This is a genomic window from Corynebacterium yudongzhengii (assembly GCF_003065405.1).
In the GTDB taxonomy this organism is placed as follows: domain Bacteria; phylum Actinomycetota; class Actinomycetes; order Mycobacteriales; family Mycobacteriaceae; genus Corynebacterium; species Corynebacterium yudongzhengii.
This window is the reverse complement of sequence record NZ_CP026947.1, coordinates 2067308-2124978: the sequence shown is the minus strand read 5'-3', so window position 1 is coordinate 2124978 and position 57671 is coordinate 2067308. Positions and strand designations below refer to the sequence as shown.

Annotated in this window: 45 protein-coding genes, 6 tRNA genes, 3 rRNA genes and 1 pseudogene (2 of these 55 running past the window's edge); 38 read left to right on the top strand and 17 right to left on the bottom strand. The window is 63.6% G+C overall.

The window, feature by feature from the left end:
• The 3 genes in view from C3B44_RS09890 to thrE are tightly spaced (at most 58 nt apart) and all read right to left on the bottom strand, a layout consistent with a single transcriptional unit that may run on beyond the window.
• Positions 1-889, bottom strand: partial view of an alpha,alpha-trehalose-phosphate synthase (UDP-forming) gene (locus tag C3B44_RS09890; protein WP_108432218.1) — the 5' portion only. The gene continues 563 nt to the left of window position 1, outside the view; the window shows 889 of its 1452 coding nt (coding positions 1-889); its start codon is at positions 887-889; its stop codon lies off the left edge, out of view.
• A gap of 4 nt (positions 890-893) precedes the next feature.
• Positions 894-1205, bottom strand: a complete 312-nt coding sequence (locus tag C3B44_RS09885; RefSeq protein WP_108432217.1) for a hypothetical protein — start codon at positions 1203-1205, stop codon at positions 894-896.
• Between the two features lie 58 nt (positions 1206-1263).
• Positions 1264-2742: a threonine/serine exporter ThrE gene (gene thrE / locus C3B44_RS09880; protein ID WP_235840470.1), complete on the bottom strand. Its 1479-nt coding sequence runs from the start codon at positions 2740-2742 to the stop codon at positions 1264-1266.
• Between the two features lie 174 nt (positions 2743-2916).
• On the opposite strand from thrE, the gene C3B44_RS09875 reads away from it, so the two are divergent.
• The 6 genes from C3B44_RS09875 (at position 2917) to C3B44_RS09850 (ending at position 10173) form a co-directional block, all read left to right on the top strand.
• Positions 2917-3885 carry a diaminopimelate dehydrogenase gene (locus C3B44_RS09875; RefSeq protein ID WP_108432215.1) on the top strand — a complete coding sequence of 323 codons (969 nt, stop codon included), beginning with the start codon at positions 2917-2919 and terminating at the stop codon, positions 3883-3885.
• A gap of 107 nt (positions 3886-3992) precedes the next feature.
• A tRNA-Thr gene (locus C3B44_RS09870) sits at positions 3993-4065 on the top strand.
• A 1055-nt stretch (positions 4066-5120) separates the two neighbouring features.
• On the top strand, positions 5121-6884 hold the full coding sequence (locus C3B44_RS09865; protein WP_108432214.1) for a pyruvate dehydrogenase: 1764 nt from the start codon (positions 5121-5123) through the stop codon (positions 6882-6884).
• 8 nt (positions 6885-6892) lie between these two features.
• Entirely contained in the window at positions 6893-7924 is a 1032-nt protein-coding gene (locus tag C3B44_RS09860) for an alanine racemase (protein WP_108432644.1), read from the top strand.
• Positions 7925-8013: 89 nt separating this feature from the next.
• Positions 8014-8724, top strand: coding sequence for a response regulator transcription factor (locus C3B44_RS09855; RefSeq protein ID WP_108432213.1), 711 nt, complete (start codon positions 8014-8016; stop codon positions 8722-8724).
• 15 nt (positions 8725-8739) lie between these two features.
• Positions 8740-10173 (top strand): sensor histidine kinase, encoded by a 1434-nt coding sequence (locus C3B44_RS09850; protein WP_108432212.1) that lies wholly within the window; start codon positions 8740-8742, stop codon positions 10171-10173.
• Here C3B44_RS09850 and C3B44_RS09845 read toward each other — a convergent pair.
• Complete coding sequence (locus C3B44_RS09845) at positions 10170-10592, bottom strand: HIT family protein (RefSeq protein ID WP_108432211.1); 423 nt, start codon at positions 10590-10592, stop codon at positions 10170-10172. The genes C3B44_RS09850 and C3B44_RS09845 overlap by 4 nt on opposite strands.
• Before the next feature lie 53 nt (positions 10593-10645).
• Here C3B44_RS09845 and purD point away from each other — a divergent pair, with 53 nt between their 5' ends.
• The 5 genes from purD to C3B44_RS09820 all read left to right on the top strand — a co-directional run bounded on the left by purD (position 10646) and on the right by C3B44_RS09820 (position 17721).
• On the top strand, positions 10646-11929 hold the full coding sequence (gene purD, locus C3B44_RS09840; protein WP_108432210.1) for a phosphoribosylamine--glycine ligase: 1284 nt from the start codon (positions 10646-10648) through the stop codon (positions 11927-11929).
• 56 nt (positions 11930-11985) lie between these two features.
• Positions 11986-13413 carry an adenylosuccinate lyase gene (gene purB, locus C3B44_RS09835; protein ID WP_108432209.1) on the top strand — a complete coding sequence of 476 codons (1428 nt, stop codon included), beginning with the start codon at positions 11986-11988 and terminating at the stop codon, positions 13411-13413.
• A 481-nt stretch (positions 13414-13894) separates the two neighbouring features.
• Positions 13895-14788: a phosphoribosylaminoimidazolesuccinocarboxamide synthase gene (locus tag C3B44_RS09830; RefSeq protein WP_108432208.1), complete on the top strand. Its 894-nt coding sequence runs from the start codon at positions 13895-13897 to the stop codon at positions 14786-14788.
• Between the two features lie 62 nt (positions 14789-14850).
• Entirely contained in the window at positions 14851-17001 is a 2151-nt protein-coding gene (locus C3B44_RS09825) for a S9 family peptidase (protein WP_108432207.1), read from the top strand.
• 42 nt (positions 17002-17043) lie between these two features.
• On the top strand, positions 17044-17721 hold the full coding sequence (locus C3B44_RS09820) for a DUF2334 domain-containing protein (protein WP_108432206.1): 678 nt from the start codon (positions 17044-17046) through the stop codon (positions 17719-17721).
• 1 nt (position 17722) lies between these two features.
• On the opposite strand, the gene C3B44_RS09815 is transcribed toward C3B44_RS09820, so the two are convergent.
• Entirely contained in the window at positions 17723-20515 is a 2793-nt protein-coding gene (locus tag C3B44_RS09815) for an ExeM/NucH family extracellular endonuclease (protein ID WP_235840469.1), read from the bottom strand.
• Between the two features lie 252 nt (positions 20516-20767).
• Between C3B44_RS09815 and purS the strand changes: the two genes are divergently transcribed.
• Genes purS through purL form a run of 3 tightly spaced genes read left to right on the top strand, consistent with a single transcriptional unit; the run spans position 20768 to position 23962 of the window.
• Positions 20768-21001: a phosphoribosylformylglycinamidine synthase subunit PurS gene (purS, locus tag C3B44_RS09810; protein ID WP_108432205.1), complete on the top strand. Its 234-nt coding sequence runs from the start codon at positions 20768-20770 to the stop codon at positions 20999-21001.
• The gene (gene purQ / locus C3B44_RS09805) at positions 20998-21669 is read left to right on the top strand and encodes a phosphoribosylformylglycinamidine synthase subunit PurQ (RefSeq protein ID WP_108432204.1); all 672 of its coding nucleotides are present in this window, start codon (positions 20998-21000) and stop codon (positions 21667-21669) included. The genes purS and purQ overlap by 4 nt, the downstream gene beginning before the upstream one ends.
• 16 nt (positions 21670-21685) lie before the next feature.
• On the top strand, positions 21686-23962 hold the full coding sequence (gene purL / locus C3B44_RS09800) for a phosphoribosylformylglycinamidine synthase subunit PurL (protein WP_108432203.1): 2277 nt from the start codon (positions 21686-21688) through the stop codon (positions 23960-23962).
• A 274-nt stretch (positions 23963-24236) separates the two neighbouring features.
• Here purL and C3B44_RS09795 read toward each other — a convergent pair whose 3' ends face one another.
• A complete protein-coding gene (locus C3B44_RS09795) occupies positions 24237-25229 on the bottom strand; it encodes an acyl-CoA thioesterase (protein ID WP_108432202.1) in 993 nt (330 codons plus the stop codon).
• Between the two features lie 87 nt (positions 25230-25316).
• Here C3B44_RS09795 and C3B44_RS09790 point away from each other — a divergent pair, with 87 nt between their 5' ends.
• Genes C3B44_RS09790 through purM form a run of 3 tightly spaced genes read left to right on the top strand, consistent with a single transcriptional unit; the run spans position 25317 to position 28331 of the window.
• Entirely contained in the window at positions 25317-25703 is a 387-nt protein-coding gene (locus C3B44_RS09790; protein ID WP_108432201.1) for a sterol carrier family protein, read from the top strand.
• 25 nt (positions 25704-25728) lie between these two features.
• Positions 25729-27249 (top strand): amidophosphoribosyltransferase, encoded by a 1521-nt coding sequence (gene purF / locus C3B44_RS09785; RefSeq protein WP_235840468.1) that lies wholly within the window; start codon positions 25729-25731, stop codon positions 27247-27249.
• Positions 27250-27257: 8 nt separating this feature from the next.
• Positions 27258-28331, top strand: a complete 1074-nt coding sequence (gene purM, locus C3B44_RS09780; RefSeq protein ID WP_108432199.1) for a phosphoribosylformylglycinamidine cyclo-ligase — start codon at positions 27258-27260, stop codon at positions 28329-28331.
• A 121-nt stretch (positions 28332-28452) separates the two neighbouring features.
• On the opposite strand, the gene C3B44_RS09775 is transcribed toward purM, so the two are convergent.
• Entirely contained in the window at positions 28453-28641 is a 189-nt protein-coding gene (locus tag C3B44_RS09775) for a DUF3073 domain-containing protein (protein ID WP_108432198.1), read from the bottom strand.
• A 143-nt stretch (positions 28642-28784) separates the two neighbouring features.
• Positions 28785-29897: a CAF17-like 4Fe-4S cluster assembly/insertion protein YgfZ gene (gene ygfZ / locus C3B44_RS09770; RefSeq protein ID WP_235840467.1), complete on the bottom strand. Its 1113-nt coding sequence runs from the start codon at positions 29895-29897 to the stop codon at positions 28785-28787.
• A gap of 97 nt (positions 29898-29994) precedes the next feature.
• On the opposite strand from ygfZ, the gene C3B44_RS09765 reads away from it, so the two are divergent.
• Positions 29995-30879: an aminodeoxychorismate lyase gene (locus tag C3B44_RS09765; protein WP_108432196.1), complete on the top strand. Its 885-nt coding sequence runs from the start codon at positions 29995-29997 to the stop codon at positions 30877-30879.
• 650 nt (positions 30880-31529) lie between these two features.
• On the opposite strand, the gene C3B44_RS09760 is transcribed toward C3B44_RS09765, so the two are convergent.
• Both C3B44_RS09760 and C3B44_RS09755 read right to left on the bottom strand, forming a co-directional pair.
• Complete coding sequence (locus tag C3B44_RS09760; RefSeq protein WP_108432195.1) at positions 31530-32231, bottom strand: heme-binding beta-barrel domain-containing protein; 702 nt, start codon at positions 32229-32231, stop codon at positions 31530-31532.
• A gap of 10 nt (positions 32232-32241) precedes the next feature.
• Positions 32242-33090 (bottom strand): LmeA family phospholipid-binding protein, encoded by an 849-nt coding sequence (locus tag C3B44_RS09755; protein ID WP_108432194.1) that lies wholly within the window; start codon positions 33088-33090, stop codon positions 32242-32244.
• 30 nt (positions 33091-33120) lie between these two features.
• On the opposite strand from C3B44_RS09755, the gene mshD reads away from it, so the two are divergent.
• The 5 genes from mshD to pstB all read left to right on the top strand — a co-directional run bounded on the left by mshD (position 33121) and on the right by pstB (position 38504).
• The gene (mshD, locus tag C3B44_RS09750; RefSeq protein ID WP_108432193.1) at positions 33121-34056 is read left to right on the top strand and encodes a mycothiol synthase; all 936 of its coding nucleotides are present in this window, start codon (positions 33121-33123) and stop codon (positions 34054-34056) included.
• A 322-nt stretch (positions 34057-34378) separates the two neighbouring features.
• A complete protein-coding gene (gene pstS / locus C3B44_RS09745; RefSeq protein WP_108432192.1) occupies positions 34379-35539 on the top strand; it encodes a phosphate ABC transporter substrate-binding protein PstS in 1161 nt (386 codons plus the stop codon).
• 153 nt (positions 35540-35692) lie between these two features.
• Complete coding sequence (gene pstC / locus C3B44_RS09740) at positions 35693-36760, top strand: phosphate ABC transporter permease subunit PstC (protein WP_108432191.1); 1068 nt, start codon at positions 35693-35695, stop codon at positions 36758-36760.
• 14 nt (positions 36761-36774) lie between these two features.
• On the top strand, positions 36775-37695 hold the full coding sequence (gene pstA, locus C3B44_RS09735) for a phosphate ABC transporter permease PstA (protein WP_108432190.1): 921 nt from the start codon (positions 36775-36777) through the stop codon (positions 37693-37695).
• Positions 37696-37727: 32 nt separating this feature from the next.
• Positions 37728-38504 carry a phosphate ABC transporter ATP-binding protein PstB gene (gene pstB, locus C3B44_RS09730; RefSeq protein ID WP_108432189.1) on the top strand — a complete coding sequence of 259 codons (777 nt, stop codon included), beginning with the start codon at positions 37728-37730 and terminating at the stop codon, positions 38502-38504.
• Positions 38505-38622: 118 nt separating this feature from the next.
• Here pstB and phoU read toward each other — a convergent pair whose 3' ends face one another.
• A complete protein-coding gene (gene phoU / locus C3B44_RS09725; protein ID WP_108432188.1) occupies positions 38623-39381 on the bottom strand; it encodes a phosphate signaling complex protein PhoU in 759 nt (252 codons plus the stop codon).
• Between the two features lie 51 nt (positions 39382-39432).
• Complete coding sequence (gene dusB, locus C3B44_RS09720) at positions 39433-40608, bottom strand: tRNA dihydrouridine synthase DusB (RefSeq protein WP_108432643.1); 1176 nt, start codon at positions 40606-40608, stop codon at positions 39433-39435.
• A 120-nt stretch (positions 40609-40728) separates the two neighbouring features.
• Here dusB and C3B44_RS09715 point away from each other — a divergent pair.
• Positions 40729-40804: transfer RNA gene (locus C3B44_RS09715), tRNA-Lys, on the top strand.
• A 66-nt stretch (positions 40805-40870) separates the two neighbouring features.
• Here the strand turns inward: C3B44_RS09715 and C3B44_RS09710 are convergent.
• Together C3B44_RS09710 and C3B44_RS09705 are read right to left on the bottom strand one after the other, a co-directional pair.
• On the bottom strand, positions 40871-41389 hold the full coding sequence (locus tag C3B44_RS09710; protein ID WP_108432187.1) for a ClbS/DfsB family four-helix bundle protein: 519 nt from the start codon (positions 41387-41389) through the stop codon (positions 40871-40873).
• Between the two features lie 12 nt (positions 41390-41401).
• Positions 41402-41743, bottom strand: coding sequence for a metal-sensitive transcriptional regulator (locus C3B44_RS09705; RefSeq protein WP_108432186.1), 342 nt, complete (start codon positions 41741-41743; stop codon positions 41402-41404).
• A 179-nt stretch (positions 41744-41922) separates the two neighbouring features.
• Between C3B44_RS09705 and C3B44_RS09700 the strand changes: the two genes are divergently transcribed.
• Both C3B44_RS09700 and C3B44_RS09695 read left to right on the top strand, forming a co-directional pair.
• Positions 41923-41995 (top strand) — tRNA-Glu (locus C3B44_RS09700).
• 34 nt (positions 41996-42029) lie between these two features.
• Positions 42030-42106 (top strand) — tRNA-Asp (locus C3B44_RS09695).
• Between the two features lie 64 nt (positions 42107-42170).
• On the opposite strand, the gene C3B44_RS09690 is transcribed toward C3B44_RS09695, so the two are convergent.
• Complete coding sequence (locus C3B44_RS09690) at positions 42171-42392, bottom strand: hypothetical protein (protein WP_108432185.1); 222 nt, start codon at positions 42390-42392, stop codon at positions 42171-42173.
• A gap of 166 nt (positions 42393-42558) precedes the next feature.
• Here C3B44_RS09690 and C3B44_RS09685 point away from each other — a divergent pair.
• The 5 genes and pseudogenes from C3B44_RS09685 to C3B44_RS09665 all read left to right on the top strand — a co-directional run bounded on the left by C3B44_RS09685 (position 42559) and on the right by C3B44_RS09665 (position 45784).
• A pseudogene (locus tag C3B44_RS09685) lies at positions 42559-43944 on the top strand (LLM class flavin-dependent oxidoreductase).
• Complete coding sequence (locus C3B44_RS09680; RefSeq protein WP_235840465.1) at positions 43934-44974, top strand: acyl-CoA dehydrogenase family protein; 1041 nt, start codon at positions 43934-43936, stop codon at positions 44972-44974. Before C3B44_RS09685 ends, C3B44_RS09680 begins: the two are co-directional and overlap by 11 nt.
• A gap of 136 nt (positions 44975-45110) precedes the next feature.
• Positions 45111-45187 (top strand) — tRNA-Asp (locus tag C3B44_RS09675).
• A gap of 28 nt (positions 45188-45215) precedes the next feature.
• Positions 45216-45288 (top strand) — tRNA-Phe (locus C3B44_RS09670).
• A gap of 205 nt (positions 45289-45493) precedes the next feature.
• Entirely contained in the window at positions 45494-45784 is a 291-nt protein-coding gene (locus C3B44_RS09665) for a GNAT family N-acetyltransferase (protein WP_108432184.1), read from the top strand.
• On the opposite strand, the gene epsC is transcribed toward C3B44_RS09665, so the two are convergent.
• Positions 45781-46365: a serine O-acetyltransferase EpsC gene (epsC, locus tag C3B44_RS09660; protein ID WP_108432183.1), complete on the bottom strand. Its 585-nt coding sequence runs from the start codon at positions 46363-46365 to the stop codon at positions 45781-45783. The genes C3B44_RS09665 and epsC overlap by 4 nt on opposite strands.
• Before the next feature lie 113 nt (positions 46366-46478).
• Positions 46479-47420 (bottom strand): cysteine synthase A, encoded by a 942-nt coding sequence (cysK, locus tag C3B44_RS09655; RefSeq protein WP_108432182.1) that lies wholly within the window; start codon positions 47418-47420, stop codon positions 46479-46481.
• Positions 47421-47664: 244 nt separating this feature from the next.
• Here cysK and ramA point away from each other — a divergent pair, with 244 nt between their 5' ends.
• The 7 genes from ramA to C3B44_RS09620 all read left to right on the top strand — a co-directional run.
• The gene (gene ramA / locus C3B44_RS09650) at positions 47665-48504 is read left to right on the top strand and encodes an acetate metabolism transcriptional regulator RamA (protein ID WP_108432181.1); all 840 of its coding nucleotides are present in this window, start codon (positions 47665-47667) and stop codon (positions 48502-48504) included.
• A 20-nt stretch (positions 48505-48524) separates the two neighbouring features.
• Positions 48525-49781 carry a UDP-N-acetylglucosamine 1-carboxyvinyltransferase gene (murA, locus tag C3B44_RS09645; RefSeq protein ID WP_108432180.1) on the top strand — a complete coding sequence of 419 codons (1257 nt, stop codon included), beginning with the start codon at positions 48525-48527 and terminating at the stop codon, positions 49779-49781.
• A 575-nt stretch (positions 49782-50356) separates the two neighbouring features.
• Positions 50357-51882: ribosomal RNA gene (locus C3B44_RS09640) — 16S ribosomal RNA — on the top strand.
• A 388-nt stretch (positions 51883-52270) separates the two neighbouring features.
• Positions 52271-55368 (top strand): 23S ribosomal RNA (locus C3B44_RS09635).
• 124 nt (positions 55369-55492) lie between these two features.
• Positions 55493-55610, top strand: a 5S ribosomal RNA gene (rrf, locus tag C3B44_RS09630).
• The 16S, 23S and 5S rRNA genes sit together here, the layout of an rRNA operon.
• Before the next feature lie 1012 nt (positions 55611-56622).
• Positions 56623-57495 (top strand): ABC transporter ATP-binding protein, encoded by an 873-nt coding sequence (locus C3B44_RS09625; protein ID WP_108432179.1) that lies wholly within the window; start codon positions 56623-56625, stop codon positions 57493-57495.
• Between the two features lie 5 nt (positions 57496-57500).
• Positions 57501-57671 carry the beginning of an ABC transporter permease gene (locus tag C3B44_RS09620; protein ID WP_108432178.1) on the top strand. Its footprint extends 2385 nt past the window's final position, so the window shows 171 of its 2556 coding nt (coding positions 1-171); its start codon is at positions 57501-57503; the stop codon falls past the right edge of the window.

Sequence of the window (57671 nt, the reverse complement as noted above, 5' to 3'; positions counted from 1 at the left end):
GCAGGATGCCCTTGGTGTAATCGAGACGATCGACGCCGAGCAGGATGCACTCCGGATTCCCCAACTCCGCCCGTCGGCGGGCGACCTCCTTGTCATCCGCCTCACCCAAGGAAGTGGGGTCGATAGAGATCGGGTAGGCGGCGACGGCGACCTCACGGCCATCGGAGGCGGTAATCGACGCCGTCGTCGTGCGCACCGACGCCGAACCGGTCACCTTAAGGCTGTCCGGCTGGCCGGTATGCGAGCCCTTCGGCCCAGAAACCTGCTGCACCAGCGACAAGAAGTTCTCCGCGTTGGAGACGAGGTGGAAGCCGATGAGATCGGCGCCCAGCAGGCCGCGGACCACCTCTTCGCGCCAGGGCAGCTGGCGGAACAGATCCGGGCCGGGGAAGGGGATGTGCAAGAAGAACCCGATGGTCAGATCCGGGCGCAGCTGGCGCAGAATCCCCGGCACCAACTGGAGCTGGTAGTCCTGCACCCAGACGGTCGCGCCGGGCGCGGCCACGCGATCGACCTCGGTGGCGAAGCGGTAGTTGACGTCGCGATACGACTGCCACCAGTCGCGGTGATACGTCGGGGTGACGATGAGATCGTGATACAGCGGCCACAGCGTGGCGTTGGAAAAGCCCTCGTAGAAACGCTCGTGGTCGTCGGCGGTCAGCGGCACTGGGTGCACAAGGATGCCGGAGTCGGTGTGGAAGGGTGCGGGGGCGGCGTCGATAAGCCCCGGCCAGCCCACCCAGCAGCCACGCCGGGCCGACAAGACCGGGGACAGGGCGGCGACCAGCCCGCCCGGAGATTCCGTCCAGGTGGTCCCGCCGTGCTCATCGACGATCGCATCCACGGGCAGCCGATTGGCGACTACCACAAACTCATTGTCGCCGCTCATGACCCTAGGACTTCTTCGAGGCCTTCTTCGACGACTTCTTCGAGGCCTTCTTCGACGACTTCTTCGAGGTCTTCTTGGTCGTCTTCTTGGTCGTCTTCTTCGGCTCGACCTCCTCCTGGTCGATGCCGAGCTCCTCGGCGACTTTGCGGTGCACCAGGCCTTCTGGCTCGATGCCCAGCATGCACATCAGCGTGACACCGTCGAAGAAGTCTTCCGCGTAGGTGGAGACAATCTGGCGGGCATTACCGGCGGTCTCCGACTCGATGGCCTCGATTTCCTCGGCGTTGGGGCGGGTGTCTTGGACCTTCGGCGGCACGGGCAACTCCTTGGACGAAATGCTGACTGAGAAAATTCAACCGGACTAACAGTCTACGCTACTGAGACCGTTCTCCGCGCACCCCATGCGACCTGCGCGGACGCGAGCGGGCCACCTTCTGCGCAGCGCTGAGCGCCTGGAAGGAGAACCGACGGGCGCGCCGGTAGGCCTGATACGGCCGGAAGGTCTGCGGGCGGCGCAGCTTACGGGCCAACCACTCGCCCAAGACGACGCCCGTGGCCAGCGAGCCGGCGGTCGCCAGCGCCAAAAAGAGGTTGGTGAAGCCGATGAGCGCCTGCTCGTTGAGCAGTGCGTACAGCGCGCGGTAGAGCATGAGGCCCGGCAGCATCGGGGTAATGCCGGCGATCGCGGTGATTAGGGGCGGGACCAGGAAGCGGCGGGCGAGCAGGCCACCGGCTAAACCGACGACCGTCGCCGACGACACTGTCGCCGAGACCGAACCGAAGCCTAGCGGGATGAACACCAGGTGATACGCACCTGCGCCCAGCATGCCCGCGGCGCCCGAGACCCAGATCGCGGAGCGCTCGGCGTAGACACCGACGGCGAAGCCGATACACACGAACGCGGCGATGAAGGTGAGGAAGAGGGCGTTCGCGAAGTTCGGTGGGCTGATGGCCTCCATCGGCGGCAGGGAGATACCCACCCACGACGCCGCCTGCATGCCGAGCGCCACACCGGCGACGATGCCGGCGGTCATGAGGATGGTGTCGAAAAACCGTGCCGAGCCCGTCACCACCGAGCCCGTGATCCCGTCCTGCAGGGACTGCACCAGGGACAGCCCGGCGACCAGGACGATGATGCACGAGGCGATGATCTGACTCGGTCTGATCTGATAGCCGAGCTGTTGGGCGACGTCGTAGATGATCGCCGTCGGCACCGTGGCGACGAACCCGCCCGTGATCTGTAGGAAGAAGGCCGGCAGGCCGCGCCGGGCGAGGATCTCGTTGACCCCGATGATCAAATACGAGGTGATAAACGTCACCAGCCCGACGAACCAGCTGCCGCCGAGCAGCATCGCGATCGCGCCACCCATCAGTGCCCAACCCCAGATGGAGGTCTTGAAGCCGTAGTCGCGGGGGCGGGCCTCGAGCTCGTCGAGAACCTTCTCCGCGACCGCCGGGGGAGTAGCCCCCGACTGGATCGAGCGGATCAGGCGGTCGACTTCCGCCAGCTTCGAGAAATCCGTGCCGAAACTCCGGGCGACCCGGAAGACCTGCACCGGCTGCTTGTTGTCCTCGCCGATGGTGGTCGACAGCATGATCGTGTCGAACGTGATCGAGACATGGCAATACACCAGCCCGTAGGCCGCCGTGACGGCGCGCAGCTGCGCGTTGGCATCCCGGTTACCGGTGCCCGAAGACAACAAAATGTCACCGATCCGCGCCGCGATAGACATCACACCGGCGACCTGCGAGGGGTCCTGCAAATCGATCGGTGCAAGTGGCGACGGCGGCGGTGCGGCGCGCGCGGTATCCACCGTCGATAAGTGGCCTGAGCCGGGCAAACGGTTACTCAACCGCGACAGAAATCCCACGTGCGCTCCCCCGCAAAGTCGATGGTTTCAGCAAGAATGACTACGGCGAAATCGTATCCTTCCGGCCCTGCCTGTGCACCAAGCGGGTGGGAAAATGTGACTATGTTGGGCTATCGGAAACTGTTACGCGAAACGTCACCGAAGGAGACAACGAGCATGTCCACCATCCGCGCCGCGATTGTCGGCTACGGAAACCTCGGTAAGTCCGTCGAGAAGCTCATCAAGTCCACCCCCGACATGGAGACCTACGGCATCTTCTCGCGCCGCGACCAACTCGACACCGACACCCCCGTCTACTCCGTCGACGAGTTCGCCGCCAAGGCCGAAGCCAAGGAATTCGACGTCGCCCTCTTGTGCACCGGCTCCGCCACCGACATCCCCGAGCAGGCCGTCGAGTACGTGAAGCACGCGCCGACCGTCGACACTTATGACAACCACCGCGACGTCCCGCGTCACAAGCAGGCGATGGACGAGGCCGCCCGCGAGGCCGGCACCGTTGCGATCGTCTCCACCGGCTGGGATCCCGGCATGTTCTCGCTCAACCGCACGATGGCGCAGGCCATCCTGCCCACCGCCGAGCAGCACACCTTCTGGGGCCCGGGCCTCTCCCAGGGGCATTCGGACGCGCTGCGCCGCATCGACGGCGTGAAGAAGGCCGTGCAGTACACGCTTCCCGACGAAGCCGCCCTCGACAAAGCCCGCGCCCAGCAGGCCGGAGACCTCACCGGTAAGCAGGCCCACGTGCGCAGCTGCTACGTCGTCGCCGACGAGTCCGAACACGAGCGCATCGAACACGAGATCCGCACCATGCCGGACTACTTCGAGGGCTACACCGTCGAAGTCCACTTCATCGACGAAGCCACCTTCGACGCCGAGCACACCGGCATGCCGCACGGCGGACACGTCATCACCGCCGGGGACACCGGCGGCTACACCGAAACGATCGAGTACATCCTGAAGCTCGACCGCAACCCCGACTTCACCGCCAGCGTCCAGATCGCCTACGCGCGCGCCGCCGCCCGCCTGGCGGAGCAGGGCACCACCGGTGCCTACACGGTTCTCGAGGTCGCGCCGTACCTGATCTCCCCGACCCCGCTCGACGAGCTCATCGCCCGCGACGTTTAAGGGTTGTGGTTTCGGGGTTTCGGGGTTTGGGTTTGGCCGCGGTTTGGCCGCGGTTTCCGGCTCGGCTTGGTGACCGGCTAGGATCAACCCGTCCGGTCACCCGGCACGCTGAAGTGGCGCAATTGGTAGCGCAACGGTCTTGTAAACCGTAGGTTGCGAGTTCGAGTCTCGTCTTCAGCTCTCAAAACCCCACCTGCCGTGAAGGTAGGTGGGGTTTTTCAAAAGGGATACCGCGAAGTCGAATTCAGTACTGCTTTCGGTGCTCCTCTTTTCTGACGGCGTTAGCGCTTTATGGTCGGGCGAGTCTGGAGTGGGGCTGTGGAGCTTGCGGTAGAGGCTGATGGGGGTGGCGAGGCTGGCGGGGTGACCGATTAGTGCAGTTGCATGCACCGTTGGTCGAACTCTCATGATGCGCTAGCGCTGGTCGAATTCACCATAACGAAAGGAACCCGCAAGCCCTACTCCTTTCGACTTTGCGGGACTCGTTTCTGTCGGGGTGTTTTCGACCAGCGTTAGCGCGGGATGGTCCCGGTTAGGCGGAATGAGCCGCCCGGCGAAACCAGTGAGGCCGGCGGGGTCGCTGGGACGGACGGGGCTGGCGAGGTGTCCAGATCGCATTGCCCGCACGCCCCGCTGTCCACACGCCTCATAGTGCGTTAACGCTGGTCGAAAGCAGGGCTATAGAAAGGAGTGTTCCTTTCGACCGCGCGGGACTCGTTTAGGAGCGCCTCCTTTCGACCAGCGCTAGCACGGTATGGCCCCGGTCAGGCAGAATGAGCTGCCCAGCGAAACCAGTGAGGCAGGCGGGGTCGCTGGGGCGAACGGGGCTGGCGAGGTGTCCAGATCGCATCGCCCGCACACGCCGCCGTCCGCGCGCCTCATAGTGCGTTAACGCTGGTCGAAAGCAGGGCTATAGAAAGGAGTGTTCCTTTCGACCGCGCGGGACTCGTTTAGGGGCACCTCCTTTCGACCAGCGCTAGCGCAACACGCCGCAAATCCAACCCCAACACGCTACAACAAACCCCACACCCCGAACCACCCCAAAACGAACCCCCAACCCCACACAAAGCACAGCCCACACGCCCGTCCGCCCCACCTCATCCTGCCCGCACATGGCAGGATCTCGCGGTCGCGGCAATACTGGACAGCGAGACATAAACAATCCCGAAACCAACCCAACAAAACCAAACGAACCCGAAGCAAAACCAACGAAACCCAAGGAGCTGAACGAACTAGTGGCACGTAACTTCGCCGAGGCGATGATTCAGACCCTCGAGAAGCAGGGCGTGAAGCGCATTTATGGCCTCGTCGGCGACAGCCTGAACCCGGTCTCTGACGCGGTGCGTGATTCGTCGATCGAATGGGTGCACGTGCGCAACGAGGAAGCCGCCGCGTTCGCTGCCGGCGCGGAGTCGCTGATCACCGGCGAGCTCGCCGTGTGCGCCGGTTCCTGCGGGCCGGGAAACACGCACTTTGTGCAGGGGCTTTTCGAAGCCCACCGCAACGGCGCCAAGGTCTTAGCCATCGCCTCCCAGATCCCGAGCGAGCAGATCGGCACCTCGTTCTTCCAGGAGACGCACCCGGAGCATTTGTTCCGCGAGTGCTCGGGCTACCTCGAGGTCGCGCACTCCGCCTATCAGGGCACCCGCATTCTGCATAACGCGATCCAGTCGACGCTCGGCGGCGACGGGGTCTCGGTCATCGTGGTCCCCGGCGATGTCTCCGAAGAGGAGGTCGAGGACACCACCTTCACCGATTCGGTGTTTGCCACCGGCAAGCCCGTCGTCTTCCCGGATTCCGCTGAGGCCGCCCACCTTGCCCAGGCCATCAACGAGGCGGAGACCGTCACCTTGTTCTGCGGTGCCGGCGTCGCTAATGCGCGCGAGCAGGTCTTAAAGCTGGCGGAGAAGATCAAGTCGCCGATCGGGCACGCGTTCGGCGGCAAGATGCACATCCAGTACGACAATCCTTTTGACGTCGGCATGTCCGGCCTCTTGGGCTATGGCGCGTGCTCGAACGCTATGCGCGAGGCGGATCTGCTCGTGTTGGTGGGCACGGATTTCCCGTATGTCGATTGGCTGCCGAGCAAGAACGTCGCGCAAATCGACATCAATCCCGCGCACATCGGCCGGCGCACGACCGTGCATCACCCGGTGGTCGGTGATGTGGCGGCGGTGCTCGACAACATCCTGCCGCATATCGAGGAGAAGGAGGATCGCTCCTTCCTGGATAAGCAGCTCAAGGAGCATGCGGAGCTGATTGGTTCGGTCGTCGACAATTACACCAAGAAGGCGGGCAAGCGGAAGCCGATCCACCCCGAGTACCTCGCCAGCCTCATCGATCAGCATGCCGACGAGGACGCGATCTTTACCGTCGATACCGGCATGTGCAACGTCTGGGCGGCGCGCTACATCACTCCGAACGGTAAGCGCCAGGATCTCGGTTCCTATAAGCACGGCACCATGGCCAATGCTTTGCCGCAGGCCATCGGCGCGCAGTGCGCCGACCGCGATCGCCAGGTGATCACCTTCTCCGGTGACGGCGGGCTGTCCATGCTGCTCGGCGAGCTGCTCACGGTGAAGCTGCACGACCTGCCGATCAAGATGGTCGCGTTCAACAACTCTTCGCTCGGCATGGTGAAACTCGAGATGCTGGTCGCCGGCATGGAGGACTTCGGCACCGACCACGAGGGCGTGAACTACGCCGCCATCGCCGAGGCCATCGGCATCAAGGCGATCCGCGTCGAGGACCCGAAGAAGCTCGACAAGGCCATCAAGGAGGCGTTCACCTACGACGGTCCGGTGCTTCTCGACGTCGTCACCGACCCCGACGCCCTATCCATCCCGCCGGAGATCACCTGGGACATGCTCTTGGGCTTCTCGCGAGCCTCGGCGCAGACGGTGTTCGGCGGCGGCATCGGCAAGATGGCGGACCTGGCCGCGGCGAACCTCAAGCACCTCGGCTCCGCGGCCGATATCAGCAGGAAGCGCTGGTTCTAGTGACAGAGATGCCACCGACCCCGTACGTCGTCATCGATACCGACATCGTCGACGACAACATCGCTCGCATGGCCGAGGCCGCCCGGGCCCATGGCCAGCGCCTGCGCCCGCACTACAAGACCCACAAGCTCCACGAGATCGCGGATCGTCAGCGCGCCGCCGGGGCGACCTCCGCGAGCGTGGCCACGATCGGCGAGGCCGAGGTCTTCGACAAGGTCGGCGATCTCTTCATCGCCTACCCGCTGAACGCCAGCCCGGCCGCCGCCGCCCGCATCAACGCCCTGCGCTCCCGGGTAATCCTGGGCATCGACTCGGTGGAAACGGCCGCGCGCTGGGGCAGTTCTGGCTTATCGACGTCCACCTCCTTCGCCATCGAGGTGGACTCCGGACATCACCGCTCCGGTGTGCCGCCACACGAGGTGCGCCCGGTCGCCGAGGCCCTCGACAAGGCTGGTTTTCAGCTGATGGGCCTGTTCACGTTCCCCGGGCACTCCTACGCGCCGGACGCGCCCCGGAAGGCGGCCGACGACGAGGCGATCGCTTTGCAATCGGCACGCGCGGAGCTGGGGCGCGACGACCTCGTGCTCAGCGGGGGCTCGACGCCGTCGGCCGTATATGCCGATGCGGAGATCATCGACGAGATCCGCCCCGGCGTCTACGTGTTCAACGATGCGCAGCAGCTCGAGCTCGGGACCTGCACCGAGGAGCAGATCGCGCTGAAAATCCGCACGACCGTCGTCTCGCGCCGGGAGGACCTCCACCAGGTGATCGTGGACGCCGGCTCGAAGATCGTCGGCTCGGACCGGCCTGGGTGGACGACGGGCTACGCGCGCGTCGCCAAGCATCCCGAGGCCCGGGTGCCCGCCTTGAGTGAGCACCATGGAACCGTCACCTTCCCCGAAAAGTCCGCGTTGCCGGCGATCGGGGAGGAGCTGGAGATCATCCCGAACCATGTGTGCCCGGTGCTGAATTTGGTCGATACGGTGCGCACGACCGCGGGCGAGACGTGGGAGGTGGCCGCCCGGGGCAAAAACGGGTGAGTAGGGTCATAGTGCCAGCTCAACCATTGTCAGCAAACATTCAGGATACGTTCAGGGTAGGGGAAATGCGGACGTGTTAACTATGAAGCATGTCTGAAGCAACCACCACTCCTGTCAAGGTGCTCGTCGTTGATGATGAGCCGAATATCGTCGATCTGCTGACCGTCAGCCTGAAGTTCCAAGGCTTCGAGGTCGCCACTGCAGAATCCGGGCAGGAAGGCCTCGAGGTCGCTCGCTCCTTCCGTCCCGACGCGTTCATCCTGGACGTGATGATGCCGGGGATGGATGGCTTCGAGCTGCTCGCCAAGCTGCGCGAGGAAGGCCTCGAAGGCCCGGTGCTGTATCTGACCGCCAAGGACGCCGTCGAGGACCGTATCCACGGCCTGACCATCGGGGCGGACGATTATGTGACCAAGCCTTTCTCGCTCGAGGAAGTCATTACCCGCCTGCGCGTGATCCTGCGCCGCGGCAACATCTCCGAAGAAGAAGACGGCGACAACACCATCCGCTACGCCGATCTGACGCTTAACGATGACACGCATGAGGTTACCAAGGCCGGCGAGATCATCGATCTCTCGCCCACGGAGTTCAACCTCCTGCGCTACCTCATGCTCAACGCGGAGGTCGTGCTCAGCAAGGCGAAGATCCTGGACAACGTCTGGCACTATGACTTCGGCGGGGACGGCAACGTCGTCGAGTCCTACATCTCGTATCTGCGCCGCAAGATCGACACCGGCGATACGCCTCTGATCCAGACCGTGCGCGGCGTGGGCTACGTCCTGCGTACCCCGCGGAAGTAGGACGCTTCAGGTTTTATGGCCTCGAGCGCAACCAAGGTACCGAAGAAACCGAAAACGCCCACGACCGAGAAGATCAAGCGGGTCTTAAACCTGCAGACCTGGCTGGTGGTCATCATCGTGGTGATCTCGTCGATCGGCCTGTTCGCCTCCTCGCTGGCGGTGACCACCATCATGCGCGGGGTGCTTTTAGACCGCGTCGATGCCGACCTCTCCGCGAGCGCCGCGGGCTGGACGCAGAACCCGGAGCTCTACCAAACGGGCGCCCTGGTCGGCCCGCCGAGTGAGTTCGCGGTCTTGCAGATCACCCCGACCGGTGCCCAGCACTGGATCAACGTTGGCGATTCCCGGCCGAACTTCTCCGAAGTCGAGATCAACGGGGAGCCGACGAACGTCGACTCGCTCGACGGCTCGCGGGAGGACATCGAGTGGCGCGCCATCGGCGTGAACACCGCCTCGGGCGTGACCATCGTGGCGAAGTCCCTGGAACGCGAGAACCTCATGATCCGCGGGCTGGTCGGCGTGCAGATCTTCATCTCGATCATCGTGCTGGTGTTCATGGCGCTCGTCGGCGCCTGGTTCATCCGCCGCGCCCTGCTGCCGCTGCGCGAAGTCGAGGCCACCGCGCGCGCCATCGCGGGCGGCGACCTCGATCGACGCGTGCCCACCTGGCCGCTGAACACCGAGGTCGGCCAGCTCTCGCGCGCGCTGAACGTCATGTTGGGACGCCTGCAGCGCTCCATCGAAACCTCCCAGAAGAAGGAGGAACAGATGCGCAGGTTCATCGGCGATGCCTCGCACGAGCTGCGCACCCCGCTGACCAGCGTGAGCGGCTACACCGAGCTCTACCGCTCGGGGGCGACCGACGACGCCGAGAAGGTCTTAGACAAGATCAGCGAAGAGTCCCAGCGCATGAAGCTGCTCGTCGAAGATCTGCTTTCCCTCACCCGCGCCGAAGGCTCGCGCCTCGATCTGCGGCCCGTCGACGTCCTCGAGGTCACCATGTCGGCGCGCAGTTCCGCCCAAGCCGCCTTCGCCGGGCGCACCATCGATGTGCAGAACAAATCCGAGAAGCTGCCCGTGGTCAACGGCGATCCCGATCGCCTGCACCAGGTGTTCATCAACCTGATCAGCAACGGGCTGCGCCACGGCGGCGACGACGCGAAGGTGACCATCATCCTGTCCGAGGAAGGCCGCGACATCCTCGTGCGCGTCATCGACGACGGCCGCGGCATGGACGAGGACACCGCCGCCCACATCTTCGAGCGCTTCTACCGAGAGGACAGCTCGCGCTCCCGCAGCAAGGGCGGCTCGGGCCTGGGCCTGGCCATCGTGAAGTCGCTGGTCGAACAGCACGGCGGCGACATCTGGGTCGACAGCCAGCCGGGTGAGGGCTCGACGTTTACCATCCGCCTGCCGCGGCTGCTCAACCCAGAAAACGCGAAGCGCTAAGCCCGCCCCGAACGGTCGACGTCGATGGCGGCGCGCAGGCGCTCGGCGGCGTCGTCCATCTTGGCGTCGTCGGTCTCTTCGGGGGACATGACCGTCGATAAGTCGTATCCCTGCATGTTGTCGGCGGGGAAGACGTGGATGTGGGCGTGGGGGACCTCGAAGCCGGCGATGAGGTAGCCGGCGCGTTCGGAACCGAAGACCTCGATGATCGCCCGGCCGACGAGCTGGGCGACTTCGTTGAGGTGGCTCAACAGCTCCGGTTCGAGGTCAGTCCACTTGTCGACTTCCTTGATCGGCACGACGAGCGTGTGACCATAACGGATGGGTTCGATAGTCAGGAACGCGGCGACGCGATCATCCCGGTAGACGAAGCGCCCGGGGATCTCGCCGTCGATGATCTTCGAAAAGACGCTACTCATGTCCTCAAGCCTAACCACATTTTCGAGACTGTGTCCTATTACACTGATGCAGTATGCGCACCCTTGTGATCGGTTCCGGCGGCCGCGAGCACGCCCTCATCAACGCATTGGCCCATGACCCTGCCATCGACGAGCTACACGCCGCGCCCGGTAACGCCGGCATCGCGCGCCAGGCGACCTGCCACCCGGAGGCCGGGCCCATCGACAACGCGGTGGCCATGGTCACCCTGGCGGAGGAGATTCAGGCCGAGCTCGTCGTCATCGGCCCCGAAGCACCGCTGGTCAGTGGTGTCAGCGACGCGCTGCGTGAAGCCGGCTTCGCGGTCTTCGGGCCGAGCGCGGCCGCCGCGCGCCTGGAGGGCTCGAAGGCCTTCGCCAAGCAGATCATGAAGGACGCCGGGGTGGCCACCGCCACCGCCGATGAGCTCAACCCGGGGGTCAGCGACGCAGAGATCGAGGAGATTCTCGATCGCTACGGGCCGATCTGGGTGGTCAAAGATGATGGGCTGGCGGGCGGAAAGGGGGTCGTCGTCACGCCGGAGCGCACCGCCGCCCGCGCGCATGTCGACGCGGTGCTCGCCGCCGGCAACCCCGTATTGCTCGAGACCTTCCTTGACGGCCCCGAGGTCAGCCTCTTCTGCCTCGTCGACGGCGAGACCGTCGTGCCGCTTCTGCCCGCCCAGGATCACAAGCGCGCCTATGACCACGACGAGGGCCCCAACACCGGCGGCATGGGTGCCTACACCCCGCTGGACTGGCTGCCGGAGGGTGCGACGCAGACGCTTGTCGACGATCTCGTGGCCCCCGTCGCCCGCGAAATGGTCCGGCGCGGCACCCCGTATTCCGGGCTGCTCTACCTCGGTGCCGCGTGGGGCGCGAAGGGCCCGGCGGTCGTCGAGTTCAACGCCCGTTTCGGCGACCCCGAGACCCAGCCGATCCTGTCGCTGCTCAAGACCCCGCTCGGTGAGGTGCTGCACGCCACCGCCACGGGGCGGCTTTCCGAGATCGGCCCGCTGGACTGGGCGGACGAGTACGCGGTGACCGTCGTCGTGGCTGCCAAAAACTACCCGATCAGCCCCGTCAAAGGCGGAGAGATCACCGGCGAGGGTCTCGACGATCCCGCGGTGGTGCTCCACGCCGGCACGAGCCGGGATGCCGAGGGGCGGCTCATTGCCTCCGGCGGGCGTGTGCTCAATATCATGGGCCGGGGCAAAACCTTGGTGCAGGCGTGCGAGGAGGTGTACCGGAACGTCGATAAGCTGCAGCTGGAAGGCTCGTTCACGCGTTCCGACATCGCCCGCAAGGCCGTTGAGGGTGAGATCCGCATCCCCGAATAGATGGTGGCGGGATGCTTAGTCTTCGTCAGTAGTGCTGACGTGCGATACTAAAGGGCGTGGCTGAAAAGAACATCGCAAACGTCCTCGCATCCCGGTACGCGTCTGTCGGCATGACCGAGATCTGGTCGCCCGAGACGAAGATCATCCTCGAGCGCCAGCTCTGGATCGCCGTGATGAAAGCCCAGCGCCGCCTGGGCATCTCCATCCCCGACGGGGTGATCGAGGACTACGAGCGGGTCTTGGAGACCATCGACCTCGAATCCATCGCGCAGCGCGAGCGCGTCACCCGCCACGACGTCAAAGCCCGCATCGAAGAGTTCAACGCCCTCGCCGGCCACGAGCACATCCACAAGGGCATGACCAGCCGCGATCTCACCGAGAACGTCGAGCAGCTGCAGGTCTACCGCTCGCTCGAGACCATTCGCGACAAGGCCATCGCCGTGCTTGCACGCCTGGGCGAGCACGCCGGCAACTACCGCTCGCTGGTGATGGCCGGGCGTTCGCACAACGTGGCGGCGCAGGCGACGACGCTCGGCAAGCGCTTCGCCTCCGCCGCCGACGAGCTGCTGGTGGCGGTCACGCGTGTCGACGAGCTGCTCGACCGCTACCCCTTACGCGGCATCAAGGGGCCCATGGGAACGGCGCAGGACATGCTCGACTTGGTCGGCGGCGACCGCTCGAAGCTCGCCTCTCTCGAGCGCTCAATCGCCGATTTCCTCGGGTTTTCCCGCATCTTCGACTCGGTCGGGCAGGTCTACTCGCGCTCGCTGGACTTCGACACCATCTCCGCGCTGGTGCAGCTCGGTGCTGGCCCGTCCTCGCTGGCGACCACCATCCGGCTCATGGCCGGCAACGAGACCGTCACCGAAGGCTTCAAGGAAGGCCAGGTCGGCTCGTCCGCGATGCCGCACAAGATGAACGCCCGTTCGTGCGAGCGCGTCAACGGACTGCAGGTCATCCTGCGCGGCTACCTGACCATGACCGCTGATCTCGCCGGCCAGCAGTGGAACGAAGGCGATGTCTCCTGCTCCGTGGTTCGGCGCGTGGCGCTGCCGGACGCCTTCTTCGCGATCGACGGCATGTTCGAGACCTTCCTCACCGTCCTCGAAGAATTCGGTGCTTTCCCCGCGATGATCGACCGCGAACTCGAGCGCTACCTCCCGTTCCTCGCCACCACCCGCCTGCTCATGGCGGCGGTGCGTGCCGGGGTCGGACGCGAAGAGGCCCACGAAAAGATCAAGCGTCACGCCGTCGACGTCGCCCTGAACATGCGCGAAAACGGCGGTGAGCAGGACCTTCTCCAGCGTCTGGCCGCTGATCCCGACTTCCCGCTCGGCGAGAGTGAACTGGAGGAGGCGCTGGCGGATCGCCATGCGTTCATCGGTGCCGCCGAGGCCCAGATCGACCGCGTCTTGGCTCGGATCCGCGACCTGGTCGGCGATCACCCCGAAGCCGCGAAGTACCGGCCGGGGGAGATTCTGTAGGTTCGCGTTCGCCGGCGTTTTTGCAGGTCAGGTGGTTCGTGTGGCCTGCGGTCTTGCTGGGTTGGCGTGTTGCGCTAGCGCTGGTCGAAAGGAGGGGGCCTAAAGGAGTCCCGCGCGGTCGAAAGGAGTAGCCCTTTCTATAGGGGTGATTTCGACCAGCGTTAGCGCACTATGGAGCATTTGGCTAGAGAAGTGTGCAGGTGGCGCGAGTCGGGTGTCGTGCCAGTCTCGTTTGCCTCAGTAGCCCCGCCTGTCCCACTGCTTTCGCCGGGCGCCTCGCGCCGCCTAATGGGGCTATGCCGCGCTAGCGCTGGTCGAAAGGAGGCGCTCCTAAACGAGTCTCACGCGGTCGAAACCAGCACTCCTTTAGGGGTGACTGTTTTCGACCAGCGTTAACGCACCATGAACACACCCCACCCAAACACGCACCCCACACCCGCTGCGCAGCCGCGCAAGCGTCATAGGTCTAGACTGTCGTGACATGCGACCCGAGTTGTCCGAATACCCGCATCTGTCCGCCGGTAAGGTCCGTGAGCTCTACGAAGTCGATGACGATCACCTGTTGATGGTCGCCACCGACCGCATCTCCGCCTTCGATCACGTCTTGAGCCCGGAGATCCCCGATAAGGGGCGCGTGCTCACCGCGATGAGCATGTTCTTCTTCGACAAGATCGGCATGCCGAATCACCTCGCCGGCCCTGCCGACGACGAACGCATTCCGGAGGAGGTGCTGGGGCGGGCGCTCGTCGTGAAGCGGCTTGAGATGATCCCGTTCGAGTGCGTCGCCCGCGGTTACCTCACCGGCTCCGGGCTCAAGGAGTACCGCGCGGATGGCACCGTGTGCGGCATCCGCCTGCCGGAAGGGCTGACCGAGGCTTCGCGTCTGCCCGAGCCGATCTTCACCCCGGCCACGAAGGCGGAGCAGGGTGACCATGATGAGAATGTGAGCTTTGGGGTCGTCGAGAAGCGGCTGGGCACCGAGCGTGCCACCGAGCTGCGCGAGGCTACCCTGCGGATTTACTCCGAGGCCGCCGACATCGCGCGCGAGCGCGGCATCCTGCTCGCCGACACCAAGTTCGAGTTCGGCCTCGACGGCGATGGGAAGCTGGTGCTGGCCGATGAAGTCCTCACCCCCGATTCCTCGCGCTACTGGCCGGCGGAGGGCTGGGAGGAAGGCAAGGTGCAGCCGAGTTTCGATAAGCAGTACGTGCGTAACTGGCTCAGCAGCGACAAGTCCGGATGGGATACGTCCTCCGATGTCGCGCCGCCGGAGCTGCCCGGCTCGGTCGTCGAGGCCACCCGCGAGCGCTACATCGAGGCCTACGAGCGCCTGAGCGGCGAGAAGTTTTCGCGCTGGCCGGGTCGCAACGCCTAAAAACGCCTAAAAACGCCTAAAAACGCCTAGCCAATACGCCCGCAAAAGGTAGGGTGGCGGGCATGCAATTTTCTGCTCAGAGCGATAACGGCTCTACCAACGCCCCTCAGGCACCCCGAGCAGCGAAGAAGCCGCAGTTCAGGGTGCGTCACGGCCGGGAGATCGTCGATAACTACGAGTGGCTGCGCGACAAAGAATCCCCCGACACCCTCGCCTACCTCGAGGCGGAAAACGCCTACACGAAGCAGAAGACCGCGCACCTGGATACCTTGCGCGAGAACATCTTCGAAGAGATCCGTTCGCGGGTGAAGGAGACGGACATGTCCGTGCCCACCCGCGCCGGCGACTGGTGGTACTACGCGCGGATCTCCGAAGGCAAGAGCTATGGGTATTCGTGCCGGGTGCCCGTCGATAAGCAGGATGATTCCTGGGTACCGCCGACGATTCCCGACGACGGCCCCGCCGACGGCGAGCAGGTGCTGCTGGACCTCGACACGCTCGCCGAGGGCCACGACTTCTTCACCCTCGGCGCGTCCTCGGTGACCACCTCGGGGTGCTACCTCGCCTACTCCGTCGATACCACCGGCGATGAGCGCTTCGATTTGTTCGTCAAGGATTTGGAGACCGGTAAGCTTCTCGACGACCGGCTCACCGGCATCTTCTACGGCGCCACGTGGGCAGGGGAGGACTACCTGTTCTACAGCCGCGTGGACGACGCCTGGCGCCCGGACAGCGTGTGGCGGCATAAGATCGGCACGCCTGAGAGCGAGGACGTGCTCGTCTACCGCGAGGAGGACGAGCGCTTCAACGTCGGCATCGGCGGCACCCGCAGCGAGCGCTACCTGTTCATCGAGTCCGGCTCGAAGATCACCACCGAGGTGCGCATGCTGAAAACCGATGATCCCACCGGAGACTACGAGCTGCTGTGGGAGCGCGAGTCGGGGGTGGAATACACCGTCGACGAGGTGCTTATCGACGGCGAGTGGCGCCTCATCGTCACCCACAACGCCACGGGCCCGAACTTCGCGATCAGCGAGTGCGCCATCGATAACCGCCCGCCGCTGCGCGAGCTCACCGACCTTGTGGCCCACGACGATGAGGTGCGCATTGAGGGCGTCGACACCTTCTCCTCGCATATCGTGCTGTCCTACCGCCGCGGCGGAATCGGGCGCGTGGCCCTGATGCGCCTGCCCGAGCACGGCTACGGCACCTTCGAGGAGATCGAGTTCGACGAGGAACTCTTCACCGCCGGCGCCGGCGCTAACGCCGAGTGGGAAGCGCCGGTGCTGCGCATGGGCTACACCTCGTTTACCACCCCGGCGACGGTGCTCGACTACGACCTCGCCACCGGCGAGAAAACCATCCTCAAGCAGCAGGAGATCCCGAACGGCTACCGCCGCGAGGACTACACCTCCTACCGGATCTGGACCACGGCGAGCGACGGCACCGAGATCCCTGTCTCCGTCGTGCACCGTGCGGACCTCGACACCACGACGCCGAACCCGACCCTGCTCTACGGCTACGGCTCCTATGAGGCCTCCATGGACCCGGGCTTTTCCGTCTCCAGGCTCTCGCTGCTCGATCGCGGCATGGTCTTCGTCATCGCGCACGTGCGCGGCGGCGGCGAGATGGGCCGCAACTGGTACGACGACGGCAAGATGCTGCGCAAGAAGAACACCTTCACCGACTTCATCGCGGTTGCCGACGACCTCGTCGCCCGCGGCCTGACCACCCCGGACCAGCTCGTCGCCGAAGGTGGTTCCGCGGGCGGCATGCTCATCGGCGCGGTGGCGAACATGGCCCCGGAGAAGTTCGCCGGCCTGCTGGCGGTCGTGCCCTTCGTCGACGCGTTGACCTCCATGCTCATGCCCGAGCTGCCGCTGACTGTGCCCGAGTGGGACGAGTGGGGAGACCCCTACCACGACCCGGAAGTCTATGACTACATGGCCTCCTACGCGGCGTACGACAACGTCGTCGCGCAGGACTACCCGGACATTCTGGCCGTGACCAGCCTTAACGATACCCGCGTGCTCTACGTCGAGCCGGCGAAGTGGCTGGCCAAGCTCCGCGAGTTCGCCACCGGCGGGGAGATCCTGCTGCAGACGGAGATGTCCGCCGGCCACGGGGGAGTCTCCGGGCGTTATGACAAGTGGCGCCAAACCGCCTTCGAATACGCCTGGCTGGTGCACAAGGCCACGGGCCTGAGCTCTTAACACGACGCGACAGAAGGCGGTGTTCGTGAGATAATCGCGACCATGTCCGGCCGCCTTCTCGTCTCCGTCTCGTCGATCTTCTCCGAGACCCTGCGTGATGTCCGGAAGCTGCTCGACACCCTGGACAGCGAGGACATCCCGGTCTCATTGCTGGTCGCGCCGCATATCGACGGCAACTGGCACCTCGCCAAAGACCGCACCATGCGTAAATGGCTCGAACACGAGCGCGACGGCGGTCGCCTGCTCATACTCAACGGCTTCGACAAGGCGGTCCAGGGGCGCCGCGCCGAGTTCTCGACGCTGGATGCCCACGAGGCCCGCCTGCGGCTGAAAGGCGCGACGCGGCAGATGGCCTCCCTCGGCTTCGAGACGGATATCTTCGCCCCCCCGCGCTGGCGGATGTCGGCCGGCACCCTCGAGGTGCTCCCGGAGTTCGACTTCCGGCTCGCCGCCTCGTCGAAGGGCCTGCACAACCTGAGCGACGGCTCCTTCTACAGCGCCCGCAACCTCTCCTACGGCGAGGGCTTCGGCGCCGCGAAGTGGTGGCGCCGCAACATCATAAGAGCGGCCGAACGCGGCGCTGCGAAGGGGAACTCGATTCGCCTGTCCGTCTCCGGCCGAAACCTAGAGCAGAAGAAGACGATGCGAGACTTCGTCACCGCCGCGAAGGCCGCCCGCGCCGCCGGGGCCATCCCCGGCGACTATCGCGACTTCCGCTGACCTACCAGGGCAGCAGGCCGCGCAGGTCCTCGAAGAGCTGCTGGAAGCCGTTGCCGTTTCGGTCGTCCTGGTCCTGCTGGAACCAGTAGACGATCCCGGCGATCACCGCGGCCACGACGCCGAAGGCGCCGAGGGTAAGCAGCACGTTCGCGCCGGAAGACTGCAGGACGGAGCTGCCGAGCGAGCTCTGCGAGCTGTTGCTCGAACCGGCGGTGGTGCCGTCGCCACCGTCGTCCTGGCCCTGGCCGGTGTCGCCACCGTCGCCCTGGCCGTCACCGTCGCCCTGGCCGTCGTCGTCACCCCCGCCGGCGATGTTCAGGCCGACCTTGATCGGGTCGTGGTCGGAGGAGCGGAACGGCGAGTCGTCGTGGAAGTCGACGGCGTTGTAGTTACGGCGGGAGTACTCGAAGGCGATCGGCTCGTCGCCGTTGATCTCCCACACCAAGGCGTCGGCGACCATGTCGACGGCCGCGTCGTTAGCCAGCACGTGATCCAGGGAGCCGAGCTGGCCCTGGAACTGGTAGGTCGGGGTGTGGCCGGCGAACTCGGTGTTGAGGTTGGTGAAACCGTCCACCCGGAGGGTGCGCACCGCATCCTCCTGGGAGTAGGAGTTCAGATCACCAAGGATGAAGACGGGCTCGTCCGCCCAGTCCTCCTGCTCGGCGAGGTTATCCAGCAGAGCGCGCGCCTGGTTGTTGCGCACGGTGGGGTTGTTGCCCTGGCCATCGCCGCGGTCGGCGTCGCCGGCGGCCACCGAGCCCTTGGACTTGAAGTGGTTGTTCACCAGCACGAAGTTCTCGTCGCCGGCGACGGTCTCGAACTCCTGGGCCAGCGGCTGGCGGGCGGTGCCGGTGTACGCCGGGTCATCGAAGATGCGGGACTCGCCGACCGGGGTGACGGCATCCGGCTGGTAGATGTAGGCAAGGCGGATGTAGTCCTCGTCGGTGCCGAAGTCGTCCGGGTTCTCCGGGGAAGCGACGTAGTCCCAGCGGTTGTCGCCGGCGGCGTTGAGGGCGTCGACGAGTCCGGCGAGCGCCTCGTCGCGACGCGCCGCATCCCCGGTGACGGTGAAGGTGTTCTCGATCTCCTGCAGGCCGACGACGTCGGCATCCATCGTGTTGATCGCGTTGACGATCTTGGACTGCTGGTCCTGGAAGGCCGACTCGCTGAAGGCGCCGCGCACGTCGCAGTAGTTCGCGGCGACCGGGTTGCCGTTGATGTCGGTGTAGGCCTCGCAGCCCGGCTCGTCCTCACCCAGCGAGGTGAAGTAGTTGAGCACGTTGAAGGTGCCGATGGAGATATCGCCCTCGACCTGGGAGATCTCCGTGAGCGCCTGGTCGCGGCCGTCTTCCCAGGCGATCGGCAGGTCAGCGCGGGCGGTCTCGCCGGTGACCGGGCTGGTCGGCTGCAGACGCCACAGGTCGTGGTCGTAGTCGACGATGACCGGGTGCTGGAAGTCGACCGGCTCATCGGTGCGGATGGTCTGGATGTCGGTGCCACCGTCGGCGGAGATGTACGGCAGCGGAACAGAAGCATCGCCGCGGCCGTAGTTGCCGGTGCGGCCGTCGTCGAGGGTGATCAGGCGCAGGTCGTTGAGCTCCTGCAGCTCGTTGGCTTCCTGGCCCGGCATGACCACGTCGGTCGGCTGGTAGAGCGGATCCTCAGGATCCGGTGACAGGCCGATCTCGCCGTAGGCGTTGAGCTGGTAGTTGTTGGTCACCGTGTGGGTGCCGGTGGGCAGCACGAGCATGTGCTCGTAGGCCTCGCGGGCGGCGTCGCCCTCGGGCAGGTAGTCGATCTCGATGGGGGTGACCTCGTCGAAATCCTCCTCGGCCTGCTCGACGGTGACCCCACCCGACAGCTGGGTGGTGCCGAAGTGCTCGCCGGCGGTGCCGGTGACGATCACGGAATCGCCGATCGCCGGGTAGTTGCCATCCGCGCCGACGTAGACGAACAGCGCCTGGGAGGCGTCGCCTTCCGCCTGCGGGCTCTCGCCGGTGCCCGGGGTCTGGATGATGAAGCCGTTCTTGCCGCCTTCGTCATAGACCGCGGTAACCACGCCGCGGGTGGTCACCTCCTGGCCGTCTAACGGGGTGGTCTCGCCGGTGCCCTGGATCTCGGCGATGGTTACCTCCGCGCCGGGAGTCGGGGCCTCGGTGTCGTCGTCACCCGGCTCGCCCGGCTGTGCCGGGGCCTCGCCGGTGTCGCTGGAGTTCTGCGGGGTGGGGGCGGCGACCTCGAAGTCCTCGGCGTTGTTGTCGGTATCGACGGCCGGGTCGGTGCGCTGCACCGACGTGGAGTTCGAGGCGCGCGGGGCCGGAGCGGTCTCATACTTGGTCGCATCGCCCCAGCCGACGAGGTCGGCCACCTCGCCGGCGGCGTCGCGCAGCTCGGCGATCGCCTGGGTGCCGGAGAAGTTGAAGTCGCCGGTCTCGTCGGCGGTGGGCAGCTCACCGGTGGTGTTGTTGCCGGCACTGCCCTGGACGAGGTAGTAGCTGTTGGCCGGGATGGTGCCGGTCAGGGTGTAGGTGTTGCCGGTGTTGCCGGCGACGGACTGCTGGTCGATGACCCAGCCGGAGACGTCGACCGGGGCGTCGGTCGGGTTGTACAGCTCGACGAAGTCGTGGGTAAAGACGGAGCCGTTGTTGCCGCCTCCGCCGTAGACCTCGGAGATGACGATGTTGCCTTCGGCGTCCTGGCCGATGGCGACCGGGGTGGCGACGAGCGCGGTGGCGGTGGCCACGGCGGTCGCGATCGCGCCGACGCGCACCCGAGACTGCACTGGAGTAGACACGAAAATTTCCCTTCAGAAAGTCCAATGAAAGACGACGACTTGAAAAGTCACAATTAGATATAGGTCACCCGTCGCGGGCCCGCCCGGCGAGTATTCAGCGGCTCCTGCGGGTTTTATATGCGTTCACACAGTTTTCATCCAGAGTTCGTGGTGGCTGCGGCGTTTGCGGGGGTGGCGGGTGAAGTAGGTCTCGCGAGTGCGGCCCGGCTAGACTGGCGATGTCCATACTGCAGCGAAGTAAGGGATACAGATATGGCCCGCGTAGTAGTCAATGTCATGCCGAAGGCCGAGATCTTGGACCCGCAGGGTAAGGCCGTGCTCCACGCCCTCGAGAGGCTCGAGATCTCCGGAGTCAGCGAGGTCCGCCAGGGCAAGCGTTTCGAGCTCGAGGTCGATGATTCGGTCACAGACGAGCAGCTGGACGAGGTCGCCTCGACCCTGCTCGCCAACACCGTGATCGAGGACTACGAGGTGGTGCGCCCGTGAGCGCCAAAATCGGTGTCATCACCTTCCCCGGCACGCTTGACGACGTCGACGCACTCCGCGCCGTACGCCTCGCCGACGCGGAGCCGGTCAGTCTGTGGCATGACGACGAGGACTTAGCCGGCATCGACGCCGTCATCGTCCCGGGCGGTTTCTCGTACGGCGACTACCTGCGCTCCGGTGCGATCGCCTCGCTCAGCCCCATGATGCGGGCCGTGAAAGACGCCGCCGGCAAGGGCATGCCTGTGCTCGGCATCTGCAACGGTTTCCAGATCCTGACCGAAACCGGCCTGCTCGAGGGCGCGCTCACGCGCAACGAGAACCTCAACTTCCACTGCACCGACACCTACCTCACCGTCGAAAACACCGACACCGCCTGGACCAACCACTTCGACGACGGCGCGCGTATCTACATTCCCGCCAAGCATGGCGAAGGCCGGTTCCAGGCGTCGGCGGAGACCGTCGAGAAGCTGGAGAAGGAAGGCCGGGTCGTGTTCCGCTACACCGACAACTTCAACGGCTCCGTCAACAGCATCGCCGGCATCACCAGCGACAACGGCCGCGTCGTGGGCCTGATGCCGCACCCGGAGCACGCCGTCGAGGCGCTCACCGGCCCGTCGACGGACGGCCTGGGTCTGTTCCTCTCCGCCATCTCGACGATCGCCGCGTAAGGAGTATCCGAAGACCATGACTGTCACCAACGACACCGTCGCGCACGCCCTCGAGACCCCCGAGCTCGAGCAGCCCTACGAGGAGCTCAGCTTAAAGAAGGACGAGTACGAGCGCATCAAGGAAGTCCTCGGGCGCCGCCCCACCGACGCGGAGCTGACCGTCTACTCCGTCATGTGGTCGGAGCACTGCTCGTACAAGTCCTCCAAGACCCACCTGCGCTACTTCGGCGAGACCGCCACCGAGGAGATGAACTCCAAGATCCTCGCCGGCATCGGGGAAAACGCCGGAGTCGTCGACATCGGCGACGGCAACGCCGTGACCTTCCGCGTTGAAAGTCACAACCACCCGTCGTTCGTCGAGCCCTACCAGGGTGCGGCCACCGGCGTCGGCGGCATCGTCCGCGACATCATGGCCATGGGCGCACGCCCCATCGCCGTCATGGATCAGCTGCGCTTCGGGCCCGCCGATGCCCCCGATACCGCCCGCGTGCTTCCCGGCGTGGTGCACGGCATCGGCGGCTATGGCAACTCCCTGGGCCTTCCCAACATTGGTGGCGAGACCGTCTTTGACCCCGCCTACGCGGGTAACCCGCTGGTCAATGCGCTGTGCGTGGGCACCCTCAAGGTCGAAGACCTCAAGCTCGCGTTCGCCTCGGGCACCGGCAACAAGGTCATGCTCTTCGGCTCGCACACGGGTCTCGACGGCATCGGCGGCGTCTCCGTCCTCGGCTCCGAATCCTTTGAGGAAGGCGCCGAGCGCAAGCTGCCCGCCGTCCAGGTCGGCGACCCTTTTGCCGAGAAGGTGCTCATCGAGTGCTGCCTCGAGCTGTATGCGGCCGGCGTGGTCGTCGGCATCCAGGACTTGGGTGGCGGCGGGCTGGCGTGTGCCACCAGCGAGCTGGCGGCAGCTGGCGACGGCGGCATGCGCGTCAACCTCGACAACGTACCCCTGCGCGCCACAGACATGACGGCCGCCGAGATCCTCGCCTCCGAGTCGCAGGAGCGCATGTGCGCGGTGGTGACGCCGGAGAACGTCGAGAAGTTCCGTGAGATCTGCGCCAAGTGGGACGTCACCGCCGCCGAGATCGGTGAGGTCACCGATGAGAAAGATCGCTACGTCGTCTACCACAACGGCGAGCTGGTCATCGACGCGCTGGCCTCCACCATCGACGAAGGCCCCGTCTACGAGCGCCCTTACGCCCGCCCCGACTGGCAGGACGAGCTGCAGGAGATGGCCGAGCTGCCCCGGCCGACCGACCTGCGTCAAACGCTTCTCGACCTCGTCGCCTCCCCCGCTCTCTGCTCCCGCGACTACATCACCGAGCAGTACGACCGCTACGTCCGCGGCAACACCGTCCAGGCCCGCCACGCGAATGCCGGCGTGTTGCGTATCGACGAGCACACGCACCGCGGCGTCGCCGTCTCCACGGATGCTTCCGGCCGCTACACCAAGCTCGACCCGAACATGGGCGCGCGCCTGGCGCTGGCGGAGGCCTACCGCAACGTGGCCGTCACCGGCGCACGCCCGGTCGCGATCACGAACTGCCTCAACTTCGGCTCGCCCGAGGAGCCGGCGATCATGTGGCAGTTCCGCGAGGCGGTGCACGGCATTGCCGACGGCGCCGTGGAACTCGGCATCCCCGTCTCCGGCGGGAACGTCTCCTTCTACAACCAGACCGGCGAGGAAGCGATCCTGCCGACCCCTGTCATCGGCGTGCTCGGCGTCATCGACGATGTGCGCGACAGCATCGCCAACGCCGCCGGCGCCTGCGGCGAGCCCGAGGTGCTCATCCTGCTCGGCGAGACCAAAAAGGAGTTCGGCGGCTCCGTCTACCAGGAACTCGCGGGTGCCGAGCTCTCCGGCCTGCCGCCGCAGGTCGACCTCGCCAACGAAAAGAAGCTCGTCGAGTTCTTCGCCGGCAACTCCGCCATCACCGCTGCGCACGACCTCTCCGAGGGCGGACTGTTCCAGGCCGTCTTCGAGATGCTGCGCAGCTCCGGCGCCGGCGTCGAGCTGGATCTCTCCAAGGTCCACGAGGATGACTTCGTCGCCCTACTCAGCGAGTCCGCGTCCCGCGCCGTGATCGCCACCACCGCCGACCACTTCGACCTGGTACTCAAGCGTGCCGACGACCACGGCATCCCCGCCGCCGTCATCGGCACCACCGACGACACCGGCGAGATCCGCCTGCCTGGCGTCACCCTGCCGCTGGCGGAGCTGGAAGAGGCCTGGTCCGCGACGCTGCCGGATCTGTTTAACCGCGCTCTCGGCGCGAACTCGGTGGTGGAGTAGGGCGTTCGCGTGGGTGCGGTTCCCTGAACTGCGGGAACGCCGCTCTGCGGGTTGGCGTTTTCGCCGCGGGTTGGCGTTTTCGCCGCGGTCGAAAGAAGTTGCCCCTAAAGGAGTCCTGGTTTCGACCGCGTGGGACTCCTTTCTATAGGGGTGATTTCGACCAGCGCTAGCGCACCACGAGCAGCAATCCCACAGAACGCCCAAACCCCCGGATCAGCTACCTCGCCAGCCGCACAAGCAACCGCATAAAGCCAGCTAAGCAGACTCGGAAACCCTAATCCGTGTGCTGCGCCGCGGAGGGGGTGATGAGCGGATGTGGGGTGAATTCGGCGCGCAGTTCGCGCAGGATCTGGGCGTGCTCGGAGAGCCGTTTGTCTTCTTCGGTGAGGGGGATGAATTGGCGGGCGGGCAGGGGATTGCCGTCGCTGTCCATGCCCATGTAGCTGACGGTGGCGTGGATGGCTTCTTTGAGGTGTTCGCGTCCGCCGCGGGGGTTGCCGGAGCGGACGTGGACGGACATCTGCATGCTGCGGCGGTCGGTGCGCATCATGCGGGCGTCGACTTCGACGAGGTCACCGATGTGGATCGGTCGGTAGAAGCGGATGCCGCCGGCGTAGACGGCGACGGTGCGTTCGCCGGCCCATTCCATGGAGCAGGCGCCGCCGGCTTCGTCGATCCATTCCATGGCGGTGCCGCCGTGCACGTTGCCGCCCCAGTTGATGTCGGTGGGTTTGGCCAGGAATCGGGTGATGAGCCGGGGTGCGTGGGAGGGGCCGTCGTAGGTTTGTTTTTCCATCTCGTCTTGGATGGCGTGGCGGAGGTCGATGCGGGAGCGGGCGGCGTCTTCGACGCGTTTTTCTTCGTCGGTCTCCGGCACGAACGTGTCCACGGGGGTGGCTTTGCCGGTTTCGGCGTCTTTGGCCACGAAGATGACGAGGCAGTCGCAGGCGCGTGTGAAGATGCCTTCGGCGGGGTCGGCGGAGTAGACCTCGTTGACGATGTGCATGGAGGAGCGCCCGGTCATCGCGAGGCGGGAGCGTACTTCCACCAGGTGGCCGGAGGGGATGGGGCGGGTGAAGTGGATGTGGCCGACGTAGGCGGTCACGCAGTAGGTTCCCGACCATTGCACCGCGCACGCGTAGGCGGATTTATCGATCCACTCGAGTACGCGTCCACCGGATACTCCGCCGGTTCCGGTGTGGATGACATCGGTCGGCGCCGCGAGGAAGCGCAGGGTGATACTCGGGGACTTGGTTGTCTCGGTCATGTGCTTGGTCTCGTAGCCTTTCCGGTGCTTATAGCATGCTTATAGCAGGTGAACTAGCGTAAAATCCTATCTCACTACACTAGATGCATGGCGAAAAAGATTGACCCGGAGACCCTGCGCGCGAGCGTCGCCAAGATCAGCGACTGGCTGGATCGAGGCGCCCCGGATGCTGATAGGCCAGCTCGGCAGCCGCTTGCCGCCGCCGTCCGCGCCACCGCCCGCACCCTCGCCCAGGATGCGCCGGGCCACAGCGTCGAGGTGCGCATACCCCCGTTCGTGGCAGTGCAGTGTATCGAGGGGCCGGTGCACACCCGCGGCACGCCCCCGAATGTCGTGGAGACGGACGCCCGCACGTGGCTGTTGTTGGCCACGGGCAGGCTCAGTTGGGAAGAGGTGTTGGACGCGCGTCGGGCGGATGTCTCGGGCTCGCGGGCTGCGGAGATTGCGCGCTGGCTGCCGATCATCGAGTGCTGATGGACGAGCGACTAAGGTGTGTAGCGTGAGCATTCAGGATCTGCCAGTAGCCGACCTTGACGACCACGGGGAGACCTCACCACGTGAGGAATGTGGGGTCTTCGGGGTCTGGGCGCCCGGCGAGGACGCCTCCAAGCTGACCTACTTCGGCCTCTTCGCCCTCCAGCACCGCGGCCAGGAGGGTGCGGGCATTGCGGTGGGCGACGGGGATCGCATCGTCGTGTTCAAGGAGGCCGGGTTGGTCTCCCAGGTTTTCGACGAGCCCGTCCTCGGCGCCCTGCAGGGCCACGTCGCGATCGGGCACACGCGTTACTCCACCGCCGGCGCCGGCTCCTGGGAGAACGTCCAGCCGATGTTTCGCACGGCAGCGGATGGCACGGACGTCGCCGTCGGGCATAACGGCAACCTGACGAACTACCGTGAGCTTCTCGACGAAGCCGTCGCCCGCGGACTCATCCGGGAAACGGATCAGGTTTCGGGGCAGGGATCGTCGTCGGATACGGCGGTCATGGCGGCGTTGTTGGCGGCCGAGGTCAAGGATGGCAAGACGGTTCTCGACGCCGCGCGCTCCCTCCTCCCGCGCGTGCACGGCGCGTTCTGCCTGACGTTTATGGACGGCAACACGCTCTATGCCGCCCGCGACCCGCACGGCGTGCGCCCGCTGGCGCTCGGCCGGCTGCACAACGGTTGGGTCGTGGCCTCGGAGACGTGTGCCCTGGATATCGTCGGCGCCAGCTTCGTCCGCGAGATCGAGCCGGGTGAGCTCGTCGCGATCGATGATGCCGGCGTGCACTCCGAGCGCTTCGCCGAGCCGGAAGCTAAGGGGTGCGTGTTTGAATACGTCTACCTCGCGCGCCCGGATACGGAGATTAGGGGCCGCAGTGTGAATGCGACGCGGATTGAGATCGGCCGTCGATTAGCGCGCGAGTTCCCGGCGGACGGCGACATCGTGATCCCCGTGCCCGACTCCGGCACCCCCGCCGCGGTGGGATACGCCCGGGAGTCCGGCATCCCGTTCGGCCAAGGGCTGGTCAAAAACGCCTACGTCGGGCGGACGTTCATCCAGCCGACGCAGATGCTGCGCCAGCTCGGCATCCGGCTCAAGCTCAATCCGCTGCGCGAGGTCATCGAAGGCAAGCGGCTGGTGGTGGTCGACGATTCCATCGTCCGCGGCAACACCCAGCGGGCGTTGATCCGCATGCTGCGCGAGGCCGGCGCCGCCGAGATCCACGTGCGCATCGCCTCGCCGCCGGTGAAGTGGCCGTGTTTCTACGGCATCGACTTCGCCTCGCCGGGCGAGCTCATCGCCAACCACGGCGGCACCGAAGTTACCGATCACCGCGCCATCGCCGAGACCATCGGCCAGACCATCGGCGCCGACAGCCTGGGCTTCGTCTCCACCGAGGAGATGATCGAGGCCACCGAACAGCCCGCAGCAGACCTCTGCGCGGCGTGTTTTACCGGCGAGTATCCGCTGGGCCTTCCCGATGACAACCCCAATGCCGACGCGGTCCGCCGCATCCGCGCGAACGCCGACAAGGAGTAACCACAACCATGACCGACGAGAACACCTCGCCAGCAGGTGCGTCCTACGCCGCTGCCGGCGTCGACATCGCCGCCGGAGACCGCGCTGTCGAGCTGTTTAAGAAGCATTCGAAACGCGCCTCCCGCCCCGAGGTGCGCGGCGGGCTCGGCGGTTTTGCCGGGCTGTTCGCGCTCGGCAAGTATGACAAGCCCCTGCTCGCCGCCGGGTCCGACGGGGTGGGCACGAAGTTGGTGGTGGCGCAGGCCGTCGATAAGCATGACACCATCGGCATTGACCTGGTGGCCATGTGTGTCGACGACCTCGTCGTCTGTGGTGCCGAGCCGCTGTTTCTGCAGGATTACATCGCCATCGGCAAGGTGGTGCCGGAAAAGGTCGCCGACATCGTCGCCGGTATCGCGGAGGGCTGCGTGCAGGCCGGCTGTGCGCTGCTCGGCGGCGAGACCGCCGAGCACCCCGGGGTGATGGGCGCCGATGATTACGACGTCTCCGCCACCGCCGTCGGCGTCGTCGAGGAAGATGAGCTGCTCGGCCCAGATAAGGTGCGCGACGGGGATGTGATCATCGGCATGAAGTCCGCGGGCCTGCACTCCAACGGTTACTCGCTGGCCCGCCACGTGCTCCTCGAGCAGGCGGGGCTCTCTTTGGACGGGCACATGGAGGACTTGGGCCGGACGCTCGGTGAGGAGATGCTCGAGCCGACCCGCATCTACGCCAAGGATTGCCTGGCGTTGGCCTCCGAGTGCACCGTGCGCACGTTCTGCCACGTCACCGGCGGCGGGCTCGTCGGCAACATGGAGCGCGTCATCCCCGAAGGGCTTGTCGCCGAGATGCACCGCAACACCTGGCAGCCGCAGCAGATCTTCAAGACGATCTCCGCGCTCGGCAAGGTCAGCCGAGAAGAGATGGAAAAGACCTTCAACATGGGGGTGGGCATGGTGGCCGTCGTCTCCCCGGCGGATCGTGACCGCGCCCTGGCCATGCTCACCGCCCGGCATGTCGATGCCTGGGTCCTCGGCGAGGTTCGCGAAGCCGAGGGCGAGGAGCCGCGCGCCCAGCTGATCGGCGACCACGCCCGACACTAAAACGGCAGGAAAAACACCTCTGCCCCGTGCACCGCGCTAGCGGCGACGGGGCGGAGGTGCTTTCACCGGTCAGGACGCAGGATAAGGTCGTCCGACCGAGTAGAAATATGAGGCGAGAAAGTCAGCGACGATCGTCCTCGTCCCAGTCTTCGTACTGGGAGTAGTCATCATCGTAGGAATCATCCTCGTCCCGCTGCGGTTTCTTCCCGGCGAGTTCACGCTGGAGAGAATCCAGATCCATCTCGGGAGAGTTGTACTTCAGCTGGCGAGCAACCTTGGTCTGCTTTGCTTTGGCGCGACCGCGACCCATGGCCTGACCCCCTTGAGGTTTGGGACCGATCCAGGGAATTCGGATGGCCCATCGACTGTCTTATTGTGCGTAATCCTGCCACACACAATAGCTAATTTGGGACGCGAATGCGTAGCCGGGTGGCTACGGGGCGTCGATAAGCGTCAGTTTTCGGGGTTGCGCAACCGGTTTACGGCCGCGCGGCCAGCGCGAACCCCCTCGTCGGTGGGTAAAGAATCCGGATCGACGGTCGCGGCGACCTCGCCGCGCCCAGAGTCCTCAGCGGGGGTGATCACGAGTTGGGGGTTCTTCAACGCGCTGCGCTTCACGAGCGCCAAAGCGATCGGCCCGTAGTCGCAGTCGTGCACCACGGTGCCGACGCGCCCGATCGCCCGTCCCCCGGACTTTATGGCGATGGCATCGCCGGGCAGCGGCTCGTCGAACGCCGAGCCGTCGAGCTGCAGCGTCACCAAAAGCCGCGGCGACTGCCCTAAGTTCTCCACCCGGGCGACGGTCTCCTGGCCGCGGTAGCACCCCTTGTTGAGGTGGACGGCCGCCGCGCGCCCGCCGCGGGCGATGAAGTTCGGTACTTCGTGCGGGATGGCGCGGTTATCGAGATCAACGCCGAGCTCCGGCTCGACCGCGCGCACGCGCTCGGCGGTGAAGCTCATCAGCCCCGACAGTGGCAGCCCAGCGCTGTTCAACGCGCTTTTCAGGGCCGTGCGCGGCAACGCGAGATCGCGACGGCGTACCGCCGACCAGTCGACGTCGCGGACAAAGCGGGCCTCGGGGACGTCGATATCTCCCTCACCGAGCACTGTGACGATCGCTAGATCCGTCTCGGTGATCTCCACCTGCGACCAGAAGACCATCTGCTCGAGGAACTTCTTCAGGCTTTCTGTCTGCCGCGATGGGACGTCCAGATAGTAGGAGCCCTCCACCTTGGTGATATCCGCGTGATGCAGGATATGGCCCTGGATATCCAAATCGAGGGCGGAGGCCGAGTATCCGTCGGCGACATCGTCGAGCTTCTGCGACAGCAGGTTGTTGAGGAACTCGGGTGCGTCGTCGCCGGTGACCGCGAGGACGCGGCGCTGCGAGCGATCGATCGCCACCGGCTCACGGTGCGCCCGCCGCTGCTCCGTCAGCGGGTCGCCGTAGTGCCAGGCAACGCCTTCGGTGTCGAGCAGGTCGTCGACACCCTGGAACGTCACCGCCCCCGGCGTCGGCAGAAGGGGAGAACGGTACTGGGCTGCTGTGTTGTCTTGATCGCTCACACCGTTCATCGTAATGGCAAGCAAGGGGCATAATTCAAGGTAGGCCGGTGTGCTGTGCCGGCTGATCCACTGACGTTTCAGACTCCAGGTGAGGTTCATGACCCGAATCGATCCGCTCATTTACATCATCGAACCCTTCGGCGGTTCGGTGCGCTGGCACAATCCCAACCTGCCGCACGTCTTCTTTGACGACGCCGCCGTCACCCGAGGCGACGGTGTCGTCGAGACGCTGCTGCTAAGCGGTGGTCGCCCGGCGAACCTCGCGCGGCATGCGCAGCGCTTCGCCCGCTCCGCCGAACAGTTCGGGCTCGGGCCGATCGACACTGAGCACTGGGAGCGGGCGGCCCTCCAGCTCGCCGAGGAATGGGAGGACCGGCACGAAGGCGTGGAGGCGCGGTGCACGTGGACGCTCTCGCGGGGACGGGCGAGCGCCGGGGTGCCGACGGCCTGGATGGTCGCCACCCCCATCAGTGAGACGGTGCGTGGGCAGCGCGACAACGGCGTCACCGTGATGACCACCGGGCGCGGCTACCGCATTGTCGAGGACGAGCACGTGCCGGAATGGCTGCCGCAAGGGGCGAAGTCGCTCAACTACGCCACGACCATGGCGGCCGTGCGACACGCCCGGGCGCGCGGCTTCGACGACGTCATCTTCGTCGAGGACGACCGCGTCTTAGAAGGCGCGACCTCGACGGTGATCGTGGTCAGCCGCTCCGGTGCGTTGCGTACCCCGCCGGCCGGACGCGGCGTGCTGGTCAGCACCAGCCAGGCAGCGCTCTTCGCCGCCGCCCACGCTCAGGGGCGCAAGGTGAAGGAGAAGAAGTTGCTTATCGACGACCTCCTCTCCGCCGACTCCGTCTGGCTCTTAAGCTCTACCCGACGCGGCGCCCGCGTCCGCGCGATCGACGGCCACGAGCTTCCCGCCGGTCAGCACGACACGGAGATCCGCGCGCTCATCGAGGAGGCGTTGACCGCGGGGTAGGGGTTTCTGTGGGCTGGTGTTTTGGGGGCGTTTCGTGTGCGTTTCGGGCGCGTGAGCATGTTGCGTTTACGCTTGTCGAAAGGAGCCGGTCGAAAGGGCGCGCCCTTTCGACCGCGTGGGACTCGTTTAGGGGCACCTCCTTTCGACCAGCACTATCGCGGCATGGAGAGTGTGGTTACCTGTCCTGGCTTTTGCGGAACAGTAGGGGCAGAACTGTGCCGAAAAGCGGGCACGGGCCTTCGTATGAGACCGCTGGGGCGAAAGGGGCTGGTGGGACACCGCGGTCCCTAGCCTCGCGCTCACCGCCGTCACAGCGCGCATGGTGCGTTTGCGCTGGTCGAATTCACCCCTATAGAAACGAGCCCCGCGCGGTCGAAACCAGCACTCCTTTCAGTGAGGGTGAATTCGACCAGCGATAGTGCACCATGAGCGCACGGCCGGGCAGGCGCGCGACTCCGTGGATCTGTCGCCCCACCGGCCCCATCCGCCTCTCCCGCAAAACGCCCGCAGCCAGCGAGACCCTCTCGGCTATAGCGCGTTAACGCTGGTCGAAAGGAGGTACCCCTAAACGAGTCTCGTGAAGTCGAAACGAAGTCGAAACCAGCAGTCCTTTCGTGCGCCCCCGCGCCGCCAGAAAGACCCGCTAACAGCTACCCCGCGATCCGCTTGAGCTGCGCGGAGAGGTGCGGGGAGAGTTCGCCGGTGTCGTCGGCGCGTTCGTCGACCCAGCCGAGGTTGTTGTTGGGCATCAGGCCGAACAGGCGCTTGCCGGGGCCGAGGTTTTTCGGTCCTTGCTCGGTGACCATGGTGGAGGCGGAAGAGATTTCCCAGGCGCGCTCGTTGTAGGGCTTGCCGTACATGATTTCGACGGCTCCGGTGGACAGGCAGGTGATCACCTCGATCTCGTCCCTTGCGGAGATCCGCCAGAAGCCGGTTTCGCGCTGGTCGGGGCCGGTGGATTGGCCGTTTTCATCGAGTCGCCACAGCCGGGACTCGTAGGTGAGGTAGTCCTCGCCGTCGTGGGCGAAGATGATCTGCTGGCCGAAGGCGAACTCCTCACCGTTTTCGATGGCCTGGCCTTCCCCGCGCCACACGCCGACGAGCGGCAACAGTGCGAGGAGCGCATCGTTGAGGCTCGGGCCGTGGCGCAGGTTGGCGGTGTCGTCTGGCACGGGCAGCTCATCCAGGTTGAGCGGCGGGATGTTGCGGTGCGCCGTGGACTTGGACTGCTCGGCAGCCAGGTTCACGGCTTCGTTGCCGTCAAGCGCGCCGGGGCGGCGGTTGTTGCCGGCGGCCGCGGCGTCGGCCGGCGTGTCGACGGACGGGTTCTCCTCGTGCTCGTGATTCGTCATGGCCACTAGCTTATCGTCCGCCGTCGGTGGCGATATCATCCGCGTTCTTCCAGGCGGCGGTTTCGGGGTCGTCGGCCGCGCCGGTATCGAGCGGGGCGAGCAGGCCGAGTTCGAGTTCGAAGGCTTGGCGCTCGGATTCGAAGATGATGGACCCGCCGGACATCTGCACCTGGGAGGCCGGGCGCTGAAGTGGCAGTTGGCGGGTGTCCATCGTGTAGGTGAAGGTCTCCGTGACCTCGTCGATGCGGCCTTCGGGGGCGTCGAGGATGTCTTTGACCGTCATGACGAACATCGGCCCGCGCAGCCGGAGGTCGACGAGGACGGTGACGGGGTCGTCGAAACCCGGCGGCGTGCCGGTCAGCTGTGCCTCCGAGGCGACCCCGCCGCCGGGGGAGATGTCGTAGGGGTTGGCGATATCGAGGTCCGTGATGCCGAGCAGCTGCCCGAAGGCCACGCCGTCGAGCGAGATTTCCCGTTTGAGCAGTTCGGTCGGCGCGCCTTCGAAGTTGCCGCTGAGCACCTGGCCGGGGGTGACTTCGATGCCGGAGAGCTCGGTGCGTGCGTTGACGATGCCGAGTCCTTCGACCGACAGGTCCAGCGATTGTACGCTCATCATCGGGATCTCCCCGAACAGTGCCGCGCCGAGGTAGGGCGTGCCGCCGACATAGGTATCCGGCGAGACGGACAGGTTGGCGGATTCCTCGACCGCGCCGGAGAGCTTCGCCTCCACCCGCATCGCGATCGCCGAATCCACCACCCACACGGCACCGGCTGCCACGGCCACGCCGACGACGCCACCCAGCAGGCGACGCTGCCACGGGCGCAGGCGGTTTGCGGTGGTCACAGCACGAGAACTCATCACCTCATTTTTACCCGATAGGGTGGGGGCATGAGCGAAGCGATACTAACCTGGACGACACTTTCCGACGACGCCGAACGCGCCGCTGCGGCGCACCGCCTTCTCGCGGCCTGCCACGAGGCGGACGGTGTGGAGGCGTTCAGCGAGCAGTTCGTTCTCGGCATCGATGACGCGCGCCTCGAGCACCGCCACCTGGTCGCCGAGATCGACGGTGAGCTCGCGGGCGTGGCGGCGGTGACCGGCACCGACGTCGAGCTGGCCGTGGCGCCGCGCTACCGGCGGCGCGGCGTCGGCACCCGGCTTATCCACGAGGTCCAAGCAGGTATCGACGACGCCGCCTTCTGGGCGCACGGCAACCTCGAGGCGGCGGCCGAGCTGACGCAGGGGGAGGAGATGACCACTGTGCGCCGTCTGCTGGTCATGTCCGTCGATGGTGTGCAGCTGGAAGACACCAGCAGTGAGGTGCCGGAAGGCTATGTGGTGACCAACCTCGCCGAGGCCAGCGAGCGTTACGGTCGAGATTTCGCCGAGCGCGCCTGGCTCGAGGTCAACAATGACGCGTTTTCCTGGCATCCCGAGCAGGGCGGCTGGGACATGGAGCGTCTGCACCGCTCCCAGGAGGTCGATTGGTACTCGGACGAGGACGTGCTCCTGCTGTGGGAGGCCCCTGCCGGCGACCAGCGTCCGCAGCTGGCCGGTTTTCACTGGACGAAATGGCAGTCTGGTAACGATGGTGCCGACGACCACCGCCAAGGCGAGGTCTACGTCGTCGGGTTGGCGAATGCCTACCGCGGCAAGGGGCTCGGTGGCCCGGTGGTGGAGATCGGCCTGGCGCATCTGCGTGCCGGGGGAGCGCGCGAGGTCATCCTGTATGTCGAGGACGATAACGAGGCGGCGGTGCGTCGTTACGAAAAGATCGGCTTCCGTATCGCCGAAGAGCACGTCGTGTACGCGAAGCGGGGGTAACTGGTGGGGGCGTGATTATGGCCTCATCTCTCACCCCGATTGTGCAGGTGCCCACATTTTCCCAGCAGGTGGGAAAGCTTGAAGCGTCACTGACCAGCGCGGATGGTGCGCGCGGGACGTATACATACTTTTGTTAACTAGCTGTTCACCCAATGTGACCTTTGTGGTTAACGTCTGGGCGTTAGCTTGATTTCCAGTGAGCAACATTATGCGTGCTGTTCAGGTGTCCCTCACCGCAGCGTCCGCGTCACGGTTCCCCGATGCGGGTTCTGGCGTTGCTCGTGTAGTCACGAACTGATTCTGCACCGGAAAGGGAATTTCTGTGATCCGCAACTTCAAGCGCACCGCTTCCATCTTGGGTGTCGTGGCCTTGGGCTCCGCCGCTCTCGTCGCCTGTGGCGATGACTCCTCCAACGGCGACGGCGACACCGGCGCCAACGGCGGCGGCGAGGCCGCCAACGGCGGCGGCGAGGCCGCCAGCGCTGACGGTCTGTCCGGACAGACAGGCGAGCTCGTCGGCGAGGGCGCCTCCTCCCAGCAGAACGCTATGGCCATTTTCAACGCTGTCTACTCCGACACCGTCGAGGGTGCTTCCCTGGCCTACAACCCCACCGGCTCCGGCTCCGGCCGCACCAACTTCATCGCCGGCCAGGTGGATTTCGCTGGCTCCGACTCCGCTATGGACGAGGAAGAGGCTGCTGATGCACAGGAGCGTTGCGAGGGCAACGAGGCATGGCACCTCCCGATGGTCATCGGTCCGGTCGCTATCGCCTACAACCTGGATGGCATTGATGATCTGAACCTGACCGTCGACAACCTGGCCGACATCTTCTCCGGCGAGGTCACCAACTGGAACGACGAGTCCATCGCTGAGGCCAACCCGGACGCCGAGCTGCCGGATCAGGAGATCTCCGTCATCGTCCGCGCTGATGAGTCCGGCACCTCCGGCAACTTCCAGCGCTTCCTCAGCAACGCCACCGACAACTGGGACTCCGAGGGCGAGAACTTCCCGGTTCCGGCTAACGGCTCCTCCGCTCAGGGCTCCGCTGGTGTTGGCACCGAGACCAACAACATCCCGGGTGCTATCACCTACGTGGAGTACGACTTCGTTCACCAGAATGACAACATCGAGGCTGCCAACATCGACTTCGGTTCCGGCCCGGTCGAGCTGAACGAGGAGAACGTCAACACCGCTCTCGAAGGCCTGGAGTTCCTGGAAGAGGGCCACAACATGGTCGTCGACACCGACGCCCTGTTCTCCCAGGATCAGGAGGGCTCCTACCCGCTCATCCTGACCGTCTACAGCATCGTCTGCTCCGCTGGCTACGACGAGGAGACCCAGAACCTGGTCTCTGACTTCTTCAACGTCGCCCTGGATAACCAGGAGGCCGTTGCTGAGCGTGGCTTCATCCCGGTCGAGGGCACCCACCTCGAGCGGCTGCAGTCCGCTGTCGACGCCCTCGGCGGTGGCGGCGAGGCCTAGGTCTTCCCACCGTCAGGAATGCCTGACCCGCGGATCACCTTAAAAGTGGTGATCCGTCCTGCCCCCGAACGACTCTGAGCGTTTGGGGGCGCTTGCACGTGTGGCGCAAAGATCATACGGATATTATTTTTTAGCACCTAAGGAAATCTTCTCATGGCTAACGACCCTAGGGATTCCGCTTCCAACGACCGGGGCGAGGAGCAGCTCTCCGCTCGCACCCAAACCCTGGGCCCCACCGAGGAAGCCGATCATCCCGAGAACACCCAGAAGATCGAAGAGCGCAAGTCCGGCAGCGGCGTGAAGCGCCCGGGCGACCGCGTCTTCGAGCTCCTGTCCACTGTTTCCGCGGCACTGATGACCGTCATCATCGCGGCCATCGGTATCTACCTGCTCCTCAACGCAGTGCCGGCTCTGCGGCGCAACGAGGGCGGGCTGCTCGGGTTCTTCACCTTCGACGGAACCTGGCAGACCGCCACCCCTGAGTCGATGCAGTTCGGTATTCCGAACCTCTTCGGCGCCACCGTGCTCATCTCGGTCTTCGCCTTGATCTTGGCGATGCCCGTGGCACTCGGCATCGCGATCTTCCTGTCGAACTACGCCCCGAAGAAGGCGGTCAAGCCGCTGGGCTACATCGTCGACATGCTGGCCGCCGTCCCCTCGATCGTCTACGGCCTGTGGGGCTGGCAGGTCCTCGGCCCGTTCCTGTCGAACTTCTACGTCTGGATCAACGAGAGCTGGCTGTCCAACATCTTCCTGTTCGCGTGGGACGGCGCCCCGCCGTTCGCGACCGGCCGTAACCTCTTCACCGGTGGGGTGGTCCTAGCCGTGATGATCCTCCCGGTCATCGCCGCCACCGCCCGCGAGGTCTTCGTGCAGACGCCCCCGGGGCACATCGAGGCCGCACTCGCCCTCGGCGCCACACGCTGGGAAGTCGTGCGCATGACCGTCCTGCCGTTCGGCTGGTCCGGCTTCGTCGCCGGCTCCATGCTGGGTCTGGGCCGCGCTCTCGGTGAGACCATGGCGCTGTACATGGTGGTCTCCGCAGCCTCCGACTTCCGCTGGTCCCTGCTGGAAGGCGGCACCACGTTCGCGACCGCCATCGCTAACGCCGCCCCTGAGTTCAACAACCCGATCTCCGCGGGTGCCTACATCGCCGCCGGCCTGGTGCTGTTCCTGCTGACCTTCGTGGTCAACACGATCGCCCGCTCGCTGGTCAAGTAAAGGAGGGCGGGAAAATGTCTACTTCCGTTAGCGCTGACAACAAGAAGATCTCCGGCAAGCAAGCGACTTTCACCGACATTGCCGGCAGCCGCAAACTGACCAACAACATCGCCACCGGGCTGGTCTGGTTCACGATGATCATCGCCATGGTCCCGCTCGTGTGGGTGCTGTGGACCGTGATCGCCCAGGGTCTGCCCAACGTGCTCAGCGTGGAGTGGTGGACCGAGGACCAGGGTGGCCTGCCTACCTTCCTAGAGGGCGGCGGAGCCCTGCACGCGATCGTCGGCACCATCCAGCAGACCTTCGTCGCCGCCGTGTTCTCCGTGCCGATCGGTATCTTCACTGCCATTTACCTTGTGGAGTACTCCCGCGGTGACCGCCTCGGCCGCATCACCACCTTCATGGTGGACATTCTCTCCGGTGTCCCCTCCATCGTCGCGGCCCTGTTCGTCTACGCCTTCTGGATCACCTCGCTCGGCTTCAACCGCTCCGGCTTCGCCGTGACTCTGTCGCTGATCCTGCTGATGCTCCCGCTGGTGGTCCGCAACACCGAGGAGATGCTCCGCGTCGTCCCGATGGATCTGCGCGAGGCCTCCTACGCCCTGGGTGTGCCGAAGTGGAAGACCATCGCTCGCATCGTCCTGCCGACCGCCCTATCCGGCATCGTCACCGGCATCATGTTGGCCATCGCCCGCGTCATGGGTGAGTCCGCGCCGGTGCTCATCCTGGTCGGCTCGACCAGCTCGTTGAACTTCGACATGTTCAACGGCCCGCAGTCCTCGCTTCCGCTGATGATGCTGGACATGTACAAGTCCGGTACCCAGGATCCGATCCTCGACAAGCTGTGGGGTGCCGCCTTCACGCTGGTTCTGATGATCGCCGTCCTCAACATCATCGCCCGCATCATCGCCGAGAAGTTCTCGGTCAAGAAGTAATCATCCACCTCTAGTTCCCAGGTAGGAGAAACATGACCAGCAAGCTCATCCTCAACGATGTCGACATCTACTACGGCGACTTCCACGCTGTGCAGAACGTCAACCTCGACATCCCCTCGCAGGCGGTGACCGCGTTCATCGGCCCCTCCGGCTGCGGCAAGTCCACCGTGCTGCGCACCCTCAACCGCATGCACGAGGTCATCCCCGGCGCCTACGTCACCGGCGAAGTCAAGCTCGACGGCCAGGACATCTACGCCAAGAACGTCGACCCGGTCTCCGTCCGCAACACCATCGGCATGGTCTTCCAGAAGGCCAACCCATTCCCGACCATGTCCATCGAGGACAACGTCGTCGCCGGCCTCAAGCTCTCCGGCGTGAAGAACAAGAAGAAGCTCAAGGAGGTCGCCGAGCGCTCCCTGCGTGGCGCGAACCTCTGGGAGGAGGTCAAGGACCGCCTCGACAAGCCGGGCGGCGGCCTCTCCGGTGGTCAGCAGCAGCGTCTGTGCATCGCCCGCGCCATCGCCGTCGAGCCTGAGGTCCTGCTCATGGACGAGCCCTGCTCGGCCCTGGACCCGATCTCTACGCTCGCCATCGAGGACCTCATCCACGAACTGAAGAACGACTTCACCATCGTGATCGTGACCCACAACATGCAGCAGGCGGCGCGCGTGTCCGACAAGACCGCCTTCTACAGCCTCGAGGCCACCGGTAAGCCGGGCAAGCTCGTCGAGTTCAACGACACCAAGAAGCTCTTCGAGAACCCGGACCAGAAGGAAACCGAGGACTACATCGCCGGCCGCTTCGGCTAGGCTTTAGCCTCCGCGCAGATCAGTTGCTGAAAACCCCGGTGCGGGGACCTTATTTACCAGGTACCGCGCCGGGGTTTTCGCATGCCCGCTTGGCGACGCGGCACACCCGCCGCGCGGCTTAAGCGTCGCGGCCGGAGCCGGGGCGGTACTCGCGGGCGAAACGGTGCTGGATGTCTTCGAAGCGGCGTACGATATCCACCTCGGCCTGGTCCCGCTCGGCATCCTCGTCGATCTGGTCCGGCATGAAACCGGTGATGAGGAAGACGATGCGGGAGGCGACGTTCACGCAGTGATCCGCCCAGCGCTCGAAGAAACGCAGCAGCAGGGCCGTATCGACGGCCTCCTGGACCGTTCCCTCCCAGTCCTGCTGCGTCAGGCGGGTCAGCAGGCGGTCGTTGACCTCGTCGACCGCATCGTCATCGCGCGCCAGGATGAACGCGATCTCCTGGTCCGGCTCCACGAGCAGCTGGCGGGTCTTATCCGCCATGTCATCGACCAGGCGGGCGAGTTCGGAGAAATCGTCGACCAGAAACTCCGGGATGGCCCGGTTCGGGTGCTGGCGCCGGGCGGCCTTCGCGATGTGCATGCTGAGAGCCGCCATGCGGTCGAAGTCCTCGACGATATAGATCGACGAGATCACCTGGCGGAGATCGCTGGCGACTGGCGCCTCGAGGGCTAAAAGCTGTACGGCGCGCTCTTCACAACGCTGCCGAATCTCTTCGAGGTGGTCCATCTGCGACAGGGCCTCCTCGGCCTGTTGCAAAGATCCACGAACTAGAGCTCGAGCCGCCATATCCATGGCTCCGCGGACCGAATCACACATGGTGATTAGGTCTTCAGCGAAGTCATCGAGCTCGGAACGGTAGGCGGTACGCATGCGCCCTATCCTATGGCACTTGGTGCTCTGGTGCACCGCCAGCGAAGTTTGCTAACCCCCGTTGTGCAAAGCGTCACCACCGGAGAGCACGGTGGCGTCGTCTTCGGGGTCGGCGAGCCAGCCCTCCGGAAGTACGACCTTGGCCGGCGATCCCTGCCGGCCGCGGGGGGCGTCGGCGGCGTCGGCACGCGCATCGGAGTCCGCGAAAGGCGCGAGGCGCTCGCGGAGGTCGGCGAGGCTGCGGATCTTCGTCAGCTCGGCGCGGACCTCACCGCCGACGGGGAAGCCGCGCATGTACCATCCCATGTGCTTGCGCATGTCCCGGCAGGCGTGGTCTTCGCCCATGTGCTCGGCGAGCAGCTCGCAGTGGCGCAGGATGACGCGGGTGACTTCGCCGAGGGTGGGCTCGTCGGGAAGTGGCTCGCCGCGGAGCTCGGCACCGAGGGCGGCGAAAAGCCACGGCCGGCCCAAGCACCCCCGGCCGACGACGACGCCGTGGCACCCCGTGGCATCCATCATCGTGCGGGCGTCCGAGGCGGCGAAGATGTCACCGTTGCCGAGCACCGGGATGCCGGTGGGTTCGAGGTGCTCGACGAGCGCGCGGATGGCGTCGAAATCCGCCTGCCCGGAATAACGCTGCGCGGCGGTACGGGCGTGCAGCGTGACCGCGGCGGCGCCCTCCTCGGCGGCGATGCGGCCGGCGTCGAGGTGGGTGGGGTGCTCGTCGTCGATACCAATGCGGAACTTGGCGGTGACGGGGATGTCTGTGCCCTCCACCCCGCGCACGGCGGCGCTGATGATGGAACCGAACAGGCGCCGCTTATAGGGGATGGCCGCGCCGCCGCCTCGGCGGGTGATCTTCGGCACCGCGCAGCCGAAGTTGAGGTCGATGTGATCGGCGATGTTCTCCTCGGCGATCATGCGGGCTGCGCGGTAGGTGTAGTCCGGATCGACCGTGTACAGCTGCATGGAACGCACGTCCTCGGCAGGGCCGAAGGTGGTCATGTGCAGCGTCTTCTCGTTGCGCTCGACGAGTGCGCGCGCCGTGATCATCTCGCAGACATAAAGCCCCGAGACGGTGCCCGTGCGCTGCAGCTCCTGCTCCCGGCACAGGGTGCGAAACGCCACGTTCGTCACTCCCGCCATGGGCGCGAGCACGACGGGAGAATCCACCGTGAGGTTGCCGATGGTCAATTGCTTGCGCGCGTGGGGAGCGGAAGGATTCATGGTCGTAGTCACGGCCACCATTGTCGTCGTACACTCGGGGGAACCTCAAACCGTCTTTTCACCGTAGAGCGCGGGTGGTTTCCGGGCAGCGGGGGAAAGGCGCTAGAATCATGGGGCATTGGGCCTTTAGCTCAGTTGGTAGAGCTACGGACTTTTAATCCGCAGGTCGTGGGTTCGATCCCCACAGGGCCCACCAAACACTAAAACCGCTGGTCGTAATTGGCCGGCGGTTTTCTACTGGGCTACGCGCGAGCTACCCGTATCATCCGGCGGCAGTCAGTTTCTTGAATTTCCTGATCTTGGTGCGGAAAGTAGTAAACGGTGCCACGGTGTTGATATGCACCCACTTCCATACTGGCCATGCCGACGGTGTAGAAGACGCCCACGCGCGCTGGTGCGGCTCAAATAGCTCCGCCTCAGTGAATCCCTCAACCATCTGGATGATTTCCCCGAGCAAAACCCTGAACTGGTCAACCAGTTCTTTAGCTGGCACTTTCTCCCAGCGTTGATAAAACTGTGCATACAGGCCACCCAGTTGATCCCACTTGAATCCTGGGGCGGGAGTGACCACATCGATGCCTGCCTGTTCGTCACGTTCCCAGCCGAGCAGCAGCTGGAGCCAGCCAAGCTGGTAAGCGATCATTTGGCGAGGCGTTCGGTCAACGCCTTCGACCAGCAGATCCCAATCGTCATCAGCAACGTCTGCGAACTCGCCGATGAAAAGACCGCCCCGCTTGGCGACCTCCGCGGCGAGCTCAGCCCCAGACTCATAGGTTTTCACCGCTCATACCTTCTAAGACTTCACCATCCGCCGCACGGCGGCCATGGCTTCGGTGATCTTGTCCTCGGCGAGCTCGCCATCGTTGGCGGCGGCGTCGCGCATGCAGTGCGACAGATGATCCTCGAGCAGCGCCAGCGCAACATTTTCCAGCGCAGAGTTCACAGCGGCGACCTGGGTGAGGATGTCGATGCAGTACTCGTCCTCAGCGATCATCCGGTGAATGCCTCGGGTTTGGCCCTCGATGCGTTTCAGGCGCGCAAGATAGCGCTTCTTGTCCTCGTGGTAGCCGGGGCGGTGAAAGCCATCGCCCGCATCATGGCACTGATCCTGCGCGTCGGGGCTGGGAGTGGAGATGGTAGCTGTCCTTTCCGCGAATGATTCGGTGTGCTGACTATATCACCCCACCCTATTTCTTCTGCGGCCGTGAAAACTCGAAAAATTGCCTTTGTAGTGCGGTTTTGTAAACTCTTCTGGCGTCGAGTAAGTTTTTAAGGGCTGCAACCGACGAGGGATTCTCGTGAAGGTGAAGGCGGGCCCCCATCGTCTAGAGGCCTAGGACACCGCCCTTTCACGGCGGCGACACGGGTTCGAATCCCGTTGGGGGTACGTACGTACAACGTACCTCCGAACATGAAAATATGGCCCTGTGGCGCAGTTGGTTAGCGCGCCGCCCTGTCACGGCGGAGGTCGCGGGTTCAAGTCCCGTCAGGGTCGCCACGTCAAGACCCCAGTGCACAGTGATACACGCTGTGTTCTGGGGTCTTTTCGCGTGCCCGCCTACTTACTTCTGCGAGTTCTTCTTCGCGATCACATAGCAGATCGCGCCCACCGCCGCTGCGGCGATGGTGAAGCCGATGCCGATCTCGCGGGACTTCTCGGCGACGACTTCGGTGTAGCTGCCCTCGGTGAGCATGGGCGCCACCACGAGGCAATAGGCCCAGATACCCACGATCACGGCTAAGAACGCCTGGGCGATTTTGTTCGGGCTGCTCAGGTTCTGCATGTCTTCTTCTTGGGGAGTGTTTGGGTAGTTCCACTGATAGCACAATCCCCAGAAAATAGATAGATTCACGGCGAATTATTCGCTTGTCGCCTACCACGTCAGCGCCCTACAGTTCCAGTACACGATAAGTAGACAAAGAGGTCTATAAAGAAAGTGCGAGGTAAACATGGGTAACGGGCAAAGAGAAATACTGCTGAACGCCTTCGATATGAACTGTGTGGTCCACCAGTCGCCGGGGCTGTGGCGCCACCCGCAGGACCAGGCGCGCAGCTATAACACGCTCGACTATTGGGTGAAGCTGGCACGCACGTTAGAAGAAGGGCTTTTCGACGGCCTCTTCCTCGCCGACGTCCTCGGCACCTATGACGTCTACGGCTCCAGCAACCAGGCAGCCCTGAGAGCGGGCGCCCAAGTGCCGGTTAATGACCCGATCCTTTTGGTCTCTGCGATGGCGGCGACGACGACACACCTTGGCTTCGGCATTACCGCCGGAACCGCCTATGAGCATCCCTATCCTTTCGCTCGCCGCCTGGCCACGCTGGATCACCTCACCAACGGCCGAATCGGCTGGAACGTGGTCACCGGCTATCTGCCCTCGGCTGCCCGCAACATGGGGCAGACGGACCAGCTGCCGCACGACGAGCGTTATGACCGCGCCGACGAATACCTCGAGGTCATCTACAAGCTGCTCGAGGGCTCCTGGGAGGACGACGCCGTCGTGGCCGACCGCGAGGCTGGCGTGTTCGTCGATCCCGCGAAGGTCCATCCGATTTCCCATAAGGGCAAGTATTTCCAGGTCCCGGGCATCGCGATCACCGAGCCGAGCATCCAACGCACCCCGGTCATCTACCAGGCGGGCGCCCCCGCGCGGGGTGCGTTTCGCCGGTGAGCACGCCGAGGCGGTCTTCATCAACGCCAACACCACCGCCGAAGCGAAGGAGACGGTGCAGCGTCTCCGGGACGCGGCGGAGCGCGCCGGACGGGATCCCTATGCGATCCGCATCTTTGCCATGCAGACGATCATCACCGGCGAGACCGAGGAGGACGCCCACCACACCTACGCCGACTACCGACGTTTCATCGACCCCGTCGGCGGGCTGACGCTCATGTCCGGCTGGACGGGCACCGACCTGTCCGTCTATGACCTCGACGCCCCCATCCAGGCCATCGAGTCCAACGCCATTCAGTCGACCGCCGCCCGCATCAGCGAGGCACCGACGACGGCGAGTGGACCGTCCGCGTGCTGGGGGAGAGCACCGGTATCGGCGGCTTTGGGCCGGTGCTAGTGGGCTCCGGACGGTCCGTCGCCAAGCAACTTGCCCAGTTCCAGGATGACACCGACGTCGATGGGTTCAATCTCGCCTATGCCATCACTCCGGCGACGTTCGAGGACATCGTCGCCTACGTCGTGCCCGAGCTGCAGGCCTTGGGCCGCTACAAGACCGCGTACACGCCGGGCTCGCTGCGCCATAAGCTTTTCGGCCGCGGCGATCGCCTTCCGGCCGAGCACCAGGCGGCCGCCTACCGGCCGGGGGTGAACGTTGCTTCCTAGTATCACCGCCGCACGTCACCCGCTTATCGACGCCACCACCCACGTCGACAGCCTCAAAAGCCTCCGCGCCTCCGGGGTGCTTGCCGCCCACGTACCCGAGCGCCTGGGCGGGCCCGAGCTGCCGGCCTCCGCGATCGCCGAGATCACCCGCGTGTTGGCCACGGTCGATGGCTCGCTGGCGCAGATTCCGCAGAGCCATTTCGTGTTTACCCGGTGGCTGTTAGCTGGTGAGCATCCAGAAGAAGAATCCTTATGGGCACGACGGCTTGTCGACGGTGCCCTAGTGGCCAACGCGCAGGCGGAGACCGACCCGGTGGTGCTCGATAAGGGACTGATCAGTGGGACAAAGCGCTGGTCTACCGGCTCGATCTATGCCGACTACCTGGCCATTACCGCCCGCAGGCCGGGCGAAGACGGACAATCCCTCGCGGCGTTCGTGCCGATAGATGCAGAGGGGGTGCGCATTGTCGACGACTGGCGGGGCCTGGGGCAAGCGGCGACGGGATCTGGCACCGTGGACCTGGATGCGGTGAAGGTAGAGCGCCTCTACGACCGCGCGCGTGCCCTCGCCATGCCGGGATACGGGGCGTTCGCGCAGCTTCTGCACGCCGCGATCGATGTCGGGATCATGCAGGCGGCGGTGGAGCGGGTGGTGAAGGCCGGTGTCGCAACCGACCGGCTGGTGAACCACCAGACCGGAGAGCTGGTGCAACGCACCTGGGTGGCCGCCGCGGCGCTACAGCAGGCCGCCGCGGAAGTTGATCGTCTCTTTCTGAGTGCGGGCGATCCTCATCGTGGGGCACTGGCCGTGGCGGCGGCGAAGTCCTGGATCGCTGAAGCCTCGGTCGACGTCACCTCGCGGATCTACGAGCTGCTCGGCGCGGCGAGTGCGACGACCACCAGTGGGGTGGATCGCTATTGGCGCGACACGCGTACCCACACCCTGCACGACAAGCGGCGCGAGAAGCTCGAGATTCTAGGGCGTGCGGCCTTAAGCGGTGAGCCGCCGGAGCTGGGCACAAGACTCTAGCCGGAAGGTCGAAACGACTGCGCCGATCGGTTGAAAAATGGCCGATGAACAGCTGACTTGTTTCCTTTGACAGGCCCTGTGTAAGGTTACATCTCGTGCAACGGACGGAGTCCGAAGCGCAAAAAATTTGAAGATTGGCCCTGTGGCGCAGTTGGTTAGCGCGCCGCCCTGTCACGGCGGAGGTCGCGGGTTCAAGTCCCGTCAGGGTCGCCAGGAAACGCCGCTGTAGCCGGCGTTTTCCGGCCAGATAGCTCAGTTGGTAGAGCGTCCGCCTGAAAAGTGGAAGGTCAGCGGTTCGACCCCGCTTCTGGCCACCGGCAGCCCGGGATCCTCCTTAACGAGGGTTCCGGGCGTTCTGTGTGTTAACTGAGGTTCCCTTCCATTTTCTGGGCGTTGGGGTAGTTTGCTACTCGTCACCTCTGTTGCTCTTTTGCCTCCCCGCAGCGCTGGGGCTGGAGAAGGCGCCTTCACAAGAGGAGGGCGCATCAGAGCTTGGGGCCCGGTGACATACTCAAGGACATGACCCGAAACAGTGAGACGTCGGTTATCCACGACGAAGAAAACTCCCGCTACCTGCTGCAGGTAGGGGAGCAGACGGCCGGTTTCGCCGCCTACCGAGACAATAAGGGCGTGCGCGATTTCAACCACACAGTGGTCTACCCGCGTTTTCGCGGTCAAGGTCTGTCGGGGCGGCTTATTGGGGAGGCGCTGGATGATACGCGCGCGTTAGGCCGGAAGGTGGTTGCTTCTTGCTCGGCGGTGCAGCACTTCGTCGATAAGCATGAGGGCTATCGCGACCTGCTGGCCTAAATGACGTAGTTGCCCGGATCGACATAGGAGTCCGGGTCGACGAGCTTGGCCTGCTCGCTCTTTTTGCGCGGGCGGGCCTTGGCGGGAACGCCGGTGGCGATGTGGTCGGCGGGCACATCCTTGGTCACGACGGCGTTCGCGCCCACCGCCGAGCCGTCGCCGATGACGACGGGCCCCAGAATCTTCGCACCGGCGCCGATGGTCACGTTGTTGCCCAAGGTGGGGTGGCGTTTAGTCTGTGTGAGCACCTGCCCGCCGAGGGTCACGCCGTGGTAGAGCATGACGCCGTCGCCGATCTCGGCGGTCTCGCCGATAACGATGCCCATGCCGTGGTCGATGAAGAAGCGACGCCCGATGGTCGCGCCGGGGTGGATCTCGATGCCGGTCAGGGCGCGGGCGATCTGTGCGCCGATGCGTGCCGGAGCCTTGATGCCGCGTTTCCACAGGGCGTGGTTGATACGGTGCAGCCAGATCGCATGCAGACCCGAGTAGACGATGGCGTTCTCGACGTCGCCGCGGGCGGCGGGATCATGAGCGCGGGCGTTACGCAAATCTTCCCGGATCAGCTGCACGATATTCATGTGGCAAACTCTATCAGTCTCGGCCATGAGCCCGGCAGGAACGGAGCATAAAAATTCACCGCCGCGGTGCCCGGTGGTAGGCTTCGCGGCGGTGAGCGAGAGAAAAGGCGCGACTAGTCGCGGATGTCCTCGTACAGGATGGTGGAGACGTAGCGCTCACCGAAGTCCGGGATGATGACGACGATGGTCTTACCCTCGTTCTCCTCACGCTTGGCTACCTCGAGGGCAGCACGGACGTTCGCGCCGGTGGAGATGCCGCCCAGCACGGCGTCAGCGGTGGCCAGCTTGCGGGAGGTGGCGACGGCCTCTTCGTTGGAGATAGCCAGGACCTCGTCGAGGATGCCGCGGTCCAGCACCTCCGGGATGAAGTTGGCGCCCAGGCCCTGGATCTTGTGCGGGCCAGCCTTGCCCTCGGTCAGCAGCGGGGAGGCGGCCGGCTCGACGCCGATGGCCTTGACGTCGGACTTCTGCTCCTTCAGGTACTTGCCAGCGCCCGAGATGGTGCCGCCGGTGCCGATGCCGGCGACGAGGATGTCGACGTTGCCGTCGGTGTCCTCCCAGATCTCCGGGCCGGTGGTCTTGTAGTGGATGCGGCGGTTGGCCTCGTTGGCGAACTGGCGGGCGAGCACGGCGTTGTCGCGCTCGGCGATGATCTCGTTGGCCTTGTCGACGGCACCCTGCATGCCGGCGGTGCCCGGGGTCAAGACGATCTCGGCGCCGTAGGCGCGCAGCAGGACGCGACGCTCGTTGGACATGGTCTCCGGCATCGTCAGGACGACGTTGTAGCCGCGGGCCGCGCCGACCATAGCCAGAGCGATGCCGGTGTTGCCGGAGGTGGCCTCGACGATGGTGCCGCCCGGCTTCAGCTCACCGGACTCCTCGGCGGCGTCGATGATGGCCTTACCGATGCGGTCCTTGACCGAGTTGGCCGGGTTGTAGAACTCCAGCTTGCCCAGAATGGTGGCCTTCGCGCCCTCGGCTTCCGGGAGCTCGTTGAGCTTGACTAGCGGGGTACCGCCGATGAGATCGGTGACATTGTCGTAGATCTTCGCCATGAACTGTTCTCCTTTGTTTACTGCTTGTCAGTAAGTCGGACTAACGCCACCATAGACCAAGATGTCTATTTCGTCTAGACCGACAGGTGCACAGCTATTTCCCATACTTCGGTACGCGATGAGGCGGGGTGTATTTTTTCTTACCCCCGATTACGGGCTACTATGAGCCTGAAATGGTTGGAAACCATGCAATCGTTCACGATATGGGGACACCTTTTCGGGTGGCCCTGGAGCTGGAGTCCCAATGGAAGCGCACAGGATGAAGGACGACGACGAGGCTGTCCGTTCCGCTCTGACCTCGCTAAAAACGGCCACCGGAATACCGGTGACCATGTATGGAGCACTACTTCCTGATAATCGCCTGCAAATTAGCCAGTGGATCGGTCTGCGTACGCCCGCGCTACAGAACTTGGTCATCGAACCGGGCTCGGGTGTGGGTGGGCGGGTCGTGAGCACCCGCCGCGCCGTGGGTGTCTCCGATTACACGCGGGCGAACACTATTAGCCATGAGTACGACAAGGCGATCCAAGATGAGTCTCTGCACTCGATCGTCGCGGTGCCGGTGATCGTGCGTCGAGAGATTCGCGGCGTTCTTTACGTCGGCGTGCACTCGCCGGTGCGCTTAGGCGACAAGGTGATCGAAGAGGTCACCATGACCGCCCGTAACCTCGAGCAGGATTTTGCCGTCAACTCCGCTATGCGCCGCAACGATGGCGGCAAGGCCAACACCAAGAGCGGCCGCGTCATGAACGGTGCCGAGTGGGAGCAGGTCCGCTCGACTCATTCGAAGCTGCGGATGCTGGCCAACCGTGTCGACGATGACACCTTGCGCAAGGAGCTCGAGGTCTTGTGTGACCAGATGGTCTCCCCGGTGCGGGTCAAGCAGTCGACCAAGCTGTCTGCCCGCGAGCTCGACGTGCTCTCCTGCGTGGCACTCGGCCACACCAACGTCGAGGCCGCCGAGGAGATGGGCATCGGCGCCGAGACCGTGAAGTCCTACCTGCGTTCCGTCATGCGCAAGCTCGGGGCCCACACGCGCTACGAGGCCGTCAACGCTGCCCGGCGCATCGGCGCGCTTCCCTGATTCCCGCTAGGGTTGACGGCGTGAAGGAACGATTTCGAGTCAGCGGGGGTGCCCGCCTGCAGGGTGTCGTCAAGGTGGACGGCGCGAAGAATAGCGTCCTGAAGCTCATGGCGGCAGCACTGCTGGCCGAGGGCACGACCACGCTCAACAACTGCCCGGAGATTCTCGACGTCCCCTTGATGCAAAAGGTCCTCGAGGGCTTAGGCTGTGAGGTCCAGCTCGACGGCCCGACCGTGCGCATCACCACCCCTAAGAAGATCAGCGGCAACGCCGACTTTGAGGCCGTGCGCCAGTTCCGTGCGTCCGTCGCTGTGCTCGGCCCGCTGACCGCGCGCTGCGGCAAGGCGACGGTGGCGCTGCCGGGAGGCGACGCTATCGGTTCCCGCCCCTTAGATATGCACCAGTCGGGCCTCGAGAAAATGGGCGCGACTACCCGCATCCACCACGGCGCGGTCGTAGCGGAAGCTGAGCAGCTGCACGGAGCGAAGATCAAGCTCGACTTCCCCTCGGTCGGCGCGACCGAGAACATCCTGACCGCCGCGGTGCTCGCCGAAGGCACGACGATCCTCGACAACGCCGCCCGTGAGCCCGAGATCACCGATCTGTGTGAGATGCTTATCGCAATGGGCGCGAAGATCGAAGGTGCCGGCACATCAACCCTGGTCATCGAAGGCCAAAAAGAGTTGCACCCCACCGAGCACAACGTGGTCGGGGACCGTATCGTCGCCGGCACATGGGCGTACGCGGCGGCGATGACGCGCGGCGAAGTCACCGTCGGCGGCATCGCGCCACGCCACCTGCACCTAGCACTCGAGAAGCTCAAGCTGGCGGGCGCGGACGTCGAAACCTACGACAACGGCTTCCGCGTGCGCATGGACAAGCGCCCCGAGGCTGTCGATTATCAGACGCTGCCGTTCCCCGGCTTTCCGACGGACCTGCAACCCATGGCCATCGGCATCGCCGCCATCGCGCAGGGCACTAGCGTGATTACGGAAAATGTTTTCGAGTCGCGCTTCCGCTTCGTCGACGAAATGCAGCGCCTCGGTGCCGATTGCTCCATCGATGGTCATCATGTGGCGATCCGTGGCAAAGAAACCCTGTCGTCGACCGACGTCTGGAGCTCCGACATCCGTGCTGGCGCCGGCCTGGTCCTCGCCGGTCTGGTCGCCGAAGGTGAGACCAACGTTCACGACGTCTATCACATCGACCGCGGCTACCCGCAGTTCGTGGAAAAGCTGCGCAGTCTCGGCGCCGACATCGAGCGGGTGGCTGACTAGCCAGCTACGGTTTCTCGCATGTCCTTAAGGCACATTGTTGAACACTTAAAATGCCCTATGTGCAGGGGATTTGTGTTTATCGAGGTCTCTGCGTAACTTTATGTGAGTCAGCGCGACAGACCGCGCCGGACGGCGAAGGTCTCAAAAAGCTGACAAACAGATTTCCGCTCTACAGCAAGACGCGATCGTGTCTTTGTTGAGTGTGGAAAATGTTGTGTGAGAACTCGATAGTGTGCCAATAGTTTTTGTTGTCCCCGCCTTTGTGTGTGGTGTGGCATCTTGCCCTTTTTTGGGGTGTGTGCCGGGGTCAACCACTGTGATGCTGCATGCGTTTGTTTCGTGTGTGGTGTGCTCTCGTTGCCTGGGGGTTGGTTGGCTTTTTGTTTTTGGCGCATGGATGTTGTGTCTGCTCACTTTTTGTGGGTGGGGATTTTTAGCGTGTGGTTGTGTTTGTCTCGTCGATGGCATGATCATGCGTGTTTGTTCATGTAATTTTTGGATTTACACACACTGTGTGACTGTTTTGTTGTGTGGTGTGTGTTTGTCAGGTTTGGGCTTTTCACGAGCCTTTTGTTTTTGTGGAGAGTTTGATCCTGGCTCAGGATGAACGCTGGCGGCGTGCTTAACACATGCAAGTCGAACGGAAAGGCTAGTGCTTGCACTGGTACTCGAGTGGCGAACGGGTGAGTAACACGTGGGTGATCTGCCTTGTACTCTGGGATAAGCCTGGGAAACTGGGTCTAATACTGGATAGGACTGCACTGTAGGGGTGTGGTGGAAAGCTTTTGCGGTATGAGATGAGCCTGCGGCCTATCAGCTTGTTGGTGGGGTAATGGCCTACCAAGGCGGCGACGGGTAGCCGGCCTGAGAGGGTGTACGGCCACATTGGGACTGAGATACGGCCCAGACTCCTACGGGAGGCAGCAGTGGGGAATATTGCACAATGGGCGCAAGCCTGATGCAGCGACGCCGCGTGGGGGATGACGGCCTTCGGGTTGTAAACTCCTTTTGCCGCTGACGAAGCCCTTTTGGGGTGACGGTAGGTGGAGAAGAAGCACCGGCTAACTACGTGCCAGCAGCCGCGGTAATACGTAGGGTGCGAGCGTTGTCCGGAATTACTGGGCGTAAAGGGCTCGTAGGTGGTTTGTCGCGTCGTCTGTGGAATTCCGGGGCTTAACTTCGGATGTGCAGGCGATACGGGCAATACTTGAGTGCTGTAGGGGAGACTGGAATTCCTGGTGTAGCGGTGAAATGCGCAGATATCAGGAGGAACACCGATGGCGAAGGCAGGTCTCTGGGCAGTGACTGACGCTGAGGAGCGAAAGCATGGGTAGCGAACAGGATTAGATACCCTGGTAGTCCATGCCGTAAACGGTGGGCGCTAGGTGTGAGGGGCTTTCACGTTTCTCGTGCCGTAGCTAACGCATTAAGCGCCCCGCCTGGGGAGTACGGCCGCAAGGCTAAAACTCAAAGGAATTGACGGGGGCCCGCACAAGCGGCGGAGCATGTGGATTAATTCGATGCAACGCGAAGAACCTTACCTGGGCTTGACATGCACTGGATCGCTGCAGAGATGTAGTTTCTCTTTGGAGTCGGTGTACAGGTGGTGCATGGTTGTCGTCAGCTCGTGTCGTGAGATGTTGGGTTAAGTCCCGCAACGAGCGCAACCCTTGTCTTATGTTGCCAGCATTTGGTTGGGGACTCATGAGAGACTGCCGGGGTTAACTCGGAGGAAGGTGGGGATGACGTCAAATCATCATGCCCCTTATGTCCAGGGCTTCACACATGCTACAATGGTCGGTACAACGGGTGGCGATGCCGTGAGGTTGAGCTAATCCTTTAAAGTCGGCCTTAGTTCGGATTGGGGTCTGCAACTCGAGCCCATGAAGTCGGAGTCGCTAGTAATCGTAGATCAGCAATGCTGCGGTGAATACGTTCCCGGGCCTTGTACACACCGCCCGTCACGTCATGAAAGTTGGTAACACCCGAAGCCCACGGCCTAAACCTTTTTGGTGGGGAGTGGTCGAAGGTGGGATCGGCAATTGGGACGAAGTCGTAACAAGGTAGCCGTACCGGAAGGTGCGGCTGGATCACCTCCTTTCTAAGGAGTTTTTGTGTGCCCACAGGCTTTTGTGGGTGTGTGGTTGAGTGACCGTGTGTGTTGCTGCCACGTTATTGTTTTTCGGCGTGTGAAACACACCTGGGTGCGTTTGTTGCGTGCTGGTGGGGTGTCATGTCATGTGTGGGGGCAGCAAAGGGTTTTTTAAGTGACTGTTGGCATGCTGTTGGGTGTCTGGGGCAACATTGTTCCCTGTTGTGCATCATTGATGATTGATTGCCTTGTTGTGGGTGGTTGGTTGTTGGTGGTGGTGTTGTGTGAGAACTGTATAGTGGACGCGAGCAATAATGATTTTCTTCTATTAAGGCACACTCGCTTGCTTTGGTGGGTGGGTGTGTTGTTCTTAGTGTTTTTTGTTCTGGCGTATCTTGTGTGTGTTTGTTTTAGGCGCATGGTGGATGCCTGGGCATGCTGAGCTGATGAAGGACGTGTGAGGCTGCGTTATGCCTCGGGGAGTTGCCAACAAAGCGTTGATCCGAGGATGTCCGAATGGGGTAACCCGGCACTCGTTGTGGGGTGTCACCAACATGTGAATGCATAGTGTGTTGGGGGTGACGCGGGGAAGTGAAACATCTCAGTACCCGTAGGAAGAGAAAATAATAATGATTCTGTTAGTAGCGGCGAGCGAACGTGGATGAGGCTAAACCGTGTGCGTGTGATACCTGGCAGGGGTTGCGTATGCGGGGTTGTGGGCCATGACTGTTCATGCGACTGTCATTGTGTGGTGTTGCTGGTGTGGTTAGTGGAACTGCCTTGGGATGGGTGACCGGAGTAGGTGAGAGTCCTGTACATGAAGACCATGATCAGTGGCATTGGTTGTGTGCCCGAGTAGCAACGGGCTCGTGGAATCTGTTGTGAATCTGCCGGGACCACCCGGTAAGCCTGAATACTCAGTGTGACCGATAGCGGATTGAGTACCGTGAGGGAATGGTGAAAAGTACCCCGGGAGGGGAGTGAAAGAGTTCCTGAAACCGTGTGTTGACAATCCGTCAGAGCCCTTTTTTGTTGGGGTGATGGCGTGCCTTTTGAAGAATGAGCCTGCGAGTCAGCGGCATGTCGCGAGGTTAACCCGTGTGGGGTAGTCGTAGCGAAAGCGAATACTTTTTGTGTGTTTTTAAGTGGCATGTTCTGGACCCGAAGCGGGGTGATCTACCCATGGCCAGTGTGAAGCAAGGGTAAGACTTTGTGGAGGCGCGAACCCACTTAGGTTGAAAACTGAGGGGATGAGTTGTGGGTAGGGGTGAAAGGCTAATCAAACTCCGTGATAGCTGGTTCTCCCCGAAATGCATTTAGGTGCAGCGTTGTGTGTGCTTGCCGGAGGTAGAGCGACTGGTTGGTTGAGCGGGACGATCATCTTAGCAATACCAGCCAAACTCCGAATGCCGGTGAAGTTTTAGCATGGCAGTGAGACTGTGGGGGATAAGCTTCATAGTCGAGAGGGAAACAGCCCAGATCGTCGGCTAAGGCCCCTAAGGGTGTACTAAGTGGAAAAGGATGTGTGATCGCGAAGACAGCCAGGAGGTTGGCTTAGAAGCAGCCATCCTTGAAAGAGTGCGTAATAGCTCACTGGTCGAGTGGTCGTGCGCCGACAATGTAGTGGGGCTCAAGTACACCGCCGAAGCCACGGCAGCAACAGTTGTGTTGTTGGGTAGGGGAGCGTCGTGCATGAGGTGAAGCTTTACTGTGAGGTGGGGTGGATTGTGTGCGAGTGAGAATGCAGGCATGAGTAACGAGTGTGAGGTGAGAATCCTTACCGCTGGATGACTAAGGGTTCCTGGGTCAAGTTCGTCTTCCCAGGGTGAGTCGGGGCCTAAGGCGAGGCCGACAGGCGTAGTCGATGGTTAACGGGTTGATATTCCCGTACCCGTGTGTGTGCGACCCTGATGAATCGGTGATACTAACCACCGCATGCTGCCTTTTAGCTAAGCATTTTTAATGTTTGGTGTTGGTGGTGTGTGGTGGGGCCTGATCTGGTAGTAGTCAAGTGATGGGGTGACGCAGTGGGGTAGCTACGCCACTTATTTGGATTGTGGTGCAAGCGTGTAGCACGGTGTGTTGGTAAATCCGTACACCTTTAAAGTGTGAGGCGTGATGCGTAGCCCTTTTGTGGGTGATGGTGGTGATCCTATGCTGTCGAGAAAAGCCTCTAGCGATGTACATGTACGGCCCGTACCCGAAACCGACACAGGTGGTCAGGTAGAAAATACTAAGGCGGTCGGGTGAACTGTGGTTAAGGAACTCGGCAAATTGGCCCCGTAACTTCGGGAGAAGGGGTGCCACTGGTGGTTGCTCACTCGTTGCGGTGGGTTGGCTTCTGGTGGTCGCAGTGAATAGGAGGGAGCGACTGTTTATCAAAAACACAGGTCTGTGCGAAGACGTTGAAGTTGATGTATACGGACTGACGCCTGCCCGGTGCTGGAAGGTTAAGAGGACCAGTTAGCATGCTTTGGTGTGCGAGGCTGAGAATTTAAGCCCCAGTAAACGGCGGTGGTAACTATAACCATCCTAAGGTAGCGAAATTCCTTGTCGGGTAAGTTCCGACCTGCACGAATGGCGTAACGACTCCCTTGCTGTCTCAACCACAGGCCCGGTGAAATTGCAGTACGAGTAAAGATGCTCGTTTCGCGCGGCAGGACGAAAAGACCCCGGGACCTTCACTATAGCTTGGTATTGGTGTTCGGCATGGTTTGTGTAGGATAGGTGGGAGACGTTGATGTAGCCACGCTAGTGGTTGTGGAGTCGTTGGTGAAATACCACTCTGATTGTGTTGGATGTCTAAACCTTGGCCCATGATCTGGGTTGGGGACAGTGCCTGGTGGGTAGTTTAACTGGGGCGGTTGCCTCCTAAATGGTAACGGAGGCGCCCAAAGGTTTCCTCAGCTTGGTTGGTAATCAGGTGGTGAGTGTAAGTGCACAAGGAAGCTTGACTGTGAGAGGGACTTCTCGAGCAGGGACGAAAGTCGGGACTAGTGATCCGGCATCTACTTGTGGTTGTGGTGTCGCTCAACGGATAAAAGGTACCCCGGGGATAACAGGCTGATCTTCCCCAAGAGTTCATATCGACGGGATGGTTTGGCACCTCGATGTCGGCTCGTCGCATCCTGGGGCTGGAGTAGGTCCCAAGGGTTGGGCTGTTCGCCCATTAAAGCGGCACGCGAGCTGGGTTCAGAACGTCGTGAGACAGTTCGGTCTCTATCCGCCGCGCGCGTTCAAGACTTGTGGAAGGCTGTCCCTAGTACGAGAGGACCGGGATGGACGTACCTCTGGTGTGCCAGTTGTTCTGCCTTGGGCATGGCTGGTTGGCTACGTGCGGGAGGGATAACCGCTGAAAGCATCTAAGCGGGAAGCCTGTTTCGAGATGAGGTCTTGTGTGAGGTTCCCTGTAGATGATGGGGTTGATAGGCCAGGGTTGTAAGCATTGTGAGGTGTTGAGGCGACTGGTACTAATTAACCGAATAACACACACGTGGTGTGTACGCCGCTAAGTGAGCAAGAAATACTAGTGAGATTGTTGTTGTTTGTGTCTGCTGTGCAGTGTCTGGCATGACACCGCCTGCCTTGTGGTGTGGGGTTTGTGTTGTCTTGTGGTTGTGTCGGTGGTTGATAGCGTCAGGGTCACGCCCGGTCCCATTTCGAACCCGGTAGCTAAGTCTGTGCGCGCTGATGGTACTGCACCTGGGAGGGTGTGGGAGAGTAGGTTGCCGCCGGCCACAATTGTGGTATGGATAAGTAAATGTGTGTGTGGTGGTCTGCCTGTGTACCTCTTGTTGGGGGTTGGGTGGGTCACCACACTCTTTTTTGTTTGTGTGTGGGGGTGTTTGGGGTTTTTAGGTGCGTGTGTAAGCCGGATTCTATGGGTTGCGGGGACCGCATAGGTGTACGGGATTTCTCTGGTGGAGGTGTGGAGTCGCTCTCTGGTTTTTACGCACGTTCGTAAAACATGGAGGGATCCCTCATCCTTTGCCCATGACAGGGGTCGACTCCGACCCCGCAACCACTACAGTCCCCAGGCTGACTATGGCGCGGCATAGTGCGAGCCGAATAGTCTACGCACGTGCGTAATCGGAAATCAATGAATCGCGGAGGACTCATAGGCACAAGCAACACGTGTCACCTGCGCCGTCCGGCGAGCACCGGTGCCGGCGCGCTCGGGTTTGCTAAGGGGCGGGGAGTCTGCGGCGCGGCTCTAAGGCTAGGCGGGACCTGGCAGCTGCCGGGGCCGGGTGGCTTTTGCCAACTACCCGGACACCGTCGCGACCGTCTTGCCGGAGAAGCGCTACCAACAAATCGCATCTGACAATAGTTGTCATTCATACCTTAAAACAGGCTTCCCAACACGGGCCTGGGATTCGAGTCCGCCCCGATTACGCACGTGCGTAATCTCCGGCGCATTATGCCGTGGCATAGAGCAATTTGAGGCGAGCCGCAGAGGCTCCTATGCGGGTTCGGCTCTCGGCGGACTATGCGACCGTATAGCCGCGAACCGTAAACACCAGACGAACACCCATCGTGCTCGGAGCCTAGAACTCACGTACCGGAGCACACTTACCAGAGCGCCAACCATTAAATCAGGGTGAACTCAGGGTAAGTCCCGATACCCATCTTGGACGGCGGTTTATAGATTAGTTACTGGTCCCAACGGACAGCAGTTATCACGAGATGGAATACTTGGCGGAGTTGCATTTTAAGATCTTCTTCGCCTGATGGAAGGAAGCACCCGCCATGGCCTCGACGCCGTCGAACCGGTCTCAGTCCGCTGACCAGCCTCCCGCCGAGCAGGCGTCCTCTTATGGTCGTCACGTCCTGCATAACGACGACGCCCCGCAAGAAAGCATTCAAGAAAGCACACCAGAAAACCACTCCACACCCCGCGTCGCTGCGGCCCGTGCCCAGCAGCTGTTCAAGCAGTACGGCGAGGGCGATACCGCCGTGATCGCCCTGGATCACGTAGACGTGGAGTTCGGCAAGAATCAGTTCACCGCGATCATGGGACCGTCGGGCTCCGGCAAGTCCACCCTCATGCACACGATGGCGGGCCTGGACGCGGCGACCTCCGGCGATGTGTTCCTCGGGGACACCAACCTGACGGGCATGAAGGATAAGGAGATCACTTCGCTGCGTCGCGACCGTCTGGGTTTCATCTTCCAGTCTTTCAACCTGGTACCGACGCTCACCGCCGCCGAGAACATCACCCTGCCGAGTGACATCGCTGGCAACACGGTGGATCAAGAGTGGTTCGACGAGGTCACGTCCCGCCTCGGCCTGGCGAACCGTCTCGATCACCGCCCAGCCGAGCTCTCGGGTGGTCAGCAACAGCGCGTCGCCTGTGCCCGCGCCCTGGTGAGCCGCCCGGAGATCATTTTCGGCGACGAGCCCACCGGCAACCTGGACTCCAACTCCTCGACGGAAGTGCTGCAGATTCTGCGCACGGCGGTGGATGAGGATAACCAGACCGTCGTCATCGTCACCCACGATGCCCGCGCCGCCAGCTACGCCGACCGCGTCATCTTCCTAGCCGACGGCCGCGTCGTCGACGAGATGTACGACCCCACCATGGACAAGATCCTGCAGACCATGTCCGGAATCGAGGGTTAGTCGCCATGGCCCACAACACCATGCGCAAGGTATCGCTGCGCAATATCGCGGCACATAAGCTGCGCCTGGCACTGACCATTCTCGCGGTCGTTTTGGGTACCGCGTTCATTTCCGGTGCGTTCATGTTTACCAACTCGCTGTCGAAGACCTTCGACGCGGTGGTTGAAGACGTGTAT

What these genes read in the sequence shown, in the direction of transcription:
- C3B44_RS09875 (WP_108432215.1), top strand. Translation starts at nt 2,917, where the DNA reads ATGTCCACCATCCGCGCCGCGATTGTCGGCTACGGAAACCTCGGTAAG.
- C3B44_RS09860 (WP_108432644.1), top strand. Translation starts at nt 6,893, where the DNA reads ATGCCACCGACCCCGTACGTCGTCATCGATACCGACATCGTCGACGAC.
- C3B44_RS09855 (WP_108432213.1), top strand. Translation starts at nt 8,014, where the DNA reads ATGTCTGAAGCAACCACCACTCCTGTCAAGGTGCTCGTCGTTGATGAT.
- C3B44_RS09850 (WP_108432212.1), top strand. Translation starts at nt 8,740, where the DNA reads ATGGCCTCGAGCGCAACCAAGGTACCGAAGAAACCGAAAACGCCCACG.
- C3B44_RS09845 (WP_108432211.1), bottom strand. Translation starts at nt 10,592, where the DNA reads ATGAGTAGCGTCTTTTCGAAGATCATCGACGGCGAGATCCCCGGGCGC.
- purD (WP_108432210.1), top strand. Translation starts at nt 10,646, where the DNA reads ATGCGCACCCTTGTGATCGGTTCCGGCGGCCGCGAGCACGCCCTCATC.
- C3B44_RS09830 (WP_108432208.1), top strand. Translation starts at nt 13,895, where the DNA reads ATGCGACCCGAGTTGTCCGAATACCCGCATCTGTCCGCCGGTAAGGTC.
- C3B44_RS09825 (WP_108432207.1), top strand. Translation starts at nt 14,851, where the DNA reads ATGCAATTTTCTGCTCAGAGCGATAACGGCTCTACCAACGCCCCTCAG.
- C3B44_RS09820 (WP_108432206.1), top strand. Translation starts at nt 17,044, where the DNA reads ATGTCCGGCCGCCTTCTCGTCTCCGTCTCGTCGATCTTCTCCGAGACC.
- purS (WP_108432205.1), top strand. Translation starts at nt 20,768, where the DNA reads ATGGCCCGCGTAGTAGTCAATGTCATGCCGAAGGCCGAGATCTTGGAC.
- purL (WP_108432203.1), top strand. Translation starts at nt 21,686, where the DNA reads ATGACTGTCACCAACGACACCGTCGCGCACGCCCTCGAGACCCCCGAG.
- C3B44_RS09795 (WP_108432202.1), bottom strand. Translation starts at nt 25,229, where the DNA reads ATGACCGAGACAACCAAGTCCCCGAGTATCACCCTGCGCTTCCTCGCG.
- C3B44_RS09790 (WP_108432201.1), top strand. Translation starts at nt 25,317, where the DNA reads ATGGCGAAAAAGATTGACCCGGAGACCCTGCGCGCGAGCGTCGCCAAG.
- purM (WP_108432199.1), top strand. Translation starts at nt 27,258, where the DNA reads ATGACCGACGAGAACACCTCGCCAGCAGGTGCGTCCTACGCCGCTGCC.
- C3B44_RS09775 (WP_108432198.1), bottom strand. Translation starts at nt 28,641, where the DNA reads ATGGGTCGCGGTCGCGCCAAAGCAAAGCAGACCAAGGTTGCTCGCCAG.
- C3B44_RS09765 (WP_108432196.1), top strand. Translation starts at nt 29,995, where the DNA reads ATGACCCGAATCGATCCGCTCATTTACATCATCGAACCCTTCGGCGGT.
- C3B44_RS09760 (WP_108432195.1), bottom strand. Translation starts at nt 32,231, where the DNA reads ATGACGAATCACGAGCACGAGGAGAACCCGTCCGTCGACACGCCGGCC.
- C3B44_RS09755 (WP_108432194.1), bottom strand. Translation starts at nt 33,090, where the DNA reads ATGAGTTCTCGTGCTGTGACCACCGCAAACCGCCTGCGCCCGTGGCAG.
- mshD (WP_108432193.1), top strand. Translation starts at nt 33,121, where the DNA reads ATGAGCGAAGCGATACTAACCTGGACGACACTTTCCGACGACGCCGAA.
- pstC (WP_108432191.1), top strand. Translation starts at nt 35,693, where the DNA reads ATGGCTAACGACCCTAGGGATTCCGCTTCCAACGACCGGGGCGAGGAG.
- pstA (WP_108432190.1), top strand. Translation starts at nt 36,775, where the DNA reads ATGTCTACTTCCGTTAGCGCTGACAACAAGAAGATCTCCGGCAAGCAA.
- pstB (WP_108432189.1), top strand. Translation starts at nt 37,728, where the DNA reads ATGACCAGCAAGCTCATCCTCAACGATGTCGACATCTACTACGGCGAC.
- phoU (WP_108432188.1), bottom strand. Translation starts at nt 39,381, where the DNA reads ATGCGTACCGCCTACCGTTCCGAGCTCGATGACTTCGCTGAAGACCTA.
- dusB (WP_108432643.1), bottom strand. Translation starts at nt 40,608, where the DNA reads ATGAATCCTTCCGCTCCCCACGCGCGCAAGCAATTGACCATCGGCAAC.
- C3B44_RS09690 (WP_108432185.1), bottom strand. Translation starts at nt 42,392, where the DNA reads ATGCAGAACCTGAGCAGCCCGAACAAAATCGCCCAGGCGTTCTTAGCC.
- C3B44_RS09665 (WP_108432184.1), top strand. Translation starts at nt 45,494, where the DNA reads ATGACCCGAAACAGTGAGACGTCGGTTATCCACGACGAAGAAAACTCC.
- epsC (WP_108432183.1), bottom strand. Translation starts at nt 46,365, where the DNA reads ATGAATATCGTGCAGCTGATCCGGGAAGATTTGCGTAACGCCCGCGCT.
- cysK (WP_108432182.1), bottom strand. Translation starts at nt 47,420, where the DNA reads ATGGCGAAGATCTACGACAATGTCACCGATCTCATCGGCGGTACCCCG.
- ramA (WP_108432181.1), top strand. Translation starts at nt 47,665, where the DNA reads ATGGAAGCGCACAGGATGAAGGACGACGACGAGGCTGTCCGTTCCGCT.
- C3B44_RS09625 (WP_108432179.1), top strand. Translation starts at nt 56,623, where the DNA reads ATGGCCTCGACGCCGTCGAACCGGTCTCAGTCCGCTGACCAGCCTCCC.